The sequence below is a fragment of the Pelomonas candidula genome (genome assembly GCF_043555985.1).
In the GTDB taxonomy this organism is placed as follows: domain Bacteria; phylum Pseudomonadota; class Gammaproteobacteria; order Burkholderiales; family Burkholderiaceae_C; genus Pelomonas; species Pelomonas candidula.
In genome coordinates this window covers 1-40,911 of the sequence record NZ_JBIGIC010000014.1, presented here as the reverse complement: position 1 = coordinate 40,911, position 40,911 = coordinate 1, and the positions used below count along the sequence as shown (strand labels likewise).

Genomic DNA, 40,911 nt, shown 5'->3' with positions numbered 1-40,911 from the left:
CTGCCGTGATCACCACCGTCTGCGTCGTGCTGTTGGTGAGGCCGCCCGCGTCGGTCACCGTCAGCGTGACCGTGTAGCTGCCCGCGGCGCTGTAGGTCTTGGTGGCCGACACGCCGCTGGCGCTCGTGCCGTCGCCGAACGTCCAGGCGTAGCTCGCGATCGCGCCTTGCGCATCGGTGCTGCCGGCGCCGGAGAAGCTCAGGCTGGTGCCGGCTTGCCCACTCGTCGGGCCGCTGATGCTGGCCACCGGCGGCTGGTTGGCGGCCGCCGTGATCACCACCGTCTGCGTCGTGCTGTTGGTGAGGCCGCCCGCGTCGGTCACCGTCAGCGTGACCGTGTAGCTGCCCGCGGCGCTGTAGGTCTTGGTGGCCGACACGCCGCTGGCGCTCGTGCCGTCGCCGAACGTCCAGGCGTAGCTTGCGATCGCGCCTTGCGCGTCGGTGCTGCCGGCGCCGGAGAAGCTCAGGCTGGTGCCGGCTTGTCCACTCGTCGGGCCGCTGATGTTGGCCACCGGCGGCTGGTTGGTTGCACCTCCCGGCGTCCAGGCTTCCACTTCGACAATGCGCGAGAAATTGCTCATCGAGCCCGTCACCAGGACACGGATGCGCGCCGTGCTGACCGGTGTGAACGTGAACTGTCGCCACACCTTGTTGTTGCCGGTGACGTTGCCGCCCGGCACGTCAACCCATGCGGCGCCGTCCCAATACTGCACTTCATATTGCGTAATGCCATATTGGCTGAACGTCGTCGCCAAAGTGGGTGTCGACGGCGCGGCAGGGTTGTCCTGCAGTGTGAAGACGTCAATTTCGCCAATTGTCTGGACGCCGTCGAAATCAATCTGTACCCAGTCCGGGTAGAGGCCGTATGTGGCATCGTTCCATCCCCCGCCGGCATTCCAGTTCAAGCCCAGCCGATCGCCGTTGTTGATCGATTCCACCGGATAGCGACTGTCATAGACACTGGAGGCTGATGCGACGCCCCCATTGGCGGCCAACGCGACGTTCGTGGCAATGCCGGCAGGTGCTCCAACTGCAAATGGAGCCGTCTTTACGGCGCTCAATCCGCGATCGTCTGTGATGGTCAAGGTGACTTGATAATTGCCGACATACTGGTACACCTTGTTGACGCTGACGCCGCTTCCGGACGTGCCATCGCCGAAATCCCAGGCATAAGACGTAATGGCGGTATTGGGTGTGCTGCTGGAAGCGGCGGAGAACTGTGCAGTTCCGCCAGCGACACCAACACCAGGCTGTACCGAGAAATTCGCGCTCGGCGGCGAGTAAGTTCCTTGCGATACCACGACCTGCCGGGTGGCGGTGGATATCGCGCCTACGGAGTCCGTGACCGTCAACTGGACAGTGTAGGTGCCGGCTGCCGCATAAAGCTTCGTTGCTGAAACGCCAGTTGCCGTCGTCCCGTCACCGAAATCCCACGCATAGCTTGCGATGTTTCCATCGGCATCTGTGCTCGTCGAAGCGGAAAAGGTCGCGAAAATCCCGGCCTGCAAATTGGCCGACGACACGGTGATAGCCGCCGCGGGTGGCGTGTTCGGCCGCAGGCAAAGCTCCCAGATACCGAATTGCGCAGAGCCCCTGGACTGCCCATATACCGAGTAGCCGCATCCTGTGGTGGGGGAAAACGTGGTCAGCGCCAGGCTGACATTGCCGGGGTTGGTCGCCGGTGTTTGCTGCTGGGTCCACAGCAGGGTTTTGGTATCGAAGGTCCAGATATCGTCCAGCGGCGTTCCCGAGGGCGAAACGCCACCGAACAGGACGACGACCCCATTCTTGGAGTCGAAATACATCTGTGCCTGGCTGCGCTCGCTGGGGTTGACGCTTCCCGTGGCCGCCGTCCAGCTGTTGGTCGCAGGGTCGTAAAGCCAGGTGTCGTTGATATAGGCACCGTTGGTGCAGCGCACAGATTGCCGATCAAAACATACCCCTCCGAAAAGGACGAATCGGCGATTGAAGGAATCGTAGACGAACTGATTTTCTATCTGGCCGCGGGCCGGCGGCGAAGTGCTTTGGCCGGCCGGGATCGCAAGAAATATTTCCTTGGCTGCGAAATCCCAGCGGAACAGGGCGTTGTCGTCGCTGGCACCGCCGAACATGTAGGCGTTGATCCCATCGGCGGCGAACCCGGGGCTGCGGCGCTCCGTGGGAGCCAATCCCGTGTAGCCCCAGTGGCGTTGCATCAGCTTGGTGTACTGCCCGGTACTCAGCGAGTAGGCCCAGGCACCGCTGCCGAAGTCTGCGTAGACGGTGTAGGCCGCGCCAGCAGTGATGCCGATGTCGTGGTCCAGCTTGAGCGTCTTGAGCGCCGCGTCATACGACAGGACCACGGCGGTGCCGCTGCCGGAGTTCTGCACCAGCCAGTCCTTGTAGAAGTCATTGGTCGCGCCTGGCAACGTCGTGTCCACCAGCGTCGTCCCTGCTGTACCTGCGCCAGCGGACCGCACGAATCCGGGCTGGCTGGCACAGGTGTATCCACGCCCGCCATTCCAAAGCCAGAAATAGTTGTTGATGGGATCGAAGACCGCGCCGCTTTCGTCCGATCCGTTGGGCCGGTTGAAGGAGGTGCTGCCCGCGCAGCCGTTGTTGGGATCGAGCACCGTCCAGGACTTGGCGACCGGATCGAACGCCCAGATATCGTTGAGATAGGCCCCGCCGCCGGCCCCGCCCCACAACACTGCCTGATTGAGCGAGTCCGCCCAGGTCATGGCACTCCACTCGCGCCAAGTCGGCGCGTTGGTCGTGGACATCAGGCGCCAAGTGGCAAGGAATTCCGCGGCCCGCGCATCAACCGCAAGTCCCAGCGAACCGATGCAGGCAGCCAGCATGAATCCACGCAGCGAGTGAAGAAGGGCACGCATGGGGGAACCTATGAAAATGCTGTAGAGAAAATTGTCAACGGCTGCGCCGAACCGTCCAGGGGATCGTGGAGGCTCGCTGCGTTCAGTCGTACGGTCGTGGGTTGACCAGTTTGCTGACGATGGTAGTTGCCCTGGAACTCGTCGTGTGGATGCAGCCCTCGGGTCCGGGGTGATTGACCACCCGCTTCGGGGGGGGAAATCCGGGTGCGAGGTCTGCCACGTCTTCAGCGACTGGATGTCGACCTCGATGGCTCCGTGCCCGCGCTATTCGTCGGTGGCGAAAGGAAAGGGCTCGCGCCAGATCACCAGCCGCTTGATCGGCGTGACCACGTCGGCCTTGTGCGACCGGATCAGCATCCTGGCCTTCTGTTCTCCGGCTCTGCCAGCAAGCCTTTCAGAACCTCCCGGCCTACGAGGAACGCATGCCGGCTTCCAGGGAGCCCTTCATCCTGGGCAGGACAGCTACAAGCGCCCTAGGCCGGCGCCAGCCTTCCACGGCCAGCGAGCGTCGCTCGCCCTCCAGCACCACGCCGGCCGCCAACCTCGACGGCCGGCGCGCGGTCGAGGTCGTCATCCTCCAGACGCACCCGGAAGACCGGTTGCAGCGGCATCAGGCGGACGTCGGCATGCCGCTGCGCCGGGGTCGCGCCGCCGTAGACGCTGGCGACGGCCAGCTGGTCCAGTTGCGCGAGCCGCACCGCACCGGTCAGTCGGCGTCGGCCTTTGAGAGGTCGCTGGACGGCGAATTGCGGTCATCGAAAGGCTGCCGCAGCGGCCACAGCAGCGGCCGGTCAGCGACCCGGATGTGTCTACGAGGCTCGTCCATGCGCTTGCTTCGGCGGGCCAGGGGCCGGCGACCGAGAAGAACTTCAGCAACTGAGCAAACTTGCCGGATCGGTACTTCGAGACGGCTTGTTCTCAGGATGCAGACTGTTTCAGACGCCTACATTCAGCGTCGAGCCTCACCAATCGATTCCAAATCATGACCCAACGTCACCCGTTCATGCGCCTGTGGCTTGCATCTGCGCGCGGCACAGCAGCACGGGTACTGAGGGGTTTGTTGGCAGGCGCTGCGTTGTTGGCGTCACAGCAAGCGTTGGCAGTCGCTCTCACATGCAGCATCGGCTTTTCTACGCCGCAAAACACCACGCCGACCCACACGCTGACTGGCGCCGAGAACACCGCTTGCGATCCGAACAGCTTGGGCATCGCAAACAATACGTTAGGTGACGACTACGTCAGCAATCCCATCGCGACAACGACGACGCAGGGCGGCCAGCTCAGGGTCTACGGTGCTCAGTACGGTCTGAACCAGTTGATCTATTCGCCACCGAGCGCCAGCTTCGTGGGTACCGACACGGCGCAGTTCTATGTCACGGTGAACGGCATCAACTGGACGCTAGGCGGCACGGTGACGATTACCGTGACAGGAAGTACGCCAACGGTGACCGCCGTTTCGCCCACCTCCGGCTCGACGGCCGGCGGCACCAGCGTCACCCTGACCGGCACCAATTTCTCCGGCAGCCCGACCGTCTCGTTCGGGGGCACCTCCGGCACCGGCGTTACGGTCAATAGCAGTACTTCGATCAGCGTGACTGCGCCCGCCCACGCAGCGGGCACCATCGACATCACCGTCACCACGACGGGCGGCACCAGCAGCACCAGCGCGGCTGACCGATTCACCTATGTGGCGCCCGCCGTTGCGAATTCGGTCAGCGCGACCGTGGCGCACGGCAGCAGCAGCAACAATATTTCGCTGTCCATCACCGGCGGCGCCGCGACCAGCGTGGCGGTCAGCACCGCAGCGAGCCACGGGACGGCCACCGCATCCGGAACGACCATCAGCTACACGCCGAGTGCCTCCTACTCCGGCACGGATACCTTTGCCTATACCGCGACCAATGCGGCGGGAACCTCATCGCCTGCCACCGCGACGATCACGGTCTCGGCGCCGACCGTCAGCTATGCGCCGACATCCCCGACCGGCGGTAGTGTCGGCACGGCTTACAGCCAATCCCTGACCAGCGCCAGCGGCGGCACTTCGCCTTACTCGTACACCGTCAACTCCGGCAGCCTGCCGGCTGGCCTCTCGCTCGCCAGCAACGGCACCTTGTCAGGCACGCCGACTGCCGGTGGTTCCTTCAACTTCACGGTCACCGCCACCGACAGCAGTACCGGCACCGGCCCGTTCACCGCCACCAGCGGCGTGTTGACGCTCGTGGTCGCCGCGCCGACGATCACCGTCGCCCCGGCGAGCCTGACTGCAGCCACGGTCGGATCGGCCTATTCGAGCACCGTCACTGCCAGCGGCGGCACGAGCGCATACACCTATGCGGTCACGGCTGGAGCCTTGCCGGCCGGGCTGAGTCTGAGCAGCAGCGGCACGCTGTCCGGCACGCCAACGTCTGGCGGCACCTTCAACTTCACCGTCACTGCCACCGACAGCAGCACCGGCGCCGGCCCCTACACCGGCAGCCGTGCCTACTCGCTGACCGTGAACGGGCCGACCATCTCCGTCACCCCGGCGAGCCTGGGTGCGGCCGCGATCGGATCGGCCTATTCGACCAACGTCACCGCGAGCGGCGGCACAAGCACGTACACCTATGCGATCACATCCGGCTCCTTGCCGGCCGGGCTGAGCCTGAGCAGCGGTGGCACGCTGTCCGGCACGCCAACGGCAAGCGGCGCCTTCAACTTCACGGTCACTGCCACCGACAGCAGCACCGGCGCCGGCCCCTACACCGGCAGCCGTGCCTACTCGTTGACCGTGAGCGGGCCGACCATCTCCGTCGGCCCGGCGAGCCTGAGCACGGCCACGATCGGTTCGGGCTATTCAGGCACCATCACCGCCAGCGGCGGCACGAGCGCGTACACCTATGCGATCACGGCCGGCTCTTTACCGGCGGGGCTGAGCCTGAGCAGCGGTGGCACGCTGTCAGGCATGCCAACGTCTGGCGGCACCTTCAACTTCACGGTCACCGCCACCGACAGCAGCACCGGCACCGGCCCGTTCACCGGCAGCCGTGCCTACGTGATGAGCGTGACCGCTCCGACCATCTCCGTCACCCCGGCGAGCCTGAGTGCAGCCATGATCGGGTCGGCCTATTCGACCAACATCACCGCCAGCGGCGGCACGAGCACGTACACGTATGCGGTCACCTCCGGCTCCTTGCCGGCTGGCCTGAGCCTGAGCAGCGTCGGCGCGCTGACCGGCACGCCGACTGCAGCGGGTTCGTTCAGCTTTACGGTGACGGCGACAGACAGCTCGACCGGCAGCGGCCCCTATACCGGCAGCAGTGCGTATACGTTCGCGGTCAACGGCCCGACGCTGACGCTCAGCCCTGCTTCGGGCAGCAGCTTCAATGGCACCGTCTCGACCGCCTACTCGCAGACATTTGCCGCGGGCGCCGGCGTCTCGCCGTATACCTATGCGCTGAACGTCACGTCCGGCACCCTGCCGACAGGCCTCTCGTTCAACACCGCCACTGGCGTGTTGTCCGGCACGCCGACGAGCGCCGGCACTGTCAACTTCACCGTCACCGCGCACGACAGCAGCACCGGTACCGGCGCGCCATTCAGCGTCTCCGGCACCTACTCGCTGACGACGCCTGCGTCGATCATCACGCTCGCGCCGTCCATCTTGCCCGCACCAGCGATCGGCACGGTCTACAGCCAGACGGTCAGCGGCGGTGGTGGCTTGTCGCCTTACACCTATGCCGTGACGGCGGGCGCCCTGCCGGCCGGATTGACCCTGAACACCAGTACCGGCGGGATCTCCGGGACGCCGACGGGGGGCGGAGCCTACAGCTTCACCATCAAGACGACGGATGCCAACGGCTTCAACACCACCCGCACCTATTCCGGCAGTGTTGCCAGCGCGACGGTCGTCGTTGCGCCGGCCAACTTCCCGGTTGGCCAGGTGGCCGTCGCCTACAGCCAGACCGCAAGCGCCAGCGGCGGCACCGCGCCCTACACCTTCAGCATCTCCGCCGGCGCCCTGCCGACCGGGATCACCCTCAACACCGCGACGGGCGTGATCTCCGGAACGCCGACCGTTGCCAATACCTTCAACTTCACGGTCAAGGCCACCGACAGCTCGACCGGCACAGGCGCGCCGTACTTCGGGACGCAGGCCTATTCGCTCGTGATCAACCCGGTTGCGCCGATTGCCGGCGCCAAGAGCGCCACTGTGGCCTACAACACGGCGACGCCGATCGATCTCTCCACCGCGATTGCCGGCGCTCCGGCCGCGAGCGTTGCCGTCGCCGGCGCACCGACCCATGGCAGCACGTCGGTCAGCGGCACCACGGTGACCTACACCCCGTCCGCCGGCTATTCCGGTGTCGACAGCTTCACCTATACCGCCACCAATGCCGGCGGCACCTCCGGCACGGCGACGGTGTCGATCACCGTCACGCCGCAGACGCCGACGGTCAGCGCCGTCAGTGCCACGGTTGCGTACAACAGCAGCAGCAACACCATCACGTTGAGCCTCGGCGGCGGCGCTGCCACCAGCGTGGCGGTTGCAACAGCAGCCACGCACGGCACGGCCACGGCATCCGGCACGTCGATCAGCTACACACCGTCGCCGGGCTATATCGGCACGGACAGCTTCACCTACACCGCCACCAATGCCGGCGGCACCTCTTCGCCGGCCACGGTCAACCTCACCGTCAACCCGTCGGTGCCCGTCGCCGGGCCGGTTGCCACAACCGTCGCGTTCAACAGCGGCAGCAATGTGGTTGCGCTGGCCCTGACGGGTGGCGCCGCCGTGAGCGTTGCCGTTCCGACAGCGCCGACGCATGGCAATGTCACCATCACCGGCACGTCCATCAGCTACACGCCCACTGTGGGCTACTCCGGCACGGACAGCTTCACCTACACAGCGACCAATGCCGGCGGCACCTCCGCACCGGCCACGGTGAGCCTCACCGTCAACCCGTCGATGCCGGTGGTCGGCCCGGTTGCCGCCACGGTCGCTTTCAACAGCAGCGGCAACGCCATCACGCTGAGCCTCGGCGGCGGTGCTGCCACCAGCGTGGCGGTTGCCGCGGTGGCCAGCCATGGCACGGCCACGGCATCCGGCACGTCGATCAGCTACACACCATCCGCCGGCTATATCGGCGCGGACAGCTTCACCTACACCGCCACCAATGCCGCTGGCACCTCCGCCGCGGCCACGGTCAGCATCACCGTCAACCCGTCGGCGCCCGTCGCCGGGCCGGTTGCCGCAGCCGTCGCGTTCAACAGCAGCAGCAATGTGGTTGCGCTGGCCCTGACGGGGGGCGCCGCCGTGAGCGTCGCCGTTCCGACAGCGCCGACGCATGGCAATGTCACCATCACCGGCACGTCGATCAGCTACACCCCGACCGCGAATTACTCCGGCACGGACAGCTTCACCTACACCGCCACCAATGCCGGTGGCACGTCTGCGGCCGCGACGGTATCGGTGACGGTCAGCACGCCGACGCTCACGCTGCTGCCGAACCTGCCGAACCTGCCGAACGGCCAGGTGGGCGCGGCCTACAGCCAGGCGCTCAGCGCCTCGGGCGGCACGGCGCCCTATCGCTACAGCGTCAGCGCTGGCGCGTTGCCCGCCGGCTTGAGTCTGAACGCCGGCACGGGCGCGATTGCCGGCACGCCGACGACGGCCGGGGCGTTCAACTTCACGATCAAAGTGACCGACAGCACCAGCGGCACAGCGGCATCGGGCACGCAGGCGTATGCGGTCACGGTCAATCCGGCCTTGCCGGTTGCAGTGGGCGCCAGCGTGACCGTGCAGCCCAACACGCCGCTGCAAATCGACCTGTCCAACATGCTCAGCGGCGGGCCAGCCGTGACGCTGGTTGTCACCGTGCAGCCCAGCCACGGCACGGCCGTTCTCAATGGCACCACGGTGACCTACACCCCGGTGGCGGGCTATGCCGGTCCCGACAGCTTCAGCTACGCCGCGGGCAATGCGTCTGGCACTTCGCAACCGGCCGCCGTGGCGATCACGGTTCTCCCGCCCGCGCCCGTGGCGCAACCGGTGACCGTGACCGTGATCAACGGCAGCCCGGCGGGCGGTGGCGGCAGCAATGCCACCGTGATCCCGCTGACCATCGCGGGTGGGCCGGCAACGAGTGTCAACATCATCACCCCGCCGCAACATGGCACGCTGAACATCACGGGTCTGCAGGCCAGCAGCAGTGCACGTGCGAAGGCGCTGGCCGCCGGGCGCGCAGACGTCACCCCGGCCGCTCCCTCCGTCACGTACACGCCCAACACGGGCTATTACGGCACCGACAGCTTCAGCTATACCGCGTCGAATGTGGCCGGCACTTCGGTCGCGGCGACAGTCAGCATCACCATCATTGCGCCGCCGCCCACGCTGGGCACCGTCAGCGCCACCACCAAGTCGGGCCAGCCCGTGACGCTGGCGGTGACGGCCAACGCCGTGGGCGGCCCCTTCACGGCGCTGACCCTCGTGACCCCGCCGAGCCACGGCCAGGCTGTGGTGCAGGGCATGGCCATCATCTACACCTCTCAGGCCACCTTCGCGGGCACCGACACCCTTGTGTATGCGCTGAGCAATGCCTCTGGCAGCACGCAGGGCACGGCCACGGTGACAGTGGCGGGGCGGCTTGATCCGTCCAAGGACGTGCAGGTCAGCGGTTTGTTGTCGGCTCAGGCGGATGCGACGCGGCGTTTCGCCAGCTCGCAACTGGACAACTTCAGCCGAAGGCTGGAGTCGCTGCATGGCGATGGCTGGGCCAAGCCCAGTTTCGGGCTGAGCCTGAGTTCCTTCGGCGTGGATTCCGCGCTGCCGACCGACCCGATCGCACAGCTGAACGCCAGCGCGGCGAAGATGGGCGGCGAAAACGGCATGCTGCCAGGCGTGGGCCCCGCAGCCTGGCGTGGCCTCGGCGCCAACCTGGCGCAGAACGAATCGCAGAACCCGGCACCCAAGGCGGCGAGCCGGGCAACGCCCGAGTCCGCGCGCAACGAGCTGTCGTGGTGGGTGGGCGGCAGCATCGACTTCGGCCACCGCGATCAACTGACCGGCGAGTCGCGCTTCCGTTTCCACACGGACGGCGTCAGCATGGGCGCGGACTACCGCGTCAGCCAGCTCTGGTCCGTCGGGGTTGGCGGCGGCTTCAGCAGTGATCGCAGCGACGTGGGCACCAAGGGCTCGAAGAGCACCAGCGACAGCAGTGTCCTGGCCGTCTACGCGGCGTTGCGGCCCGCGCAGAACACCTTCGTCGACGCCGTTTTGGGCCACAGCTCGCTGAGCTTCGACCTCAATCGCTTCATCACCGATGAAGGCGGCTTCGCGACGGGCCACCGCCGCGGCAGCCAGTGGTTCGGCTCGCTGGCGAGTGGCTACGAGTACCGCGAGCGCCAGGGCCAGTTGCTCTCGGCCTACGCGCGGCTCGACCTGATGCGGGCCAAGCTGAACGGCTACGCCGAAAGCGCCTCCGACTTGAACAGCCTGAGCTATGGCGACCAGACCGTGCGCATGACCACCGGCAGGCTGGGCCTGCGTGGCGAGACGGTCTACATGCTCAGCGGCAGCGAGCTGCAGCCCAGGGCGCGGATCGAGTACCAACACCATTTCGAGGGGGCTGACCAGGCCACGATGAGCTACACCGACCTGGGCAGCGCCGCGCCGGTCTACATCGTGCAGCCGCTGGGCGCGCGGCGCAGTCAGTGGATGGCTGAAGTCGGCGGCAAGTGGGTGCTGCGCAGCGGCTTTGCCGTATCGCTGGACTACGGCAGCTCGCTCGCGACCGGCGGTGGCGCGATCCACACTGTCCGGATGGGTGCCGAAGGGAAGTTCTGAGCGCATTGGGCCAGACGCTCAGCGCCTGGCCCGCCATTTAAAGCCGCCCGCACCTCCCCCGAAAGAGACACGAACACATCTCCAATCCGAGACGCCTCGCGCTCGCCCGTGAGGGCGTTACAGCCAGCTCCGTGGTGACGAACAGTGCTCTGACCACTTGCCTGGAGAGCCCACCGTGACCACCAGCACACGCCCCGTGAGCGTCCCTTCACTCCTTCTGGCCGCACTGAGCTGGGCGATGGCCGGCGCGACCGCCGCTGCCCCTGCGCGGCTCACGCCTGCGGAGATCCCGTGGCCCGCGGCACCGGCCGGCCAGCAGGCGGGCTCATCCATGCAATCCGGCGTGGAGTCCCTCATCGTCTATGGCGACGCCGGCAAGGCGGCGCTTTACTCCATCATGTTCAGGGTCCAGCCCCACGCCGCGATCCCTGCGCATTCCCACCCTGACGACAGATCGTGCTTCGTCGTCAGCGGTGTCTGGCTCTTCGGCTATGGCGACAAGTACGACGCGGCGCTCCTGAAGGCCTTGCCTCCAGGCAGCCACTACACGGAGCCTGCCCACGTCAATCACTTCGCCGGTACCCAGAACCAGACAACGGTCGTGGAATGCACCTCGATGGGCCCCGCGGGCACGACGTTCGTCGACCTTGGCAACGACCCGCGTCGATAGGCACTGGCCGGATTCACCGGCTAGGCGACGGCTCCAAGCCATCCCCTGCTTTGTCTTTGTGTTCTTGGCAATTAAAGTCGTAAACATCGGCTCAGCATCGGCGCGACTTTGCCCGGAGTCAATTCATTGCCGCGCAATCCTAAAGTCATAAACACCGAAGCAGGCGTTCTGTCACTTAATAAGGTCGTTCTGCTTGCAGCATCACGATCGAGCTCCATCAACGCCAACCGAATCGACGCCGACCACGGCGTCTTGTGCATCGCTGCGAGCAAAGACGGACCCTCAGCCGTCGGACGACGCAGTGACCATCGACTACGGTCATAACACAGCGAGCGCTTACCTTGTAGTCGGAACGTACGCGAACTCGCGAGCGGCTGATGCGGAGCCCTCAGCTATTTCGACGACGACGCGAACGCCGCGGATTCCTCCTCCGGGCGCACGGATCAGTTCCCATTCCGCCGTCCCAGTGAACGGGTTGGCGTACAAGGATCTCAAGTGCCGCCGTGCAAAGGAGAATCTGCGATCCTCTATCAAATCCTGCAACGAGGTCGGGAAGACCTTTGTCCGCCCCGGCGATGCCTCGTAGTAGCTGCCGATCGCCTGCACGTACTGCTGACCAACCCAGTCCAACTGCTCCATGCGTTGCTGTCTCGCGGCCTTGACCCAGACCTCCGAGGCGGCAACCAGACCGATGCCAAGCAACGCGATAGCAAGGAGTACGCCCATATAGGTGAATCCACTCTGCTGCTTCATGGCGGCTACCAAGTGGCGTACACGGTGCCGTCGCGGCTAGCGCCGGAAGCACCGCTGCGTACATCGTAGAGGCCTGGTGTGAGGCCGTCGGGCGACGGCTGAGCCACCCAGGTATCCGCGCGATCTGTGACTGGATCGATTGGTACTGCGCGCAAATAGCGCGCTCGCACAAGCTGCTCCAGAGCCTCCGGCAGATGCCCTGTGTCGGCCCGGTATTTATCGATTGCCTCACGCATCATGCGTAGGTCTGTACGCAGCGCTGCGTCCTTTGCCCGCTCGATTGAATCGAAATAGCGCGGTGCGGCAACCGCCAGCAGCGTGCCAATGATGGCCAGAACGACCAGCAACTCAATTAGCGTGAATCCTCGGTTGTGAATCATTGCTAGCTCACCATTGCCGGTACGGCCGACCGTCAAGCCCAGTACCTGTTGCCTTCGAGTACACGTCGAACACGTCGCGACCCGGCTGAGGATCGTCTGGCGGGCTGTCGTAGCTGCGCAGCCCCCATGTCGCTGCGGCGTCGGTGGTCATGTCCGGCGCCAATGGATCCCGCGGAATTCGACGCAGGAAGTACACCTTGCTGGCTTGAGGCGTTTGCGCGTTCGTCTCGCCGTTGACCAACACTTGCAAGTTCGGTGGGTAGCCCGAACCGCCAGCCGGTCGTGCTATGAGGCCTGCGTCGGCAAATCGCTTGTACGCATCAAGAGCCGAGCGGATCTCCCGCAATGATCGCCTCAAGTCTTCTTCCTGCGCCCGTCGATGGGTCAGCTCTGCCAATGGAAACGCGATGGTGGCGAGGATGGACATGATGGCCACGACCACCAACAACTCGATCAGCGAGAAGCCTCGTTGTCGTGAAGTAGAGGACCGCATGCTGGCCTATCCTCCGGCAGGATTTGCGGTGGGCGTCCGGTTCTTTCCGCTAACAGCATCGGGAACCGAGCTTGGCGGAGATGGCACCAGGGGCGGTTGAACGAAGCCTTGAGATGTAGGCGCCGCTGGCGGATTCGGGGGCGGCGTGACACCAGGTGTCAGTCTGGGCGAGAGAATTGGAATAGGTGGTGTCGGTTGTCTCGCGGGCGCAGGTCGGTTCCCGCCCGTCGGTGCGGACGACGTTCCGAGCTGAATGGGGCTCGCACCCAGGGACGCGTCAGTACCCGCCGTGAACTCCTGCAATCCCAAGCCCGCCGGTTCGACATTGCGCACGATGTGAGGCGTCACAAGCAACACGATCTCGGTCTTCGTATTGCTATCTTTTGCTTGACCAAACAACTTGCTCAGCAGCGGTATCTCGTTTAGGCCTGGGATGCCCGTATTCGAATTGCGTTCATCGCGCCGAATCAATCCGGCAAGGATGTTGGTCTCCCCGTTGTGGACGCGTAAGGACGTCGACGTGTTGCGCGTACCCAGATGGTAAGCCTGCGTGCCGTTCTTGCTGGTGACCGTGTCGACGATGTTTGACACCTCGAGCGCCAGCTTCATCGACACTTCATCATTCACGGAAATGACGGGTTCGATGTCTAGCTTCAATCCAACGTCGAGATAGTTGACGGAATCCGTGGCACCCACGTTCGCCGTTGTAGTGGTCGTGAATACCGGGACGCGCTCCCCAATCAGGACCTTGGCGGACTGCCTATTGCGCACACGAACGCGAGGATTGGCGAGCAAGTTCGCGTCACCCTTCTGGCTAGTAAGCCTGGCCCCGATCATTGGGTCACCTAGATTAAGGCGAACTAGACCCGAGTTGCGATTGCGGAATTCGTCCAACGTCAGTTGACCAGCGGTTCCCGCCGCACCAACGACCCCTGCCGAAACTTCCGACGGCCAACTCACGCCCATGTCCAGCAGCCTGTTGATGCTGACCTCCAGCACCTCTAGCTCCAGCACCACTTCCGGTTCGGATACATCCTGCGTCGCAATCAGCTTCTCGGCCAGCCGAATTACTTCGGCGCTGTCGCGCACGACCAGCATGTTGAGCTTCTCGTCGACGACTACGTCCTTGGCCTTGGCGATAGTCTTGACTGTGTTAGCCACGGTGTTGGCATCGGCGTTGCTCAGGTAGAACGTTCGAACGATCATCTCTCGGTAGTCCGCCGCTTTGGTGGGCGTGTTCGGATAGATCAGCACCGTGTCCTCATCGAGCACCCGGCGCTCCAGCTGGTTGGTCGCCAATAGCAGGCGAAGGACGTCTTCGACCGGCTTGTTTGTCACCGACAAATTAACACGCTGGTCCGTGCGCACGTCCTTGTCGATCACGTAGTTGAGCCCAGAGGCCTGCTTCAGAGACTCGAACACCTGCTGCAGCGAGGCGCTCGTGAAGCTTAGGGACACAGGTTTTCTATAAGACTCCTTCAGTCTCGGATAGATGCCGAGTTCACGGCCTGTCTTATCGGCTTGCTGGCGCATGAGTTGCTTAAGCAAGGCGCTCGCTCTCGCGTGGTTCGGATTCTCAGAGAGCACTTGCTGAGTCTTCGAGATCGCCTCGTCTATGTCGCCGTTGCGCGCCAAGATTAGGCTGCTGTCGAGTGCGCTCCATTGGCGTTGCGCGGCCTCCACGCGCGCCATGCCCGCTGCGGCTCGGTCGCTTGCGGGATCGATCTTCTGCGCGGAGGAGTAGGCTTGGCGCGCAGTATCGAATTCCCCGGCGTTGGTCGCCAACTCGGCTTGGTGGAACAGCCCGTTCAGCGCGGTCTCGCGCTCTGTGAAGTAACTGCGGCGAAACTCCGTGTTCTGTGGACTCCCATCGGAGACGGCCTTCAGCTTGGTCAAGCCCTCCTGTACCTTGCCATCGGCCAGGTCGGACTTGCCCTCCCGATACGTCCAATATCCCGTGCACCCACCTAGAGGCGCGGCCAAGGTGGCGATGAGGGCCGTCAACGCAAGGCAGCGGCTCCATAGCGTCAGGAGAGATGGGGGAAGTTGGATCAACACGGCTACTTCGACTATTTCAACAAGGATGAGCCGGAACCCGAAGGTACGGCGAGCGGCACATCGCGGTTTGTGGGCAAATGCTTGAGAAGCACTCTCTGTGGAGAGATTTGTGTCAGCCGATACTCCGCAGCCAGCAGGTCGCCCTCTCGGCCTTGCGCGACACCATGCGGCCCCGCGAGGAACACGCTGGGCCCCTGCTCGTCCCGCCAAGTGCCAATGACCTGGTACGGTGGAGGGACCGGCGGCGGCGATGGCGGTGGCGGTGGCAATGGCGGGCCGACAAATGGCTTCGGGATCGGTTGCGTCGACGGTATGGCGGGAGCGGTCTGAACCTGTGCCACCCGCACCATAAACGCGTTGCGCAGGTTCTCCGGTTCGGGGTCTCGTGTCCCTGCGGCGAGGTCTTCCGGAGTCGATGAGGCCTCCACTGCGGGTGTCAACGCCACCGAGGTGGCGGCAACTGGCCGTACGACAGCTGTGGCCACCTCAGGTTGTTCTACATCACGTGGCGGTACCCACCAGCGCAATGCCAACAGGGAGACCATCGTTGCGAGCAACCCGTAAAGGCGCCATTGCTTCAACGTGGGCCTCCGGGCGTCGTGGTCGCGTTCACCGCGTCGGACGCCAGGTAGATAACGATCCCGAGCTTCGCCTCGACATCGCTCGTCTCTGCTGTCTGCCGACGAACACTAAATTCTCGAAGTGTCAATGTGGGGGTGTCTTGCAGCAGCGTCGACACGAAACTGCGAATTCGCGGATACGGCCCCTTCAACGAGCAGTGCACCTCCAGGCTCGCGGGCATGTCGTCGCTGGCCGCATTCATGCGGTAGTCCGCCCGGGGCCAACCCAGACCCTGCTGCACCGCCGCGCGCTCCATGCGGGCCAGTAGCAGCGGCACATCACTCGGTGGGCGCAGTGGCAGAGACACGGTGCGTTGAACGAGCGTCGCCGCAACGACGGGCGTCGAAGACGCAGCGGCACGCATCTCCGACTCGAAGCGCCGATGTTCTCGCCATGACAGCCCGCCGCCGACTGCCGCGGCAGCGGCCAGGAACAGGCCGACGATGCCCGCCGCCCCCACGCACTGATGCAGGCGTGCAATGGCAATCCATGCCATTGAGGTCTTCATTGCGCGCTCCATCGTGTCACGAGCGTGAAGCGCACCGTCGCATGGCTTGTCGGGTCGACCGCTTCCTCATGCGATCGCAATTCGGCCGGGCCTAGAAAACCGGGTTCGTCAAGCGTCTGCACATAGGACAAGGCCTGTTCGAACGTGGGCGCCTCACCGTCGATCCGAATGCTCCCCGCTACAGGATCCACCGTGAGTGCCAGCAGGAACACTGGCGGCTCGGTGGCGTGCTCAATCAGGCGCAGGGTCGGCAACCATGGCTGGCGCAATTGGGGAGCGATGCGCTGGAAGCGCCGCTGGTCCGGCGGCGGTGGCGCGGGCTTGAGTGCATCTCGCTTCGCATGCTCGACAGCTTGCTGCTGGGCAATGACCGCGGCGTGGTGGTCGGCTTGTTGCCTGGTCCAAAAATGATGGAGCCGTACCATGGCAGCAAGCAAGACCGCCCCGGCAGCCAGCATCACCCAGCCCAGCCATCGAGTGTGGCGCGGGTGCAGGAAATCGATGGTGGCCGCGCTCACGTCGTCGCCCGCAGCGCGCGCGGGGCTGGGCGCGCGGGATCTTCTTCACGCAGAGCGGCTAGCTTCTCCCAACTCGCCAAAACCACGGGCTCGCCGACTTCCGTGAAACCGCAGCGTGCCGCCTCGATGGCCACCAAACGAGCGTGTTGGGCCTCGTCGCCTGGCACCGCCGCGCCAGCGTTCATCGCCGTGACGCGACCACGCTCCATGCGACAGACGATTGCGCGATCCTGCTCGCACCAAATCCACCAGCAAGTGCGCAAGCGCCGCTCGCGGCGCTCGAACCGTCGCCTCGCCCAAGCCAATGCCGGCTGCAGCGATGCTGGGCGTCTCCCAGCGGCCAAGACGGCGCCCACGAGCGCTCGTTGGGTTTCGGGCGCAAGCGCATAGCCCAGTGCCTGTGGCTCGCCCTGCCGATGGTCGAGCTGCAAGGACCAGTCCTCGGTAGTGGCGCCCGGCTGCAAGTGAAGTTCCGTGGTCCGATGGCGCAACAACCGCTCCATGTGGTCGCCGCGCCACTTGCTGCGGCCAACCTCGATCAGCATGATCGGTAGCCATGCCGACTCGACGACGACGTCGACCGGATTCGCGCGCGAGCTCGCGCTCTCAAGGCCTAGCAGCCAATTGCGAAGTCCGACTTCCAGTGTTTTAGGCTCACCAGGTTGAGCGCCCAGCGAGTGGCGAGCCTGCAGCACGAGCCCGTCCGGCGCCCGGGACCAATACTCCGCGTGCACGCGCCCGACGCGCAAGACGTCTAGCTTGCGTTCAAGCGGCCACACGTTCGACCTCTTCGAGCGTGGTGTGTCCGCTCAACGCAGCGTCAAGAGCCAGTGATCGCAAGTGTCGCCATCCCGCGCGTTCAGCCTCGGCCTGGATCTGCGCCTGCGGCGCGCGTGAAGCGACGAGCGCCTTGAGCGTGGAATTGAGCGGTAGGAGTTCACCGAGCGCGAAGCGCCCCGCATAACCGGTGCCACGGCACTCCTCGCAGCCTTGCGCCTGCTTGAGCCGTGCTGTCCCTCCAAATCGATGCATAGCCATATGTAGTTCGGCGTCCATGGACGCGGTGGCCGTCAGCTCCATCGGTCGCGCACAGCGCGGGCATACGCGCCGTAGCAGGCGCTGCGCCAGCACGCCATTGATTGCTGACGCGAAGGTGTAGGCGTCGATGCCGAATTGCTCGAATCGGCCCACCACGTCGAAGACCGTATTGGCGTGCACTGTCGTAAAAACAAGGTGCCCGGTCAGTGCCGACTGCACAGCGATCTGCGCTGTCTCTGCGTCACGGATCTCCCCCACGAGGATCTTGTCGGGGTCGTGGCGCAATATGGACCGAAGACCCCGGGCGAATGTCAGCCCCTTGCGTTCATTGACGGGGATTTGCAGGACGCCGGGGAGCTGATATTCGACCGGATCCTCAATGGTGATGATCTTGTCGCGCGACTGGTGCGTCTCGGCTATCGCTGCGTAGAGCGTGGTCGTTTTGCCTGAGCCGGTAGGCCCGGTCACCAACAACATACCGTGCGGTTTGCGGCACAGCTGACGCAGCGCTTCGGCTGCGGCATCACCGAACCCTAGCTTGGCCAGCGTAAGGCCAGCCAGGCTCTCGGCCAGATGCTGGCGATCGAGCACGCGCAAAACAGCATCTTCGCCGTGAATGCTCGGCATGATGGACACGCGTACGTCAATCGCACGGCCCGAGTAGCTGATCTGCAGCCGGCCGTCCTGCGGAACTCGGCGTTCAGAGATGTCCAACTGCGCCATGACCTTGATGCGACTGATGGCCTGCGCAGCCAGCGCCGTGCTGTCAACGCGGCGCATAGCCGTCAATACGCCGTCAAGGCGGAATTTGACGCTCAGGCCGGCCGGGTCGCTCTCAAGGTGGATGTCCGAGGCCCCCAGTTTCAGCGCGTCGTAGAGTGTCGAATTGACAAAGCGCACAGTCGGACTGTCGTCGTTGCCGATGTCCCGCAAGCTGATCACTTCCCCGCTGGTCACGGCGTTAGCCGCGGGGACACCCTCTGCACTGACAGCTAGACTACCCAACGCCGTGAGGCCACTCTCGCAGTGCGCCAACCACGCATCGAGCGTCTCCTCGCTCGCCAACGACACCTCGACCGCGCCGAAGCGGGTGCGCGCCCAGGCAACGATGTCCGTGTCGAAAGGATCGGTGATCACGAAATGCGAAGCTGCCAGCGCATCGGTCAACAACCCACATCGACGGCGGACGCATTCGGTGAAGGGGAGTCGGTCAAAGCTGGGTTCCCAGGCGGCCAGCATGGTCAGGCGCCGCACCGGCTGTTGCAGTAGGGATCCCAGCTCGTCGATGAGGACTTGCGGGTCGGCAGCGGTCGCAAGTAAGGCCGGAAGTATCTCAGTATCGCCCTGCGAGCGGATGGCAGCAATGCGCTGCACAAGCGCACTATTCATTGGATCGTCCCCGCGAGGTCGAAGATTGGCATGTACATCAGCACGACAACAGTGCCGACGCCGATGCCGATCAGTACCATGACGACCGGCTCGAGCATGCGCAAGCCGCGCTCCAGCGAACGCTCGACCTCGGCATCATGGAACTGTGCGATGCGCGTCAGCACGCTTCCCATATCACCGGTTTGCTCGCCCGCGCGCATAAGCTGCTCAGAAACGGTGGTGATCATGCCGGCGAGCGCATGAGCCTCAGCCGGGGCCAAGCCATGGCGAACGGCCTGTTCGGTGGTGCGTCCGCCGGCGCGCAGTGCGGACGGCAGCAACTCGCTCGACAACGCGAGCGCCTCGGGAAGCGGGATGCCGCCGGATACCAGCATGCCCGTCGCGCGATACCAGCGGGCGAGGAAGTACGTGCGCAGGCGATCGCGTAGCGGCGCCGAATCCAGGAGCCGTTGTAGCGCACTAACGCGAAACGCCGGCGTGAGCACTGCCGCCGCGACTGCTACGGCCAGCAGGCCGGTTGCGGCGGCAAGCCACGGGCCGTCGGCGTGCAGCCAGTGCGACCATCCAACCATGGCCCGGGCCGACCAGGGCAGTTCGCCGGTCATTCCCTCGAAGACGCGTGCGAAGCGCGGCATGACGTACAGCAGGAGAAACAACAGTACGCCCGCGCCAACGAAGGTCAGCAGCAACGGATAAATGATCGCCGAAGTGATGCGATGGCGAAGCTCGGCAACCCGCTGCTCGTGCTCTAGGAAACGCGTGAGCGCCTGCGGCAAGTCAGAGGTGAGTTCGCTGGCGCGCACGAGGGCGACCAGCAAAGTCGGGAAGCGCGCGTCGAGCGACAGCGCATCCGACAGGCGAGCACCAGCCCGCAAGCGCTCGACAAGTGCGCTGAGCACCGGACGATGTCGCGCCGCGGCGGCGCGCTCCAGGGTATCCAATGCCTCGATCAGACTCAAGCCGGCACCGAGCAGGTCGCGCACCTGCTCGGCGAAGACGAGCGTTTCAAACGGCGGGCGTCCCCTGAGAGGGCGAAACACCTGCTCCCAGTCGAAGGCTGGCGTCCGCAGCGCGAGCACCGAGTATCCCTGCTGGATGGCCAGGCGACGCGCATCCTCAGGGCTTGCAGCATCAAACTCCATCGATTGCGGCGCACCGCGGCCACGCACGACGTCCAGGTGAAAGCGCATCCCGTCCACCCCCGGCCTCAGCTGCCGATTTCCCAGACACTGATGTCGGCGTTCTCGCCGGCGCTGCCGGCTTGGCCGGCTTTGCCGTAGATCAAGAGCTCGAAGTCGTGGCTGGCGGCGTCGCAAGGTTGCCAATGCGCATAGGCATGGGGCCAAGGGTCGAGCGGCAGAGCCTTGGCCAAAGACAGGCCAGACCACTTGGTCTCATCGGTAGCACGCTCGACGAGCGCCCCGATGCCCTGTTCTGTCGTGAGGTAGCGACCGGCATCGAGTTGTGCGTGGGTCGTCTTGATCTCGCTCTTGCCGATCTGGTCGAAGAAGCGCGGGGCGACGTGGCTTGCCAGGAGGCCGATGGTGACCATCACGACCAGAAGTTCGAGCAGCGTGAAGCCGCGCGAAAGAGCGCGATTGGTGTGGATCCCACGGAAAGTCCTCCCTAACGTTCGATCTGCGGAGCTTTCTTTGAGCCCGCGTATTGATCGGAATGACGCAGTATATCGGGACGGCTCACAGCGTCCAGGTCGTTAACTTCTGGTCGCAAGCGAGGGGTACGCGAAGCGCAGTACGATGCAGTGAACTCGCAGTTATTTCACTCGGAGACGTGTGTCAAGAAGAGCAAACGTGGGGTTGAGTCGCGGATCGTGTGCCGAGAGACTGCGCGCGTCGCAGCGCACGTGAACACACAGAAAAGATTCAACGGCGAATGTCACGCCGCATTCCGTGAGCGATACGCGACGTATCAGGGAGGGATCAATGAATTCAGCACGCTGCCGCGCTGTAGCGTTTCGTCGACGCGTCCGACGTCTATTCGATCAAGATCGTGAGGCGCCGTGCGCGTTTCCTTTGTCCAGCATTGCGCAAGTCCGCAGCGTGCGTTCCGTTGCTGCTTAGGCGTTTGATCTCGGGCGTGGCGCGCCCGATCGGCTTTCTCCTACTTGCTCCCATTGAATGTTAAGCCGCGTCCGTCGGCATTGCGACGGCGTGTAGAGGTGCGTGTATGCGCGCACTGGAAAGACTTCGAGATGAAGAATATGTATTCTTGGAAGCGCTTGATGATGCTCGCGATAAGCGCGGCGAGCCTTGTTTCGGGGTTGGCCTTTGGACAGGCAACAGTTGTCGCGCTTCGGTCCGATTTGCGGGTGGCGCGCGCCGGCATTACTGGTACGTCATGTTCGGATCCCCACGGTCCTTCCTTGACTCGCTACTACATGGGAGTTGGCCCCAGTACAAGGGCTGCTATGACCATGTTGGAGAGCCAAATGGAGCAGGACGAAACGTTCTGGAGTTGCAGCCCAGCAGCACACACAGTCACCAGTTGCGGTGACTACTTCGACCCCTTTTTCACTACAAATGCTAGTGGGTCAGAGGTATGGGTTTCGGATTATCAAACTTGCGCAGTCTCCATAGGCGGAATGGTGCAGCAGGGGCACGGAGGCCCCGCCAAGAGGCAAGCATATTGTCCAGAGGGCTACGTTTGGTATGCCACCGGGTTTACTTGCGTTGCAGATAGTACGAAGCCAAAGAAGAATCGCGGCAAGAGCTGTCCTGCCATTTGGGATCCGATCAATCCGGCCACTGGCAATGTATTCGAGAAAGAGGACGACATTCCGGCGAAAACGAATACACAGTTGTCGTTTTCTCGCTTCTACAACAGCCTTGCTTCCGATGCCTCCATAGGCAATTTGGACGCCGGGTGGATCCACAATTTTGAAGAGAAGCTGTTGTCGTTTAACGATGGCGCTGTCTTGGTCATCGTGCGGCGGGACGGCAAGCAGTTTGAATTCAGCTGGAACGGATCCAGCTATGTTGCCGACGCAGACGTCAACGATCGCCTCATCAAGCGGCTTGACGCTAACGGTATTCTGAGCGGATGGCTCTATTACGATTCAGACGGATATATCGACCAGTTTGATTCCGCGGGTCGGCTCTTGGTACATACTCGGGTTGATGGCTATCAGCAGGCGTTGTCCTATTCTGGAACGGACTATGTTGCTGTGCTGAACACGGTGACGGATAGCATGGGTCACACGGCCGTTTTAAGCTATCAGCCTGCATCCAATGCTGCGCCGCCGTTGGGTAGTGTGCCCCATCAGCTATTGGCTGGCGTGACGATCAACAATGCTTATGGATTAACGTATTCGAGCGCGAATGGCGCGGTAAAAATTACGTATGCAGACGGAAGTGCCAAACTGCACACGCACTTCGTAAATGGAAAATATAACTCGCTCTCAAGTACTGTCGATGAATTGGGCCAGATTTATGGGCAACATGGCTACGATTCAACTAGCGGCAAGGCGCTGAGCGCGCAGACGGCCCCGCAAATCGGTGGCGGCACGATCTCCTACTCAGCCGATGGAACCGCGGCGACGGCTGTGGACGTAAATGGGAGGTCCTCCCTATACACATTGGGGGTATATCAAGGCGTGGTCAGGGTGGATTCGCAGAGCCAGCCCCCAGGCAGCGGTTGCGGTGCGGCGACCTCCGCTTCGGTGCGCGATGTCAATGGAAACCTGGCCAGCTCGGATGACTTCAATGGCAATAGGACATGCAGGGCGTTCGATTCGACGCGCAATCTTGAAAATTCGTCGGTCTCGGGGCTGAGCAACACAACGTCATGTTCGGCTGTGACTTCTGTGGGCGCCTCCTTGCCAGTTGGTAGCACGAAGACCAACACGCAATGGCATCCCGATTGGCGTCTTGCGGTAGCGAAGTCTGAGCCCGGCAGGCTGACGACATTCGTCTACAACGGCCAGCCTAATCCGCTCAATGGTGGTGTTATCGAGCATTGCGCGCCAAGCACCGCTCTATTGCCGGATGGAAAACCTATCGTCGTCATGTGCAAACAAATCGAGCAGGCCACTACGGATGCAAACGGGAGCCAGGGATTCGCGGCCGTGCTCCGCGCGGATGTTCCAGCTCGGCAAACGAGTTGGACCTATAACCAATTTGGGCAGATGCTGACATCAACTGATCCGTTGGGACGCGTCACTTCGTACGCCTACTACGCCAGCACATCATCCAGCGCGACTCAAGGTGATCTTCAGAGCATCACAAACGCAGTTGGTCAAATCACGACATTCAATCAATACAACGCGGCAGGGCAAGTTCTCCAAAGCACAGATGCGAATGGCGTGATCACGAAGAACACTTACGACCAGCGCCTGCGCTTACTAAGTTCGACCACGGGGAGTGAGGTGACGAGCTTTGCTTATGACTTGGCTGGGCAGTTGCTGTCTGTGACTGCGCCAAATGGCTCTGTGGTCACATATTCCTACGATGCCGCGCACCGACTTGTTCAAGTCACCGACGGCGCGGGCAATCAGGTCGTCTACACGCTAGATGCAAGTGGGAATCGGGTTGGAGAGCAAGTTAAGGATGTCAATGGAGCGATTTCGCGCAACATCACACGATCCTTTGACGCTCTTGGCCGCTTGCAACAAGTCATCGGAGCGCCGCAGTGAAGTCTCGTATTCGTGGACGCAGTCGATCTTCTGGGGCATCTGTGCTCAGTTCTGCATTGAGAATCCGTCATATGCCAATAAGCAACAGAATTGCTTCAATGGTCGCGTCAGTACTGCGATCGGCTTTCGTGTTCATGCTGCTTGTTGCAGGTGCAAATGCTGCGTATGCATTGACGAGCACCCAGACAGTGCTGACGTCCAGCGTCAACCCAAGCTATGTTTCGCAGAACACGACGCTGACAGCCAGCGTTACGCCGACGGCGGCTTCGGGAACGGTCACATTCAAGAAGGGGTCGACTACTCTGGGGACGGCTGCTGTCAGCGCTGGGCAAGCAGTCTTTACCACAAGTTTCAGCTCGGCAGGAGTGGTCAGTCTTACTGCGGTTTATGGTGGCAATTCGACATACGCGACAAGCACGTCCGCAGCAATTTCACAAACGGTTCAAGCGAAAGCAACGACGACCACGACTTTGACTAGCAGTCCAAATCCCAGCTATGTTGGGCAAAGCACAACGCTAACAGCCGCAGTCAGTCCCTCGACGGCGACGGGGACGGTGACGTTCACCGATGGCAGCACGACGCTGGGCACGGCTAGCGTGAGCAGTGGTTCGGCCACGTTGGTCGTTACATTCAGCACCTCAGGTTCCCACAGTTTGAAGGCCTCGTATGGGGGCGATACTGCCAACAATACAAGTACATCCACGACCAAGACCCAGACGGTCAAGGCACGGGGGAATACAAGCATCGTCCTCTACTCGAACGCCAACCCGACTTACGTCGGCCAAGCCACGCTCATCTACGCGAACGTTACAGGATCCAGCTTAACAGGTAGTGTGACATTTCTTGATGGCACAACAACGCTGGGGACCGTGCCGATCAGCGGTTCGCAAGGTACGCTGTCTCCAGTGTTCAATGTTGTTGGCTCGCATAGCCTGACGGCGATTTACTCAAACGATCCTGCCAACAATGACAGCACGTCCGCGGCTGTAGTCGAGACGGTGGCGCCTGCGCGCAGTGCGACGTCAACAATCATGTCGAGTTCCATCAATCCATCGGGGCTCGGTCAAACCACCACCTTGATTGCCACCGTCTTGCCCGCGAGTGCAACAGGCAATGTTGTGTTCTCAGATAGTGCATGGGGGAATCTTGGCGTAGTGGCGATTAGCAACGGAACCGCTGTTTTGAACTTCGCATTCAACAACGAAGTGACAGCTCGGACGCTCACTGCGCGATACGTTGGTGACTCAAGCAATGCTCCTAGTACCTCCCCAGCGTTCACTCAAAATGTTGTTGCAGCTGTCTCGTCAGTCTCGCTGCAAGCGAGCCCGTTGTCGACGCAGGTTGGGCAATCGGTAACACTCACCGCGACGCTCACGCCGTCGACGGCAACAGGGACCGTGACATTTAATGATGGTGCGACTACGCTAGGCACCGCGCCAGTTCAGTCTGGAGTTGCAAATCTTTCGGTCACTTTTGCATCGGCAGGGACTCATGCAATTAGGGCCACTTACGGAGGCGATGCCAACAACAGCGCGAGTACATCGGCTGCAATCAGCGAGAGTGTTTCCGGGGCGCAAACGACGCTCAATCTATCATCGAGCCTTAATCCGGCTAACGTTGGTCAAGCGACAACACTGACTGCCACAATCACGCCAGTGGGAGCGACCGGTAGCGTGACGTTCCTGGATGGTTCAACGTCTCTTGGAGTTAGTCCAGTCTCGGCAGGCATAGCGACCTATACGGCCAGCTTCAGCAGCGCTGGAGCTCACAGCATCGTTGCAAACTACAACGGCAATTCATCGTATGCCGCTAGTTCGGCCGGGTTGACGCAATCAGTTGGAAAGTGGACTTCGTCGATAGTTCTTGATGCCTCGCCGGACTCCATCGCTAGCGGCGGTAGCGTCACGATGACTGCTATCGTCAACGGATCAGTGCCCACTGGCACAGTGACATTCAACGACGGTGCTACTGTAGTAGCAACCTCGGCGGTCAATGCGGGCCAAGCCGTCGCGACTGCCTCGCTCAGTGGAGCGGGGGTACATGCGCTTTATGCGACCTATTCTGGTGACGGAACAAATCTGCAGTCGACCTCCAGAATAGTGGATGTTTTTGTTAATGGCAGCAATGTAACGACGCCTGGTGCAATGACCTGGGTGTTTGGCTACGACCCGAATGGCAACTTGTCTGCAGTGATTGACCCCCTGGGTAACGGGACGAACCGCTACTTCGATTCACTGGATCGACTGATCCAGATCGTCGACCCGGCGGCCGCAGGAACGTCGAATTCTCCCGTCACTGCCATGAACTACGATGGTCGGGGAGTTCTATCAAGCGTTACGGATCCACGCGGTTTGGTCACGGGCTACTCGGTCGATGGACTGGGTAACGTGCAGGGGCTCACAAGCCCCGATGCAGGCGTAGGCAACTCGACGTTTGACGCCGCGGGACAGCTTCGTACATGGACCGACTCTCGTGGCAAGGTGGCGACGTATTCCTACGACTCAATTGGCCGGATGACTCGCGCCGACTATGCCAGCGGCACACCAACCGTCTTCGAGTACGACGGGGGCGGCAATCCAGCGCCGTTCAGCGCTGGAAGGTTGACACGGATTACGGATGAATCCGGATCGTCCGACTACACATACGACTTCCGAGGGCGTGTGCTGACAAAAGCTCAAACTGTGGGCGCTAATCCGCCAATGGTGACGGCCTACGGCTGGGGAATTTCGGGGTCTGCAACCGGATTGCTGACCTCCATGACGTACCCCAGCGGTGCGCGAGTGTCCTATTCCTATGATGGTGCGGGGCGAGTGAACGCTATCGCGTTCAATCCTCCCAATGCGAGTGGCGTGGGTACCAACACCGCCGTGACGGTGAACCTGCTGTCTGGCGTTACGTACAACGGAGTCAACGATGTGATCGGCTGGGTTTGGGCGGACGGTACAAGCTATCAACGCACCTACGATGCCTTTGGGCGGCTAGTTGCATACCCACTGGGCAATCCCGCGGGAATCGGCTCGGCATCCGGTCTGACGCGTACGCTTGGCTACGACGCTTCAGGCAAAATCACTGTCTACAGTCATGCCAACGCGTCTGGCGCGCAGTCGCAGTTTGATCAGGCGTTCTATTACGACAATTTGGGCCGACTGACGGCGAACACGCAGGGCAGTCAATCATTCAATTACGCATACGATTCGAGCGGCAATCGGATACTTCGAGCCGTAGGTGCGACTAACTACCCATACACGATCTCGCCGTCGAGCAATCGCCTGATTCAAGCCCAAACGGCTGGCGGGGCGGTCAGTTTCATCTACGACAATGCCGGTAATGTACAAACGGATGGGTCTGCAACCTACTTCTATAGTGACCGAGGCCGGAAAAGCAGCGCCACCATAGGCGGCGCAACCATCAACTACACCTACAACGGCTTGGAACAGCGTGTTGGCAAGACCGGGCCTGCTGCGTTCGTGCCCGACGGTGCTGCATACTATGCCTACGACGAGATGGGCAAGTTGATTGGTGAATATGGTCCAGGGTTGACGTCGGTCTACGAGACGATCTACCTGAGTTCCTTGCCTGTAGCAGTGCTGAAGCAGTCTGGCACTGCTTCGAACTCGACGCTTCAGACCACGGCCTATAACGTTTATGCGGATCATCAAGACACTCCGCGCGTTGTAACCCAAAGTTCCGATGACGCGATCGTTTGGCGTTGGGACGCTGCCGAAGCCTTCGGTGCCTCACCACCAGATCAGAACCCGACAGGCGCGGGGACGTTTATCTTTAACCAGCGCTTCCCTGGGCAAGTCTTTGACAGTGAGACGGGCACCTTCTACAACTGGCATCGGGACTACCAGCCAAGCACTGGCAGCTACGGCCAAAGTGACCCCATCGGGCTCGGCGGTGGCATCAATACGTATGCCTACGTGGGCGGCAACCCGCTGAATTACGCCGACCCGAACGGTCTACAAGCACAGGAGCGCTGCGTTGGGACGCTAGGTTTCAGGGTCTGCCAAAGTGTCCCCAGCCCCGTGATGGACCCTAGAACCGATTTGCCGCCTCAAGCTGGGCCAACGCCAGGTTTTGTCAACCCGTTTGCTGACTTCTTTAAGAACAAGAAACCAAGCTGGGTGACTGGCAATAACGAAAAATACTGGAACCAAGCGAATTGTGCTGAGGGCGACCCCTGTGAGCAACTGAAGGCATACATTCGGCAAGAGCTTGCAAATACAAAATCAAAGCAACAAGAAATGCTGACCGACCCAAAACGCCTTTATCGAAATGCATACTCGAAGCCGAACCCCGCGGTTACGGGGACGAATACCACTTGGTTAAATCATTGGGAGCAGCTATACGGTCGAATTGGAAAAATTAACGACATGATAGCGATGGGGCAGCGCATGGGCTGTGATATGTCGCAGGAAATAATAATGTCCGGCGGGCTCTATCTGCCCAATCATCCACTCAATCCGTAAGTTTGCCATGAGAGCATTGCTGACCATTCCAATATCCCTGTCGAGCAATAGGGCGTTAGGTTCCGCGGTGGGAAGGCCAGATATTCAAGCCGAACCCGCATTGGGTGAGAACTTCCCTTGGAAGATTGAAGACCTGGGCGGGTTGTCTCCAAGCACCAAGCAACTTCTTGTCGAACTCAAAGTTGAACTTTTAGACCGCAATCCGCAAGTCAGGAATGTTGAATTTTCTGTAGAAGTTGAATGCGCCATTTTCTCTTCTGAAACCGAGGCCAGGCGCGCGATTGATGAGCTCGAAGCATCTCTAGGGCTCGTCTATGCAGACTACTTCTAAGCTTGCCCGGTCGATTCCATAGTGATGCTGAGCTCCGGAACAAAGATATTCAGCCAAAGGCTGCATGACCGAGGCGACAACTACCTTGACGCGCGCCGATCGTCAGGCGTTCAAGTGGGACTTGCGGCCCCATCGGCAAACGTCGAACGACTGAGCTCATTGATCGCGCCCGGCGCAGCAGCTTCCCCCGCGGAGCCGCCTACAGCCATCTCCCGGCCAGTGTCATCGCTCCCGAAAAAGCGCAACACCAGAGATGGCTGCTGATGCTCATGCATCAGCCGAACTTAATTCAAGGTGCCACGCTGGCCGTACGCAAGAGCAGTCCACCTGGGTTGGACCATCGAGATATAGCAACCGCTTTCTAACTCTTCTCAAGCGGTGCTGTCGTCTCGTGCTATCAAGGCCTTGGTCTGCTCGTCATCTTCGCCGTAGAAGCGCGTCTCTCGCAGGTGGTTCTCCTGAGCCAGTCGACTCTCGTGCTGCTCCTGGAGGACGATCATCTGCTCCTCGCTGTTGACCGGGAAGTCCATCAGTCGGCGCAGCAGGCCTCGGCGTGCCGTCTCGATGAGGTATTCCGGTGCGCCGATGGCGCAGAGATCGGATAGTCGCCTGGCGGCCTCCTTGATGGAGGCGGCCATCTCGACGCGGGAAGGTAGATCGGCCATGGAATTCCCCCTGATGACACGTAACTGCGTTGTCATGCAGAACCGGCGCGGCGTCAACCGCAGTTGCGCACTGCTAGGGATGCCAGGCCGCTAGTCGCAAAAATCCACCGCTGGCGCCTTGGCAGCGACGACTCCTACAGGGTGTGATAGCGAGCGCTACCACAAGGAAGACATACGGATTGAATTCTGGTCGAGGGGCTGAACTACATCAAGGCGCCAGTCAACCAGAACCGTAACCCACTGAAGGCAGCCCCCAGGCCTTCCATATGCGGCCGCAGCGAGTACGCAAGCTCACCGTCCTGCTCGCAGTAGCGAGCCAGCCATTCCAAGCGGGCAGCTGCTTGGTCTTTAGGCGTCATTGCCGACCACTCGGGAAGCGATTGGGCCAACTCTAGCTCCATGCTGAGCTTCAATTCGCGAAGGGGATGGTTCTGTGGCAGCGAGTTTTCCGGATCGAGCCACGATGGCAGACCGGCGTGTTTTGGCGCGCGGGTTGACGCCGCCACCTTCTCGAGGGTCAGCTGGTTTCGACTCAGGCCCGCCCAGCGCGCACGAATGGCGTCTACGTAATCGCCAGCAGAGGGACCGAGTAAGCCTCCCCCGATCTCCTCGAGTGCCGCCCGATAGCTTGTTTCCTGAGTAGCGACTTCTTCGATCAACTGGTTCGTGCGCTGATTGCTGTGAACGAGCCCCGACGCTTCCCAAGTCCGCAGGCAACGGCGACCGTGTTGCGTCAGCTCGATGTGGGCAGTTCGACCTTCACGTCTGGTACGGATGCGCAGCAACGGCTCGCCGGCAGGGGACTCTGGCGCCAGCATCTCCTTGAGCGTGCTCGCGCACGACGCGGCCGTCGTGACGCCACGAGCGGCCATCTGCCTTAGCAAGCCGCCCAGGCTAGACCCAGGGAGTGGCACTGCGGCGGCCAAACTGATGGTCAACTCGCCCTTCGGCAATGCCGAGGTACGCATCTCCGCAAACGGCATACGCGGCCAGTCCTGACGGAACCGCCAATACCCGAGGCTCGTTCCGACAACCTCTGCACTCGCAAAGGCCGCGACAGCGCCGCCTGGGGTCCTGTAAACCGCTCGCTGGTGCCGCAGCGTGGGCGCCTTGACAGTGCAGGCGAGGGCGCTGTTCCAAATCACCTTGTAAAGCGCGAGCCTGTCACGAGACATGCCACCGGCCAGGACGCTCGGGGGCTCGTCCCAGGAAGCCGGCTGGATCATCGGATGACTGCTCATGGGGTGCCTCGCGTCCTGGCTCCGAAAACAGTTCTGCGAATGATATTTTTCAGGGGTTGGCCAGTGACCGGGGTGACGAGATCCGCGTCGACGAGTCGAGGAATAAAGAACTGCTGTGCGCCGCCGGGCAGAACTTGTCCAGGCTGACGATTCAAGTCCTGCTGCCCTACGGTGCCCGCCAGCACGGCAACCGGCCGCGCCAGTTGGACGCGGACGTATCCATAGTCGCCGTTCCATTCGGCCAGTACGGCCGTACTCGCGCGCCAGTGACCCACGTCGTCATACTCGTCGGGACAGACGGGCTCCCAGTAATTCCCAAGGATCTTGTTGGTCACACTGCCATACAGGGCGCCCGTCGCTGTCAACCCGACCGTCCGGTAAAGCTCCTGCCCCGGCAAAAGTTCAACCAATTGCACCGCGCCCGAGAATTTGCGCAATTCGTCCTCCACTTTTTGGGCCGTCATGCCGAACTTCGCCGCGGCGCGTGCCACCAGCGCAGGATCGAAGGTGTCAAGCGCGACCGCACCGGTGCCCAAAGGTGCTGCGCCGGGGTAGTCGGACAACGCATCGCGGCCGTTGGCCAGTGCGAACTGCAGAAACTCCGGCGGCTCCGTCAGGTCGCGTGCTGCCAAGCGATCGAACTCGGCACGTTTGTCAGCGTTTACGGTGTCGTAGTCATAGCGCTCGGCAGGGTCGAGCAAATCGCTGTCGGGCACATTGCCGCGCCGTCGAACGAATTCCCAGGTGCCAGGCAGGATTGCATGTCCCGCCGTTCGTGAATAGCTTGTGCCGGCCATTTCAGCGCCTCCAAACGTCGTCGTCACGGCGAGCGGCTATGGCGTCGCGCATCTGTGCCTCGAGCAGCTCGCGCTCGCCGCTGTTGAGCCGCTCGAAGATCCGCAGGCTGGCGCGCACGATCGCCGAGGTCTCGACGTGTTGCGTCCATAGGGACGCCCATCCAAGATCCAGCTGATCGGGCACGTTTCGAACAGCAGAACCCAGGGCGCTGATGACATTGACACGGGGAGTCTCAGCACCGTCAGACGACTGGATCGCCGGGATCAAGTCACGCCACTCGGCGATTGATCGGAAGACCATCGCAGCATGTGCCAGAGCTTCCGGTGCGGGTACGACATAGCCCTCGTCGATCAGCGCCGAGGCCTGAACAGAAACCGGCCCGGCCAGAAGGTCCGCCAGCAATCGAGCCTCGGTGACTGCGCGCTCGGAAAGCGTGAACAGGTCGACCGTCTCGGAAGCCTCAGCAGAATCGCTCACGTGTCGGATCCTTGTTGATAGAGGGCATTCATCTCTGCCTGAGCGTCCCAAGGCATGATGTTCAGCTCGTCGGCCGCAACCTCCAGGACGCGCAGCGTCGTGCTGGGTGGGTACAACGGCGGGACTTGAAGCACGGCCTCCACATTGACGGGCGACAAAGTGACCGTCATCGCATTTGCCTCTTCGAGATTCAGCAGTCCTTGCGCCACGGCGCGCGCCTCCTCAAGCCGCATCCGAGCAGGGCCGGCTAAGGCAGAGACGTCGGCGGCGACGAAGCCGTGGTGATGTTGCCCGTCGCGATCGGCGGCGACAACCTCAACACAGTAGCTGTCTTCGGGCGCAATTTCGTCTGCGATCGCCACGATTGCCCGCCGACTGGCACTCTGATACGTCTGATCCGGCAGCTTCGCCTTGAAGACTCTCCGATCCATGTGACGGGCGTACTCTCGCACCAAGGCGGCAGTCAGCAGGTCTGCATCGAAGTCGGGGCCGGCAATCTCGAGCGCCAGGCGAAGGTCATCATCGACCAACGTATGAAAGCGCATGCGCTTGACCTGGACGTCGCCGAGGATGCTTGCCGCGAGCTCGGCCGTCTGCCATCCGATCAACTCTCCCGCGAGGTCGTCATCCGTGGCGATCACCAACGATTCGATCAGGCCGCGGTGCGAGCTCAGCGCACCTAGGAATGACTCCATGGCGCGCTCGTCCGTCGCCGCCCATTGCAAAGTCCCATCTTCAGACAGCGAAGAGTCCTGCAGCATACCCTGTGTTGCCACGATGGCCACCTGCAATCCCAGTGCCTTGCTGACCAGTTGCACCTTGCCCGGTGCCTCGACCACGACAAGGTGCTTGGGGAATAGGCGCCTGCCGTGCTTGCGCATGTAGGCCCCCAGCCGAGCCATCGGCGTCCGCTTCAGACCCGATCTGGCCGCTTCACGGGCATCAGTCGGGCCTGGCCAGAAGGTCTGACGCTGACCGAAGACGACAAAGCAATCCTTGGCTCTCGATACCGCGACGTTCATCAGAAAGCCGCCGTCGCGATCAGCAAAGAGTCGAGGGTTGGTGCCCAGTTGCTGCACCAGGCTGAATGCCACGACGGGCCGCTCGGCCCCCTGCAGTCTGTGCACGGTGCCGATGATCAGGCGATCCAGCACTTCCGTGCCCAGAACCCGTCCCAGGCGCTTGGCCAGCTCTTCCTTGATGCAGGCCGCCTGTCCTGCCAAAGGCGTGATGATGGCGAGGATTTCGTCTAGAGGCTTTCCGTAGGCGGCTGCAAGGCGATCGTGGATCTGTTCTATCCAGTCGACGATGGCCCTGGCCTCGAACGGATTGATCCATGAATTCCCCCGTCGCGCTGGCGGCCCCAGGTCGACGTCTACCCAAGCCATCGGCGGCTCGCTGAAGGCGGTTGGCTCGTCCGCGCGAACGTAACGCAGCGCGCTACCGTATAGAAGCTCGCTGCAGTAGCCGGCGATCAACGGATGGCACCGGTAGTGGTACAGCAAGGTGACGCCCGCCTCGCCACGCCCATCCGTCCAGTGGGCCCCGTGCTTGGCTAGGGCCATGCCAGACCCGGTGCAAGGATTCAGCGCGTCGGGCACGTCAGCAGGCGTAAGCCCACACCGGCGGGCAATCTGCTCCACCCGGTCCGAAGTCAAAAGATTGATCGGCTGAAGCTGCTTGGTGTCCCCGACGAAGATGGCTGTATTGGCGCAAGCCGAGGCACTCAGCGCCACAACAGGGAGGCACTGCCCGGCTTCGTCCATCACCAGAAGGTCCGCCGTCGCATCTTTGCCGAGCTTGCAGACCTGGTGCGTGGTCGCCACGATGATGACGCCTAGCATCATCGCCCTGCGCAGACGGGCTTCATTGGAAATGTCGATGTCGTCTCGCAAAGCCTCAGAGATCCAACGACCTTCCCAGTAGCGTGCGGCCAGATGAAACATCGCGACGCGATGCTCCAAATCCTGGCGAGCATCAAATCGGGCCCAAAGCATGTCGATGGCAAGGCCTGCTCGGCTGGGTAGATTCCTGGTCAGGGCGACCGCGTACCGTGCCGTGGGGAGCTCCGAGGGCGCAAGGCGCTTGGGTGCGGCCGTCTGAGAGATCAGCGACCGAACGGCCTCGCGCCGCTCGGCTCGCCGCTGCAGGGCTCGCGTCAGTTCGTCCGCCGCCAACTGCTTCGCTTGTGACGCAGCGTCATGACGCTGCTGCTCCGAGGCCCACAGGGATTCCGCCTTCGACAGTGCCTCGTCCAGCAAGGGCCATACCCGTGTCCACTCCAGTCCGGCCGACCCGAACGCCACCGATGCATAGGTTTCGGTGGCGGCTAAATCCGCAATTTCCTTCCCGAAGAGCCGCTCGCGAATGGCACGCGGAAGCCATGACCGCCAGCCGGCCAACAATCGACGCGACGCGACGCGATACGCCCGTCCCAGGCGATTGGCCTCGCTGAGCTGGGCGACTCGTGTGGACGATGCCTTGAACTCAGCTTCAAGGATGCCCGCGGCATTCGTCAAACGAAGAATGTCGCCGGCGCGCGCACGCGACGCAGCAAACGCATCGCCGACGCGCGAGAGGGCGCTTTCGAAACTTCTGATCTCCAAGGCCATCGCGTCACGATGTCGGACCAGTCGATCGTGAAGCACGCCGGCAACGCTGTCGAGGGATAGCGAAGACGAGCCGCCCAATCTGAGAACCTTGCTGGCTCGCTCGAGATATTGGTCCCTGTGCTGTTCAGCATCAATGTCCGAGAACGCCTGTGCAGCTCCAGACGGCCGATACGGCTGATGGGTCGCCGCGTCGTATCGCAGCTGCATGAGGTTTGGATAGTCCTCAGCAGCCTTGCTGGACGGAAAGAACCAGCCGTAGCTGGGAAGCCCATCAACCCACCGCGCTTCCATTGAATACGAATCTGTCCCGACGACGTCGCCAAACGCCTCGATGACGTTGATCACAGCCTTGTTCGTCGCCCCCGTGCCAAACACGAGAGGAGGGCTGCCCCGTTGTTCGACGGCGGCCAGCACCCATTGGGAGGCCAGAAGCGCCTTGAGGAAAGAAGTCTTGCCTGACCCTGGTGGGCCGTTGACGGGAAGATGGAAGCGTCCCTGCGTCGGCTCTAGGACCATGGCCTGCATCGCCGCTAGGCGCTGAGTGCAATCAAGCGGAAAAGCGGGTTTGCGAGATGCAGTGCCAACTCCGCTGGCGTCCATGTGCCCGAGGAAGCGTTCCCGCGGCGATGTTGAGAGCCTCACCAAGTCCAGAACTTCAGGCGACTGCAACAAGCTCAGCGGCAGCGCAGACTCTCTGGCACCATCGACAAGCTCCTGCAGTACGGCACACCAGGGGCTGGGCTGGACGCGCGCCTCGTCGACCACCCGAACTTCGATATCTCTGACGTGTCGCCCAAACAGCGCCGGGGCGAACTCGTGCATGCGGTGCCCAAGCGCCTCAACGCATCGCCGGTCCAGCTCCGCGATGAAGCCTGGCCAGTCAATTCGCGCCTCGTCGGGCCATGGGTCCGCGGCAATACGAGCCAGGCTGTCTTCGTCGAATTCCCCCACCGGCTCGCCGTCTCGGAAGAACTCCGAACTCGAAAACTGAAGTTGCGGGTCGTCTGGCGGAACGTAGCAAGGCTTGCCGTCCAGCGTCCACGTCGTGTCGTCGACGTAGCGCGGCTGGCCTTCCGGGTGGACCAGTCTTATGGTGAAGAAGACACGAAACGGCGATCCACTTCGAACGGCAGGCTTCCGCACACCGAACACAAGAAGAACCGAATCGACCCCCGGATGAACGCCCGGTGGGGCAGCCCGAACTTCGCGCAGCGGTGCTACTGCGAGCGGCTCGCAACGCGCCACCGCATCCTGATCCTCAAAGCGAGCCAACTCCAGGCTCAGCTTGAGCAAGGGCGGTGCGTTTTCACGTGCCGTTTGAAGGGCTTGTTGACGCGACTGAGCCTCGGCGGCCGCTCTCGTTCGTGCTGCAGCGGTGGTGGGCCACCCCTCAATCCAGGCCAGCCAGGCCGCCACATTCAAGGCGGACGGCTGCTCGACAGGTTTGGCTGCACTCGATGCCTGATTGCCAAGTCGCTTTGTTGCGTCCGGCAGTCGGTCACTGAGGTAGTTGTTGGGCTGACCACCGGCAGAAAACTTGCTGAGTACTTGCGCCAGCACCGAGAGATCTGGCCATAGCGCTGAGTCGGCAAGCAACTCTTCCGCGGGAGGGAAGCCCAATCTCGCTAGGGCCTCGTTCCCGATATCAACTTGGCGATTCCTCTTGATGCTCATTCGGACCCGGCCGCGATTCTTGGCTGTTGCAGTTCAAGGAGGGCACAACGGTTCAGCGATCCGACTGGCACGGGTCGACCGGAAGTGATGCCTGCCAGGCAGGGGATGCAACGACAAAGTGGCTATGCGCCGCGAGCCCGGGCAGTTCGGGCCGCGACGGCAGCGCCTATTTCGGTGATCGCATACTGCCGGTGATCCGATGGCCAGTCATGGCCGGCCCAAGTGGTCAGCGCGATCGGCACCCGCCGAGTGCTGAGGCGTCTGGTCAGGCTTCGGCCGGCGCTGCGACGGGCTTGGCGCGGGGCTTGCGCGGCGCGACTGTCTTGGCGGGTGTGCGTTTCTTGGCTTCGGGCTTGCGGGCCGGCGCTGCCTTCGGCTTGGCGCGGGCCTTCGCTGACTGGGTGTCGGCGGTCGCAGGGGCTACAGCCTTTCCGACCAGGAAGTCCTCAAGCGCCTTGCCGGCAGCCAGAGCTTGGCGGATCCACTCGGGCCGCTTGCCCATGCCTCCCCAGGTGTTGCCAGTACCGTCGGCGTATTTGGGCGGCTTCGTGGCGCTGGTGATCTTGGTACCGGCCTTCGCGCGGACCGGCTTCGAAGTGCCTGCGGAGCCGAACAACTGCTCTGCCGTCAGGCTGTACTTGACGATGTCCTTGCGGATGCGCGTGATGACTTCCGATTGGATTGCTGCTGCTTCCTTTTGAAGACGCTCGATCTGGGACAGGATGTTCAAGAGAGATTTGGCCATTGAGTGGGCTCCGAATTGGCGATCACGTGCATTGCGCTGGGGACGCATTCACAGGGCAGGACCATACCTCAATGTCAGCTGAATCAATCTGTTGTGTCGAGTCACAGCAAGCGGCAAGCTGACCAACTGGAGGCCCGCGACGACGGTCGACATGGCCAATTAGGCCGTCGCGGCCAGTAGTTGCTTCACATTTCTCCGTCGGGCAGAGAGTCTGGAGCGATATTGGCTATGGTGACTAGGCCGGTGGCGCCGTCGAGGACATGGAAACCGATGGCCGCTTCCAAGCCTGGCTGCGCCGCGACTATTCGCCCGATGCGGCTCACGCGGTCGATCAATGCGTCCTCTGTGGGCGAGTCGAGAGAGTCAATCTCCCGGAGGTCTGACAGCAGTCTTCCCGCGTTCAGATAGAAGGCTGCTGTTGCGGCCGGCCCGCTCCCTTTGTACGAGACGCCTGCGCGGCCGATCCAGTAGGTGGCAACGAGGCCCCCGAGTTCGACATCCACACGAAGAACGAGATCCGCGCTGATCGGCTCGCCAGTAGTACCCGGCACGATGGACTCCTGAGGGGCTCTGTCGTGGATCGGCGAAGTCTGGGGCGCACCCATCAACCTGCCAGGCGCTGGTCCATCCACGCTACAGCCAGGTCCACCGCGGCGTGCATCGCCTCGGCAGGTATCTCAAATTCGGGCGCGCCCGCGGACGGCTGCTCCGCATGAAGCAGCGTCCCACCACCGATTGCGCCGTCGTAGATCAGAAAGGAGGGCCTGAACGTTGACTCCCCGAAGGGCTTCGCCTCACACGACTCGCTGTAGTGGGTCTTTCTGGCGTTCTCGAAGGCAATAGGCATGGCGGCTGCTCCTGTTGTGCATCGCAATCACCGTACCACGACAGAGAGGCCGTACTCTCACCCCAGTTCCGTCGATACACGATGACAACGGCATCCTGGCCCGCGTGCCAAGTCAGTTCGTCGCTCAGGTGAGCCGGCTGTTGCCAGACCCTTCCTGCGCTCTTGAGCGGGAGATGAGCGTCGAGATTGAAGCCGCCTTGGCTGGCCGTGTGCGCCTGACACACGGGAAGTGGCGTTACGGCGGGCCCAGGGGCGAGACTTCGTGCGTAGTGTGGCTGTGCCGTCATGCCGAGCCCGTCGGAGCGGCTCAGTCTGCAGCACGAATCCACCGAATCTACGGACCGACCCACTCCGGATGCTTCTCGACCGTCGCCGGAGCGCACTTGAACTCAGTGGGCGGCAGTTGCTGCCAAAAGGCCTTCATCGCAAGGATGAGAGCCAAGAAGATCAAGATCCAGAAGACTATCGGGGCGGCCGCGCCTTTGAACTTCAAACCACCGAACTCGACCTCGATCTTGCCGCGTGAAGACTCCAGGGTGACAACGAGGAAGTACGCAAAGACTGCCCCGTATGGCAGCACGAAGAAGATCTCGTAGTTCTGCATGATGATGCCGGTGAAGAAATTGCACCGGTAGGTGATGCACCACCACCCCAGGAAGGCAATCGGAAGCAGTAGTAGAACCAGCCCGGTCACCAGAATCCATCGCGGCACGGTTGTCGCTTCTCGCACGGTCATAGAACTCCCCTCCTTGGATTTGCTACTTGCCAGCCTTGAACCGCCGCATGGCGAACGCGACAACAGCGGTGACGTTCGGGAACGACGCAACTCAACAGCAGCTCTACATCCCTGTCGAGTTGAGCTCACGTCCACACGTCGCGCAGCTGCGGGGCCTGTGGCCAGAAACGAAGTCGACGCACAAACGTGGCGGAACCTCAGCGTCGCTACGGGCCAGCGCCAAGTTTCTCCGACGCTCAGCGTCGAGGACCTGGGTCAGGTCATGATTGCAGCCCTGGTACAGCTGCTGGTTTTGCTTCTTGATCTGAGCCGGCGTTGCCTTCAACTTGTCGATGTAGATCGCCGCGCTCTTGTCTGTTTGGTCCGAGGATGTCTTTGCTTTCTTTGGGCCTGTGCTCATGGTCCTGGATTCCTTCCCGCATTCGCCGACGAGGACCTGCGCTTTGGCTGATCCGGTTGACGGCGTTGAACGATTTTGCAGCGCTCACCGGCATGACCCGGACAGGCGTCGACGTCGTCTCCATCGTTTTGAGGATGCCGACCGCCCGACGCGAATCACCGAACGCCAAGGCCGTCGGCTCGAATTCATCGAGCCCAACGGCTTCACTCACTTCCCATCCTCGCGACCTTCGAAGTCGTCCAGCATCTCGTCCGGCAATGGAGCGCCGAAGTCTGCGGGAGCCTCGAGCTTGCCCTTGAGGCACCCCAGTTCACGCCTCGGGGCATCAGAAGCATCCGCGACGCTGAGCTTGCCGACCCTGGCCGCCGTCCGTTTCAGTCGGTCGCGAAGAATTTCCTCGTACTCGGCTACCCAGTTGAGATGCTCTTCGATCCGTTTGATGGTGGACTGGATGTGCACGAGGTCACCCAGGTCCATGACGTCGCGCGCTACCGACAGGCGCGCCTTCAGCTGATCCGCGACCGCTTGTGCCGACCCAACGGTTTCCAGGGCTTGGTGGGGAGTGCGGTTCGTGACTCGCTCCTGAAGCGTTGGGGAAAACTGTTTGGGGTCTGCAGGTCTGCACGTGCGCGTCGCCGCGCGTGCTTGGTCAGGCTCGGTCGAGGCGCCCGTCAACGCCGTTGTCAGACGGGCATCCTGGGTTGCAACGGGAGGCCCTCAGACACTTCGACGCCGTCAATACGCTTACGCCCCGCCCCGTACGCCCTGCGAACAGCAGGGTCGAACACGCCGTGACCGAGGCGGTAGTCCTCCTCCATCAGCCGATCGAAGTCCGGGCTGCCGAACTCTCGCCCGACGGCGGGCATCTGATCCCACAACCGGTCCTCGATCATTCCGTCCATCCGCCTGCGAAGAGTCTTCCGAAGGATGCGGTGGATCCTGGTGCGCTGCTTTCTGAGCGACGTCATCCGAACTCCTTTGCTTTGATCGGCGGCTCCGCGAGGGCTCGCTGGATCTTCTCCAGGGCTCTGTGCGCCGCCCCTGGTTCGTCGTCTGGTGTCCACATCACGATCGCCGGATTCGCCGAGTAGCCGCGAAGGCGGCCGTCTTCCTCGTAGTACACCTCATGCACCGCGCTGTACGAGTCCTCTCCCGCGTCGAACTCGATCACGCGGAGGTTCCAGTAGCTGTGTTTTCGCGTGCTGTCGGTCATCGGGCGGATGGAGCGCAAGTTGTATCAGCTGGGCGGCGGGGTCGAGCTCGCGAGCGTGCGGTGATCGCCCTCAACAGGAATGCACTGTGGCGCTGATGCTCTCAAATGTCCAATGGTGCGCCCTGGTCCGTGGCGTGCCAGGACAGCCGCCAGTCGCCTTGCGTTCCTGCCGGCCTGCCGGGAGTACACCACGAGGTCGTGCAGGTCTTCCAGTTCGTCGGCCAGCAACGCCCTCCGGGCCTTCCAGGTCTGGCCAGTAGTCGACCACCACGGCGACTGCCTTCACCCCATAGTGCCGATCGGGTTCGCCGGAGGGCTTGAGGTCTGCCCGCATTAGCCAGTGCACAGCCCCAGCGCGGTCGGGCTGATCACAACACTGGTTCCTGAAGTTGGCGGACTAGATGGTCTATCCCGGCGATGCGGTATGGTCCAACTCTGCAATTGCATTTCGGTGCATCACAGACACAAACAAGACCTGTCTGAGTCGCAGTGCCGAGCTTGATCATGCGCTGACCGATGGCGCTAGCTGGCGACCGCATAAAGCGGCTCTGTTACAGACAGTTGTCTCACGGACTGGTTGGCCTGGCAGTCGGGCCTGTCCGGAATATTGTGCTCAAGGTAGCATCGAGCCGTGGATTCCGAACTTTTCTCCAATCCAGGTTTCTGGATCGCCGTCAGCTTAGTAGGCGCCGCATGGGCCTTTGGCTCCGTATTGAAGCGAGCGGCTCAGAAAGACAGGCGGCGTCCGCGCAAGGAAGGCTAGGTTGAACGCGCTTTTCCACGCTCACATGAAGACTACCGTGCGTATTTCGGCCAACGTGACCGGTCATTTCGGTCATCGTGACCGACGCTGTTGAGGAGCGTCGGAGAGGTCGTTTCGGTATCGTGACCGCCCGTTTCGGCGATCGTGACCGCCGGGCCGGCGGC

General features: G+C 62.3%; 30 protein-coding genes (1 of these 30 only partly in view). 5 read left to right on the top strand and 25 right to left on the bottom strand.

Annotation, left to right across the window (positions count from 1 at the left end):
• Both ACG04R_RS23360 and ACG04R_RS23355 read right to left on the bottom strand, forming a co-directional pair.
• A protein-coding gene (locus ACG04R_RS23360) for a PKD domain-containing protein (protein ID WP_474103939.1) crosses the window boundary here: on the bottom strand, positions 1 to 2,194 show its 5' portion. It extends 77 nt beyond the left edge of the window; only the first 2,194 of its 2,271 coding nucleotides appear in the window; the start codon lies at positions 2,192 to 2,194; its stop codon lies off the left edge, out of view.
• A 1,151-nt stretch (positions 2,195 to 3,345) separates the two neighbouring features.
• Positions 3,346 to 3,570 (bottom strand): hypothetical protein, encoded by a 225-nt coding sequence (locus ACG04R_RS23355; protein ID WP_394416029.1) that lies wholly within the window; start codon positions 3,568 to 3,570, stop codon positions 3,346 to 3,348.
• A 284-nt stretch (positions 3,571 to 3,854) separates the two neighbouring features.
• On the opposite strand from ACG04R_RS23355, the gene ACG04R_RS23350 reads away from it, so the two are divergent.
• Both ACG04R_RS23350 and ACG04R_RS23345 read left to right on the top strand, forming a co-directional pair.
• On the top strand, positions 3,855 to 10,694 hold the full coding sequence (locus tag ACG04R_RS23350; RefSeq protein WP_394416171.1) for a putative Ig domain-containing protein: 6,840 nt from the start codon (positions 3,855 to 3,857) through the stop codon (positions 10,692 to 10,694).
• Positions 10,695 to 10,869: 175 nt separating this feature from the next.
• Positions 10,870 to 11,364, top strand: a complete 495-nt coding sequence (locus tag ACG04R_RS23345) for a cupin domain-containing protein (RefSeq protein ID WP_394416028.1) — start codon at positions 10,870 to 10,872, stop codon at positions 11,362 to 11,364.
• Between the two features lie 336 nt (positions 11,365 to 11,700).
• On the opposite strand, the gene ACG04R_RS23340 is transcribed toward ACG04R_RS23345, so the two are convergent.
• The 10 genes from ACG04R_RS23340 to ACG04R_RS23295 all read right to left on the bottom strand — a co-directional run bounded on the left by ACG04R_RS23340 (position 11,701) and on the right by ACG04R_RS23295 (position 20,731).
• Positions 11,701 to 12,117 carry a type II secretion system protein gene (locus ACG04R_RS23340; protein ID WP_394416027.1) on the bottom strand — a complete coding sequence of 139 codons (417 nt, stop codon included), beginning with the start codon at positions 12,115 to 12,117 and terminating at the stop codon, positions 11,701 to 11,703.
• A gap of 5 nt (positions 12,118 to 12,122) precedes the next feature.
• A complete protein-coding gene (locus tag ACG04R_RS23335) occupies positions 12,123 to 12,497 on the bottom strand; it encodes a type II secretion system protein (protein ID WP_394416026.1) in 375 nt (124 codons plus the stop codon).
• A 7-nt stretch (positions 12,498 to 12,504) separates the two neighbouring features.
• On the bottom strand, positions 12,505 to 12,990 hold the full coding sequence (locus ACG04R_RS23330) for a type II secretion system protein (RefSeq protein ID WP_394416025.1): 486 nt from the start codon (positions 12,988 to 12,990) through the stop codon (positions 12,505 to 12,507).
• A 6-nt stretch (positions 12,991 to 12,996) separates the two neighbouring features.
• Positions 12,997 to 14,886: a secretin and TonB N-terminal domain-containing protein gene (locus ACG04R_RS23325; protein ID WP_394416024.1), complete on the bottom strand. Its 1,890-nt coding sequence runs from the start codon at positions 14,884 to 14,886 to the stop codon at positions 12,997 to 12,999.
• Between the two features lie 739 nt (positions 14,887 to 15,625).
• On the bottom strand, positions 15,626 to 16,177 hold the full coding sequence (locus ACG04R_RS23320) for a hypothetical protein (RefSeq protein ID WP_394416023.1): 552 nt from the start codon (positions 16,175 to 16,177) through the stop codon (positions 15,626 to 15,628).
• Entirely contained in the window at positions 16,174 to 16,695 is a 522-nt protein-coding gene (locus ACG04R_RS23315) for a hypothetical protein (RefSeq protein ID WP_394416022.1), read from the bottom strand. The genes ACG04R_RS23320 and ACG04R_RS23315 overlap by 4 nt, the downstream gene beginning before the upstream one ends.
• Positions 16,692 to 17,474, bottom strand: coding sequence for a hypothetical protein (locus tag ACG04R_RS23310; RefSeq protein ID WP_394416021.1), 783 nt, complete (start codon positions 17,472 to 17,474; stop codon positions 16,692 to 16,694). Before ACG04R_RS23310 ends, ACG04R_RS23315 begins: the two co-directional genes overlap by 4 nt.
• A complete protein-coding gene (locus ACG04R_RS23305) occupies positions 17,461 to 19,107 on the bottom strand; it encodes a GspE/PulE family protein (protein ID WP_394416020.1) in 1,647 nt (548 codons plus the stop codon). Before ACG04R_RS23305 ends, ACG04R_RS23310 begins: the two co-directional genes overlap by 14 nt.
• Before the next feature lie 11 nt (positions 19,108 to 19,118).
• Positions 19,119 to 20,312, bottom strand: a complete 1,194-nt coding sequence (locus ACG04R_RS23300; protein WP_394416019.1) for a type II secretion system F family protein — start codon at positions 20,310 to 20,312, stop codon at positions 19,119 to 19,121.
• Between the two features lie 17 nt (positions 20,313 to 20,329).
• Entirely contained in the window at positions 20,330 to 20,731 is a 402-nt protein-coding gene (locus tag ACG04R_RS23295) for a type II secretion system protein GspG (protein WP_394416169.1), read from the bottom strand.
• An 819-nt stretch (positions 20,732 to 21,550) separates the two neighbouring features.
• On the opposite strand from ACG04R_RS23295, the gene ACG04R_RS23290 reads away from it, so the two are divergent.
• The 3 genes from ACG04R_RS23290 (at position 21,551) to ACG04R_RS23280 (ending at position 28,576) form a co-directional block, all read left to right on the top strand.
• Positions 21,551 to 23,773 (top strand): DUF6531 domain-containing protein, encoded by a 2,223-nt coding sequence (locus ACG04R_RS23290; protein ID WP_394416018.1) that lies wholly within the window; start codon positions 21,551 to 21,553, stop codon positions 23,771 to 23,773.
• 134 nt (positions 23,774 to 23,907) lie between these two features.
• The gene (locus tag ACG04R_RS23285; RefSeq protein WP_394416167.1) at positions 23,908 to 28,245 is read left to right on the top strand and encodes an Ig-like domain repeat protein; all 4,338 of its coding nucleotides are present in this window, start codon (positions 23,908 to 23,910) and stop codon (positions 28,243 to 28,245) included.
• Positions 28,246 to 28,252: 7 nt separating this feature from the next.
• Positions 28,253 to 28,576, top strand: coding sequence for a hypothetical protein (locus ACG04R_RS23280; protein WP_394416017.1), 324 nt, complete (start codon positions 28,253 to 28,255; stop codon positions 28,574 to 28,576).
• Between the two features lie 371 nt (positions 28,577 to 28,947).
• Here the strand turns inward: ACG04R_RS23280 and ACG04R_RS23275 are convergent, their stop codons facing one another.
• From ACG04R_RS23275 to ACG04R_RS23215, 13 genes are all read right to left on the bottom strand, one after another.
• Positions 28,948 to 29,241 (bottom strand): hypothetical protein, encoded by a 294-nt coding sequence (locus ACG04R_RS23275; protein ID WP_394416016.1) that lies wholly within the window; start codon positions 29,239 to 29,241, stop codon positions 28,948 to 28,950.
• Between the two features lie 203 nt (positions 29,242 to 29,444).
• Positions 29,445 to 30,482: a hypothetical protein gene (locus ACG04R_RS23270; RefSeq protein ID WP_394416015.1), complete on the bottom strand. Its 1,038-nt coding sequence runs from the start codon at positions 30,480 to 30,482 to the stop codon at positions 29,445 to 29,447.
• Entirely contained in the window at positions 30,479 to 31,279 is an 801-nt protein-coding gene (locus tag ACG04R_RS23265; RefSeq protein WP_394416014.1) for a hypothetical protein, read from the bottom strand. The genes ACG04R_RS23270 and ACG04R_RS23265 overlap by 4 nt, the downstream gene beginning before the upstream one ends.
• 1 nt (position 31,280) lies before the next feature.
• Complete coding sequence (locus ACG04R_RS23260) at positions 31,281 to 31,757, bottom strand: hypothetical protein (protein WP_394416013.1); 477 nt, start codon at positions 31,755 to 31,757, stop codon at positions 31,281 to 31,283.
• Positions 31,754 to 36,043, bottom strand: a complete 4,290-nt coding sequence (locus ACG04R_RS23255) for an AAA domain-containing protein (RefSeq protein WP_394416012.1) — start codon at positions 36,041 to 36,043, stop codon at positions 31,754 to 31,756. The genes ACG04R_RS23260 and ACG04R_RS23255 overlap by 4 nt, the downstream gene beginning before the upstream one ends.
• A gap of 265 nt (positions 36,044 to 36,308) precedes the next feature.
• On the bottom strand, positions 36,309 to 36,788 hold the full coding sequence (locus ACG04R_RS23250; RefSeq protein WP_394416011.1) for an H-NS histone family protein: 480 nt from the start codon (positions 36,786 to 36,788) through the stop codon (positions 36,309 to 36,311).
• A 185-nt stretch (positions 36,789 to 36,973) separates the two neighbouring features.
• On the bottom strand, positions 36,974 to 37,339 hold the full coding sequence (locus ACG04R_RS23245; RefSeq protein ID WP_394416010.1) for a hypothetical protein: 366 nt from the start codon (positions 37,337 to 37,339) through the stop codon (positions 36,974 to 36,976).
• 53 nt (positions 37,340 to 37,392) lie between these two features.
• Positions 37,393 to 37,635 carry a hypothetical protein gene (locus ACG04R_RS23240; RefSeq protein ID WP_394416009.1) on the bottom strand — a complete coding sequence of 81 codons (243 nt, stop codon included), beginning with the start codon at positions 37,633 to 37,635 and terminating at the stop codon, positions 37,393 to 37,395.
• A 334-nt stretch (positions 37,636 to 37,969) separates the two neighbouring features.
• Positions 37,970 to 38,371 carry a hypothetical protein gene (locus tag ACG04R_RS23235; protein WP_394416008.1) on the bottom strand — a complete coding sequence of 134 codons (402 nt, stop codon included), beginning with the start codon at positions 38,369 to 38,371 and terminating at the stop codon, positions 37,970 to 37,972.
• Positions 38,372 to 38,631: 260 nt separating this feature from the next.
• Positions 38,632 to 38,982, bottom strand: coding sequence for a hypothetical protein (locus tag ACG04R_RS23230; RefSeq protein WP_394416007.1), 351 nt, complete (start codon positions 38,980 to 38,982; stop codon positions 38,632 to 38,634).
• A complete protein-coding gene (locus ACG04R_RS23225; RefSeq protein WP_394416006.1) occupies positions 38,979 to 39,248 on the bottom strand; it encodes a hypothetical protein in 270 nt (89 codons plus the stop codon). The genes ACG04R_RS23230 and ACG04R_RS23225 overlap by 4 nt, the downstream gene beginning before the upstream one ends.
• Positions 39,249 to 39,454: 206 nt before the next feature.
• The gene (locus ACG04R_RS23220) at positions 39,455 to 39,739 is read right to left on the bottom strand and encodes a hypothetical protein (RefSeq protein WP_394416005.1); all 285 of its coding nucleotides are present in this window, start codon (positions 39,737 to 39,739) and stop codon (positions 39,455 to 39,457) included.
• Positions 39,736 to 39,984 carry a hypothetical protein gene (locus ACG04R_RS23215; RefSeq protein ID WP_394416004.1) on the bottom strand — a complete coding sequence of 83 codons (249 nt, stop codon included), beginning with the start codon at positions 39,982 to 39,984 and terminating at the stop codon, positions 39,736 to 39,738. Before ACG04R_RS23215 ends, ACG04R_RS23220 begins: the two co-directional genes overlap by 4 nt.
• Positions 39,985 to 40,911 lie beyond the last annotated feature (927 nt).

Bases quoted from the DNA above. Each gene is read 5' to 3' on its own strand.
- ACG04R_RS23280 (WP_394416017.1), top strand. From the start codon at position 28,253: ATGAGAGCATTGCTGACCATTCCAATATCCCTGTCGAGCAATAGGGCG.
- ACG04R_RS23275 (WP_394416016.1), bottom strand. From the start codon at position 29,241: ATGGCCGATCTACCTTCCCGCGTCGAGATGGCCGCCTCCATCAAGGAG.
- ACG04R_RS23265 (WP_394416014.1), bottom strand. From the start codon at position 31,279: ATGGCCGGCACAAGCTATTCACGAACGGCGGGACATGCAATCCTGCCT.
- ACG04R_RS23225 (WP_394416006.1), bottom strand. From the start codon at position 39,248: ATGGACCTGGGTGACCTCGTGCACATCCAGTCCACCATCAAACGGATC.
- ACG04R_RS23235 (WP_394416008.1), bottom strand. From the start codon at position 38,371: ATGACCGTGCGAGAAGCGACAACCGTGCCGCGATGGATTCTGGTGACC.
- ACG04R_RS23240 (WP_394416009.1), bottom strand. From the start codon at position 37,635: ATGCCTATTGCCTTCGAGAACGCCAGAAAGACCCACTACAGCGAGTCG.
- ACG04R_RS23330 (WP_394416025.1), bottom strand. From the start codon at position 12,990: ATGCGGTCCTCTACTTCACGACAACGAGGCTTCTCGCTGATCGAGTTG.
- ACG04R_RS23250 (WP_394416011.1), bottom strand. From the start codon at position 36,788: ATGGCCAAATCTCTCTTGAACATCCTGTCCCAGATCGAGCGTCTTCAA.
- ACG04R_RS23340 (WP_394416027.1), bottom strand. From the start codon at position 12,117: ATGAAGCAGCAGAGTGGATTCACCTATATGGGCGTACTCCTTGCTATC.
- ACG04R_RS23285 (WP_394416167.1), top strand. From the start codon at position 23,908: ATGCTGCTTGTTGCAGGTGCAAATGCTGCGTATGCATTGACGAGCACC.
- ACG04R_RS23290 (WP_394416018.1), top strand. From the start codon at position 21,551: ATGACCATGTTGGAGAGCCAAATGGAGCAGGACGAAACGTTCTGGAGT.
- ACG04R_RS23270 (WP_394416015.1), bottom strand. From the start codon at position 30,482: ATGAGCAGTCATCCGATGATCCAGCCGGCTTCCTGGGACGAGCCCCCG.
- ACG04R_RS23300 (WP_394416019.1), bottom strand. From the start codon at position 20,312: ATGCGCTTTCACCTGGACGTCGTGCGTGGCCGCGGTGCGCCGCAATCG.
- ACG04R_RS23255 (WP_394416012.1), bottom strand. From the start codon at position 36,043: ATGAGCATCAAGAGGAATCGCCAAGTTGATATCGGGAACGAGGCCCTA.
- ACG04R_RS23220 (WP_394416005.1), bottom strand. From the start codon at position 39,739: ATGACGTCGCTCAGAAAGCAGCGCACCAGGATCCACCGCATCCTTCGG.
- ACG04R_RS23215 (WP_394416004.1), bottom strand. From the start codon at position 39,984: ATGACCGACAGCACGCGAAAACACAGCTACTGGAACCTCCGCGTGATC.
- ACG04R_RS23350 (WP_394416171.1), top strand. From the start codon at position 3,855: ATGACCCAACGTCACCCGTTCATGCGCCTGTGGCTTGCATCTGCGCGC.
- ACG04R_RS23335 (WP_394416026.1), bottom strand. From the start codon at position 12,497: ATGATTCACAACCGAGGATTCACGCTAATTGAGTTGCTGGTCGTTCTG.
- ACG04R_RS23320 (WP_394416023.1), bottom strand. From the start codon at position 16,177: ATGAAGACCTCAATGGCATGGATTGCCATTGCACGCCTGCATCAGTGC.